Annotated in this window: 56 protein-coding genes and 1 tRNA gene (2 of these 57 only partly in view); 26 read left to right on the plus strand and 31 right to left on the minus strand. The window is 68.8% G+C overall.

Annotated features, from left to right (window positions below; genetic code table 11):
* From lysS to EDF18_RS08655, 7 genes are all read left to right on the plus strand, one after another.
* On the plus strand, positions 1–236 hold the final stretch of the coding sequence (lysS, locus tag EDF18_RS08625; protein WP_123547468.1) for a lysine--tRNA ligase. The gene continues 1,303 nt to the left of window position 1, outside the view; only the last 236 of its 1,539 coding nucleotides appear in the window; the start codon falls outside the window, past its left edge; the stop codon is at positions 234–236.
* Positions 237–323: 87 nt separating this feature from the next.
* On the plus strand, positions 324–1,274 hold the full coding sequence (locus EDF18_RS08630; protein ID WP_123547469.1) for a hypothetical protein: 951 nt from the start codon (positions 324–326) through the stop codon (positions 1,272–1,274).
* Positions 1,271–1,624, plus strand: coding sequence for a GntR family transcriptional regulator (locus EDF18_RS08635; RefSeq protein WP_123547470.1), 354 nt, complete (start codon positions 1,271–1,273; stop codon positions 1,622–1,624). Before EDF18_RS08630 ends, EDF18_RS08635 begins: the two co-directional genes overlap by 4 nt.
* A gap of 117 nt (positions 1,625–1,741) precedes the next feature.
* The gene (locus EDF18_RS08640; RefSeq protein WP_123547471.1) at positions 1,742–1,942 is read left to right on the plus strand and encodes a hypothetical protein; all 201 of its coding nucleotides are present in this window, start codon (positions 1,742–1,744) and stop codon (positions 1,940–1,942) included.
* Between the two features lie 395 nt (positions 1,943–2,337).
* Positions 2,338–3,363 (plus strand): sigma-70 family RNA polymerase sigma factor, encoded by a 1,026-nt coding sequence (locus tag EDF18_RS08645; protein WP_123547472.1) that lies wholly within the window; start codon positions 2,338–2,340, stop codon positions 3,361–3,363.
* Positions 3,364–4,125: 762 nt separating this feature from the next.
* Positions 4,126–4,617, plus strand: coding sequence for a hypothetical protein (locus tag EDF18_RS08650; RefSeq protein WP_148050069.1), 492 nt, complete (start codon positions 4,126–4,128; stop codon positions 4,615–4,617).
* A gap of 282 nt (positions 4,618–4,899) precedes the next feature.
* Complete coding sequence (locus EDF18_RS08655) at positions 4,900–5,886, plus strand: serine protein kinase RIO (RefSeq protein ID WP_233569077.1); 987 nt, start codon at positions 4,900–4,902, stop codon at positions 5,884–5,886.
* A 134-nt stretch (positions 5,887–6,020) separates the two neighbouring features.
* Here the strand turns inward: EDF18_RS08655 and EDF18_RS08660 are convergent, their stop codons facing one another.
* The gene (locus EDF18_RS08660) at positions 6,021–7,025 is read right to left on the minus strand and encodes an NAD(+)/NADH kinase (RefSeq protein WP_123547474.1); all 1,005 of its coding nucleotides are present in this window, start codon (positions 7,023–7,025) and stop codon (positions 6,021–6,023) included.
* Positions 7,026–7,278: 253 nt separating this feature from the next.
* Between EDF18_RS08660 and EDF18_RS08665 the strand changes: the two genes are divergently transcribed.
* The 4 genes from EDF18_RS08665 (at position 7,279) to EDF18_RS08680 (ending at position 11,783) form a co-directional block, all read left to right on the plus strand.
* Complete coding sequence (locus EDF18_RS08665; protein WP_123547475.1) at positions 7,279–9,768, plus strand: ATP-dependent Clp protease ATP-binding subunit; 2,490 nt, start codon at positions 7,279–7,281, stop codon at positions 9,766–9,768.
* Between the two features lie 228 nt (positions 9,769–9,996).
* Positions 9,997–10,533 carry an amino-acid N-acetyltransferase gene (locus EDF18_RS08670; RefSeq protein ID WP_123547476.1) on the plus strand — a complete coding sequence of 179 codons (537 nt, stop codon included), beginning with the start codon at positions 9,997–9,999 and terminating at the stop codon, positions 10,531–10,533.
* A 122-nt stretch (positions 10,534–10,655) separates the two neighbouring features.
* Positions 10,656–11,327 (plus strand): hypothetical protein, encoded by a 672-nt coding sequence (locus EDF18_RS08675; RefSeq protein ID WP_123547477.1) that lies wholly within the window; start codon positions 10,656–10,658, stop codon positions 11,325–11,327.
* Between the two features lie 3 nt (positions 11,328–11,330).
* A complete protein-coding gene (locus tag EDF18_RS08680; protein WP_123547478.1) occupies positions 11,331–11,783 on the plus strand; it encodes a dehydrogenase in 453 nt (150 codons plus the stop codon).
* Between the two features lie 29 nt (positions 11,784–11,812).
* Here EDF18_RS08680 and radA read toward each other — a convergent pair whose 3' ends face one another.
* Entirely contained in the window at positions 11,813–13,177 is a 1,365-nt protein-coding gene (gene radA / locus EDF18_RS08685) for a DNA repair protein RadA (protein WP_123547479.1), read from the minus strand.
* Between the two features lie 341 nt (positions 13,178–13,518).
* Here radA and EDF18_RS08690 point away from each other — a divergent pair, with 341 nt between their 5' ends.
* Positions 13,519–16,068: an Ig-like domain repeat protein gene (locus tag EDF18_RS08690; RefSeq protein ID WP_148050070.1), complete on the plus strand. Its 2,550-nt coding sequence runs from the start codon at positions 13,519–13,521 to the stop codon at positions 16,066–16,068.
* 90 nt (positions 16,069–16,158) lie between these two features.
* Here the strand turns inward: EDF18_RS08690 and EDF18_RS08695 are convergent, their stop codons facing one another.
* Complete coding sequence (locus EDF18_RS08695) at positions 16,159–17,034, minus strand: SGNH/GDSL hydrolase family protein (RefSeq protein WP_123547481.1); 876 nt, start codon at positions 17,032–17,034, stop codon at positions 16,159–16,161.
* A 214-nt stretch (positions 17,035–17,248) separates the two neighbouring features.
* Between EDF18_RS08695 and EDF18_RS08700 the strand changes: the two genes are divergently transcribed.
* A tRNA-Ser gene (locus EDF18_RS08700) sits at positions 17,249–17,339 on the plus strand.
* Positions 17,340–17,610: 271 nt separating this feature from the next.
* Here the strand turns inward: EDF18_RS08700 and EDF18_RS08705 are convergent.
* From EDF18_RS08705 to EDF18_RS08715, 3 genes are all read right to left on the minus strand, one after another.
* Positions 17,611–19,515, minus strand: coding sequence for a hypothetical protein (locus tag EDF18_RS08705; RefSeq protein WP_123547482.1), 1,905 nt, complete (start codon positions 19,513–19,515; stop codon positions 17,611–17,613).
* On the minus strand, positions 19,512–20,336 hold the full coding sequence (locus EDF18_RS08710; protein WP_123519930.1) for a hypothetical protein: 825 nt from the start codon (positions 20,334–20,336) through the stop codon (positions 19,512–19,514). The genes EDF18_RS08705 and EDF18_RS08710 overlap by 4 nt, the downstream gene beginning before the upstream one ends.
* Before the next feature lie 632 nt (positions 20,337–20,968).
* Entirely contained in the window at positions 20,969–21,937 is a 969-nt protein-coding gene (locus tag EDF18_RS08715; RefSeq protein ID WP_123519931.1) for a hypothetical protein, read from the minus strand.
* 103 nt (positions 21,938–22,040) lie between these two features.
* Here EDF18_RS08715 and EDF18_RS16790 point away from each other — a divergent pair, with 103 nt between their 5' ends.
* Entirely contained in the window at positions 22,041–22,316 is a 276-nt protein-coding gene (locus EDF18_RS16790) for a helix-turn-helix transcriptional regulator (protein ID WP_082486596.1), read from the plus strand.
* Between the two features lie 23 nt (positions 22,317–22,339).
* Here the strand turns inward: EDF18_RS16790 and EDF18_RS16130 are convergent, their stop codons facing one another.
* The 8 genes from EDF18_RS16130 to EDF18_RS08765 all read right to left on the minus strand — a co-directional run bounded on the left by EDF18_RS16130 (position 22,340) and on the right by EDF18_RS08765 (position 30,937).
* Complete coding sequence (locus tag EDF18_RS16130) at positions 22,340–22,912, minus strand: hypothetical protein (RefSeq protein ID WP_133739128.1); 573 nt, start codon at positions 22,910–22,912, stop codon at positions 22,340–22,342.
* Between the two features lie 535 nt (positions 22,913–23,447).
* On the minus strand, positions 23,448–23,963 hold the full coding sequence (locus EDF18_RS08735) for a hypothetical protein (protein ID WP_137846767.1): 516 nt from the start codon (positions 23,961–23,963) through the stop codon (positions 23,448–23,450).
* Positions 23,964–24,330: 367 nt separating this feature from the next.
* Positions 24,331–25,233 (minus strand): F510_1955 family glycosylhydrolase, encoded by a 903-nt coding sequence (locus EDF18_RS08740; RefSeq protein WP_148050071.1) that lies wholly within the window; start codon positions 25,231–25,233, stop codon positions 24,331–24,333.
* A 39-nt stretch (positions 25,234–25,272) separates the two neighbouring features.
* Positions 25,273–26,556, minus strand: coding sequence for a peptidoglycan DD-metalloendopeptidase family protein (locus EDF18_RS08745; RefSeq protein ID WP_082486595.1), 1,284 nt, complete (start codon positions 26,554–26,556; stop codon positions 25,273–25,275).
* A 1-nt stretch (position 26,557) separates the two neighbouring features.
* A complete protein-coding gene (locus EDF18_RS16795; RefSeq protein WP_347876506.1) occupies positions 26,558–27,214 on the minus strand; it encodes a M23 family metallopeptidase in 657 nt (218 codons plus the stop codon).
* 399 nt (positions 27,215–27,613) lie between these two features.
* Positions 27,614–28,195, minus strand: coding sequence for a DUF305 domain-containing protein (locus EDF18_RS08755; RefSeq protein ID WP_056260071.1), 582 nt, complete (start codon positions 28,193–28,195; stop codon positions 27,614–27,616).
* Positions 28,196–28,282: 87 nt separating this feature from the next.
* The gene (locus tag EDF18_RS08760; protein ID WP_056260069.1) at positions 28,283–28,744 is read right to left on the minus strand and encodes a hypothetical protein; all 462 of its coding nucleotides are present in this window, start codon (positions 28,742–28,744) and stop codon (positions 28,283–28,285) included.
* Positions 28,745–28,837: 93 nt separating this feature from the next.
* Entirely contained in the window at positions 28,838–30,937 is a 2,100-nt protein-coding gene (locus EDF18_RS08765) for a heavy metal translocating P-type ATPase (RefSeq protein ID WP_082486701.1), read from the minus strand.
* 310 nt (positions 30,938–31,247) lie between these two features.
* On the opposite strand from EDF18_RS08765, the gene EDF18_RS08770 reads away from it, so the two are divergent.
* Positions 31,248–31,817 carry a recombinase family protein gene (locus EDF18_RS08770; RefSeq protein ID WP_123547484.1) on the plus strand — a complete coding sequence of 190 codons (570 nt, stop codon included), beginning with the start codon at positions 31,248–31,250 and terminating at the stop codon, positions 31,815–31,817.
* 239 nt (positions 31,818–32,056) lie between these two features.
* Here EDF18_RS08770 and EDF18_RS08775 read toward each other — a convergent pair whose 3' ends face one another.
* Complete coding sequence (locus tag EDF18_RS08775) at positions 32,057–32,578, minus strand: hypothetical protein (protein WP_123517387.1); 522 nt, start codon at positions 32,576–32,578, stop codon at positions 32,057–32,059.
* 211 nt (positions 32,579–32,789) lie between these two features.
* Positions 32,790–33,170: a nuclear transport factor 2 family protein gene (locus EDF18_RS16135; protein WP_137846771.1), complete on the minus strand. Its 381-nt coding sequence runs from the start codon at positions 33,168–33,170 to the stop codon at positions 32,790–32,792.
* Between the two features lie 443 nt (positions 33,171–33,613).
* On the opposite strand from EDF18_RS16135, the gene EDF18_RS08780 reads away from it, so the two are divergent.
* Genes EDF18_RS08780 through EDF18_RS08790 form a run of 3 tightly spaced genes read left to right on the plus strand, consistent with a single transcriptional unit; the run spans position 33,614 to position 35,936 of the window.
* The gene (locus EDF18_RS08780; RefSeq protein WP_123517386.1) at positions 33,614–35,269 is read left to right on the plus strand and encodes an FAD-dependent oxidoreductase; all 1,656 of its coding nucleotides are present in this window, start codon (positions 33,614–33,616) and stop codon (positions 35,267–35,269) included.
* A 53-nt stretch (positions 35,270–35,322) separates the two neighbouring features.
* Positions 35,323–35,622 carry a rhodanese-like domain-containing protein gene (locus EDF18_RS08785; RefSeq protein WP_123517384.1) on the plus strand — a complete coding sequence of 100 codons (300 nt, stop codon included), beginning with the start codon at positions 35,323–35,325 and terminating at the stop codon, positions 35,620–35,622.
* Entirely contained in the window at positions 35,619–35,936 is a 318-nt protein-coding gene (locus tag EDF18_RS08790) for a metal-sensitive transcriptional regulator (RefSeq protein WP_123517383.1), read from the plus strand. The genes EDF18_RS08785 and EDF18_RS08790 overlap by 4 nt, the downstream gene beginning before the upstream one ends.
* A gap of 67 nt (positions 35,937–36,003) precedes the next feature.
* Here EDF18_RS08790 and EDF18_RS08795 read toward each other — a convergent pair whose 3' ends face one another.
* From EDF18_RS08795 to EDF18_RS08820, 6 genes are all read right to left on the minus strand, one after another.
* A complete protein-coding gene (locus EDF18_RS08795) occupies positions 36,004–36,408 on the minus strand; it encodes a tautomerase family protein (RefSeq protein ID WP_123517381.1) in 405 nt (134 codons plus the stop codon).
* A gap of 70 nt (positions 36,409–36,478) precedes the next feature.
* A complete protein-coding gene (locus EDF18_RS08800) occupies positions 36,479–37,198 on the minus strand; it encodes an FAD:protein FMN transferase (RefSeq protein ID WP_123547485.1) in 720 nt (239 codons plus the stop codon).
* 4 nt (positions 37,199–37,202) lie between these two features.
* Positions 37,203–37,721: an FMN-binding protein gene (locus EDF18_RS08805; protein ID WP_199732409.1), complete on the minus strand. Its 519-nt coding sequence runs from the start codon at positions 37,719–37,721 to the stop codon at positions 37,203–37,205.
* Positions 37,718–38,998 carry a ferric reductase-like transmembrane domain-containing protein gene (locus tag EDF18_RS08810; RefSeq protein WP_233569078.1) on the minus strand — a complete coding sequence of 427 codons (1,281 nt, stop codon included), beginning with the start codon at positions 38,996–38,998 and terminating at the stop codon, positions 37,718–37,720. The genes EDF18_RS08805 and EDF18_RS08810 overlap by 4 nt, the downstream gene beginning before the upstream one ends.
* A gap of 353 nt (positions 38,999–39,351) precedes the next feature.
* Positions 39,352–40,080: a VIT family protein gene (locus tag EDF18_RS08815; protein WP_123517376.1), complete on the minus strand. Its 729-nt coding sequence runs from the start codon at positions 40,078–40,080 to the stop codon at positions 39,352–39,354.
* Between the two features lie 67 nt (positions 40,081–40,147).
* Positions 40,148–40,645 (minus strand): DUF2231 domain-containing protein, encoded by a 498-nt coding sequence (locus EDF18_RS08820; protein WP_123517374.1) that lies wholly within the window; start codon positions 40,643–40,645, stop codon positions 40,148–40,150.
* A gap of 205 nt (positions 40,646–40,850) precedes the next feature.
* Between EDF18_RS08820 and EDF18_RS08825 the strand changes: the two genes are divergently transcribed.
* The 4 genes from EDF18_RS08825 to EDF18_RS08840 all read left to right on the plus strand — a co-directional run bounded on the left by EDF18_RS08825 (position 40,851) and on the right by EDF18_RS08840 (position 44,017).
* Entirely contained in the window at positions 40,851–41,651 is an 801-nt protein-coding gene (locus EDF18_RS08825) for a phosphatase PAP2 family protein (RefSeq protein ID WP_137846775.1), read from the plus strand.
* The gene (locus EDF18_RS08830) at positions 41,648–42,310 is read left to right on the plus strand and encodes a DedA family protein (protein ID WP_233569079.1); all 663 of its coding nucleotides are present in this window, start codon (positions 41,648–41,650) and stop codon (positions 42,308–42,310) included. The genes EDF18_RS08825 and EDF18_RS08830 overlap by 4 nt, the downstream gene beginning before the upstream one ends.
* Positions 42,297–42,968, plus strand: coding sequence for a response regulator transcription factor (locus EDF18_RS08835; RefSeq protein WP_123517401.1), 672 nt, complete (start codon positions 42,297–42,299; stop codon positions 42,966–42,968). Before EDF18_RS08830 ends, EDF18_RS08835 begins: the two co-directional genes overlap by 14 nt.
* Positions 42,969–43,051: 83 nt before the next feature.
* Positions 43,052–44,017, plus strand: coding sequence for a HAMP domain-containing sensor histidine kinase (locus EDF18_RS08840; RefSeq protein WP_123547487.1), 966 nt, complete (start codon positions 43,052–43,054; stop codon positions 44,015–44,017).
* 254 nt (positions 44,018–44,271) lie between these two features.
* On the opposite strand, the gene EDF18_RS08845 is transcribed toward EDF18_RS08840, so the two are convergent.
* From EDF18_RS08845 to EDF18_RS08860, 4 genes are all read right to left on the minus strand, one after another.
* Complete coding sequence (locus EDF18_RS08845; RefSeq protein WP_123547488.1) at positions 44,272–44,982, minus strand: zf-HC2 domain-containing protein; 711 nt, start codon at positions 44,980–44,982, stop codon at positions 44,272–44,274.
* Positions 44,979–45,485, minus strand: a complete 507-nt coding sequence (locus tag EDF18_RS08850) for a sigma-70 family RNA polymerase sigma factor (RefSeq protein WP_055801561.1) — start codon at positions 45,483–45,485, stop codon at positions 44,979–44,981. Before EDF18_RS08850 ends, EDF18_RS08845 begins: the two co-directional genes overlap by 4 nt.
* A 298-nt stretch (positions 45,486–45,783) precedes the next feature.
* Positions 45,784–46,290, minus strand: a complete 507-nt coding sequence (locus tag EDF18_RS08855) for a hypothetical protein (protein WP_158612599.1) — start codon at positions 46,288–46,290, stop codon at positions 45,784–45,786.
* A 428-nt stretch (positions 46,291–46,718) separates the two neighbouring features.
* Positions 46,719–47,645, minus strand: a complete 927-nt coding sequence (locus EDF18_RS08860) for a sodium:calcium antiporter (protein ID WP_223269510.1) — start codon at positions 47,643–47,645, stop codon at positions 46,719–46,721.
* Between the two features lie 68 nt (positions 47,646–47,713).
* Between EDF18_RS08860 and EDF18_RS08865 the strand changes: the two genes are divergently transcribed.
* The 3 genes from EDF18_RS08865 to EDF18_RS08875 all read left to right on the plus strand — a co-directional run bounded on the left by EDF18_RS08865 (position 47,714) and on the right by EDF18_RS08875 (position 50,354).
* Positions 47,714–48,559: a cation diffusion facilitator family transporter gene (locus EDF18_RS08865; protein ID WP_082454857.1), complete on the plus strand. Its 846-nt coding sequence runs from the start codon at positions 47,714–47,716 to the stop codon at positions 48,557–48,559.
* The gene (locus tag EDF18_RS08870; protein WP_123547489.1) at positions 48,556–49,137 is read left to right on the plus strand and encodes a DUF305 domain-containing protein; all 582 of its coding nucleotides are present in this window, start codon (positions 48,556–48,558) and stop codon (positions 49,135–49,137) included. Before EDF18_RS08865 ends, EDF18_RS08870 begins: the two co-directional genes overlap by 4 nt.
* 671 nt (positions 49,138–49,808) lie before the next feature.
* Entirely contained in the window at positions 49,809–50,354 is a 546-nt protein-coding gene (locus tag EDF18_RS08875) for a uracil-DNA glycosylase family protein (protein WP_123547490.1), read from the plus strand.
* Here the strand turns inward: EDF18_RS08875 and EDF18_RS08880 are convergent, their stop codons facing one another.
* Entirely contained in the window at positions 50,355–51,290 is a 936-nt protein-coding gene (locus tag EDF18_RS08880) for a LysR family transcriptional regulator (protein ID WP_123547491.1), read from the minus strand. It abuts the gene before it with no gap.
* Between the two features lie 42 nt (positions 51,291–51,332).
* On the opposite strand from EDF18_RS08880, the gene EDF18_RS08885 reads away from it, so the two are divergent.
* Positions 51,333–52,481, plus strand: a complete 1,149-nt coding sequence (locus tag EDF18_RS08885) for a TDT family transporter (protein WP_123547492.1) — start codon at positions 51,333–51,335, stop codon at positions 52,479–52,481.
* Positions 52,482–52,513: 32 nt separating this feature from the next.
* On the opposite strand, the gene EDF18_RS08890 is transcribed toward EDF18_RS08885, so the two are convergent.
* The 4 genes from EDF18_RS08890 to eno all read right to left on the minus strand — a co-directional run.
* Entirely contained in the window at positions 52,514–52,957 is a 444-nt protein-coding gene (locus tag EDF18_RS08890) for a hypothetical protein (protein WP_123547493.1), read from the minus strand.
* Positions 52,958–53,130: 173 nt separating this feature from the next.
* Complete coding sequence (locus EDF18_RS08895) at positions 53,131–53,508, minus strand: CrcB family protein (RefSeq protein ID WP_326937862.1); 378 nt, start codon at positions 53,506–53,508, stop codon at positions 53,131–53,133.
* Entirely contained in the window at positions 53,505–54,041 is a 537-nt protein-coding gene (locus EDF18_RS08900) for a CrcB family protein (RefSeq protein ID WP_082454848.1), read from the minus strand. The genes EDF18_RS08895 and EDF18_RS08900 overlap by 4 nt, the downstream gene beginning before the upstream one ends.
* On the minus strand, positions 54,038–55,304 hold the 3' portion of the coding sequence (eno, locus tag EDF18_RS08905; RefSeq protein WP_123547494.1) for a phosphopyruvate hydratase. The gene runs 86 nt beyond the window's last position; only the last 1,267 of its 1,353 coding nucleotides appear in the window; its start codon lies beyond the right edge, outside the window — the gene reads right to left on this strand; its stop codon occupies positions 54,038–54,040. The genes EDF18_RS08900 and eno overlap by 4 nt, the downstream gene beginning before the upstream one ends.

The raw sequence follows: 55,304 nt of genomic DNA on the forward strand, positions 1-55,304 counted from the left end.
CCACGGCGTACTCCGAGCTCGTCGACCCGGTCGTGCAGCGCGAGCGCTTCGTCGAGCAGGCCGCGCTCTCGGCCCGCGGCGACGCCGAGGCCATGCGCCTCGACGAGGACTTCCTCCGCGCCCTCGAGCACGGCATGCCGCCGAGCGGTGGCATGGGCATGGGCATCGACCGCCTCCTCATGGCGATCACCGGGCTCGGCATCCGCGAGACGATCCTCTTCCCGCTCGTCAAGTAGCGGCAGGGCGCGACGCGGCGCTTCTTGACCACCCGAATCTGTGTCAGTACATTGGTACGAACCTGATACAAAAACCCGGGAGGGCCCATGTTCTGGATCTACCTGCTGCTCGTCGCGTCGCTGGTCGTCATCGCCGTCGACACGGCGTCTCCCCGTCGGCACGGGGCACAGCTCGCGAAGCTGGCCGCCCGCATGAACCTGCCGGTGACCCCTGAGGTCGAGCCGCTCGTCCGTGCCCGCCTCCGCCGACGTGCCTGGGGAGTCGGGCTCGGCGGCGGCGTGGTGGTCGCGGCGGCGCTCACGGTCGGGCTGCTGCTGCCCGAGCTGCGGCAGTCGCCCCTCGCCGCGGCGACCGTGCTCGTCGCGGGCTTCGCGGGCACGGGCGTCGGCGCGGCCGTGGCCGCCGTCGGCTCGGTGCCCCGTCCGGCCGCCGATGCGGTCCGCGTCGCCCGGACGGCGCCTCCTCGTGTGGCGGACTACGTCGGCCCGCCCGAGCTCGTCGGCGCGCGCCTCGTCGTGGGCCTGGCGCTCGTGGCCTTCGTCGTCGGCGGCGTGGCCGCCGTCTCCGGCCTCGGCGGCGCGCTCCCTCCGACCGCTCTCGCCGAGTGGGTCACGGGCGTCCCCGGGGTGACCGCCGTCGTCGCGGTCGTCGGGCTCGTCGCGACCGAGGTGGTCATGAGGCGCCTCGTCGACCGCGGGCAGCCGGCCGTGTCCGAGCTGGACCTCGCCTGGGACGACGCGCTCCGGTCGATGGCGCTGCGCGACCTCGTGACGGCTCCCGTCGTCCTCGGCTTCGTCGGGCTCACCGGCACCCTGACCGTCCTCGGCGACGCGGCCGCGGGCGGGGGCCCCGGGTCGGTCGGCAACCTCGTCGTGGGGGTCCTCGGGCTCGGCGTCGCCGCTCTGCTGGCGCTCGCGCTCGGCGTCGTGATCTGGGCCCTGGCGACGAAGCCGCACCTCCACTGGTGGCGGCGCCTGTGGGAGCCGCGCCGCCCCTCCGTCGCCGCCCCTGCCGGCAATGCGGGGAACCGGCCGTGATCGTCATCGACCAGCGCTCGTCGGTGCCTCCCTTCGAGCAGCTCCGGCAGCAGCTGCTCTCCGCGATCGGCTCGGGCGAGGTGGCGGCCGGAGCCCGGTTGCCGACCGTGCGGCGGTTCGCGGAGGACCTCGGCATCGCGCCCGGCACCGTCGCCCGCACGTACCGCGAGCTGGAGCAGGCGGACGTGCTCGAGACCCGCGGTCGGCACGGCACGTTCGTGACCGCGGGCGGGGCCGAGGCCGAGGCGCGGTCCGCGGCGGCCGACTTCGTCGGTCGGCTCCGCCGCCTCGGGGTGGACGCGGCGACGGCGCGCGGGCTCGTCGACGCCGCGTTCGACGCGTCGGCCTGAGGGGCGGGCGGTCCCGCAGCAGGCGCGGGGCGCCTCCTCGGTGCGCCTGGAGCCTCAGGTGGTTCGGCCTCGATGCATCCTCAGGCGCGGGCCGCGGGTCTGGCTTATCCTCGACGCATGCCAGAGACCTTCTTGGGAGCCGCGATCTTCGCCGTGACGCCGACGATCGTCGTGGGCCTGATCTTCTGGTTCGTGGTGCGCTCGCTGCTGCGGGCCGACAGGACCGAGCGGTCCGCCTACGCGAAGATCGAGGCGGAGGAGCGCGAGCGGGCCGAGGCCCTCGAGCGCGGCGAGGCCGGCGCGACCCGCGCCTCCTGAGCCTCCCTGGTCTCGCCCCGGGCGTTCCGCCTTCGGCTCACCTGCACGCCCGTCGACACTGTCGGCGGGCGTTCGTCGTACCCCGGTCGCATTCACTCCCAGAGCGTCGGAGGCGTCCCTGTACCCCGTCTGGTGCCCCCGGCTCAGGCGAACGTCGCGCACTGTACCCCGCGGGGCTGAATCACGTAATACACCCGGGGGCCCCGCACGTCAAAGCCTGGTCTCTCCCGTCCCCCGAATCGCTCGAAACCCTGTACGCGCGCACAGAACTGCCTTGCGAAGGGCCTCAGCGACTTCTCCCGGGACCCTGCTCCGCGCCAGACTTCTATCAACGCCGAAGAGCTTCACGAACTATTCGACATGACACGAGTCAGACCTCGAGCAGGGAGAGAACGATGACGATCACATCCGTCACCACGCGCAACACCACCACAGACACCACCGACGAGCCCGAGGTCGAGGTCCTGTCCCAGGTCCGCGGTGCCTCCACCGACCAGGTCGGCGACTACCTCCGCCACATCGGCCGCATGCCGCTGCTGGACGCCGCAGAAGAGACCGAGATCGCGCGTCGCATCGAGGTCGGCCTGTTCGCCGGCGAGAAGCTCAAGGAGCTCCAGGCCGCCGACGCCGTCAAGAAGAACCGCACCAAGGCGCACGCCGAGACGATGCGCGACCTCCGCTGGCTGCAGCACGACGGCGAGCGTGCCAAGGACCGCATGATCACGGCGAACCTCCGCCTGGTCGTCAGCATCGCGAAGCGCTACACGCAGCGCGGCCTCCCCTTCATGGACGTCATCCAGGAGGGCAACCTCGGCCTCGTCCGCGCGGTCGAGAAGTTCGACTACACGCAGGGCTACAAGTTCTCGACCTACGCCACCTGGTGGATCCGCCAGGCGATCGCCCGCGGCCTCGCCGACAAGGCGCGCGCCATCCGCATCCCCGTGCACACGGTCGAGCGCATCAACCGCATCTCGCGCGCCGAGCGCGACCTCACCGTCGACCTGGGCCGTGCGCCCACCGTCGAGGAGGTGGCCGAGGAGGTCGCCATGGAGGTCGCCGACCTGGTCGAGCTCAAGTCGCGCTCGCACGAGCCCGTCTCGATCCACACCGTCGTCGGCGACGCCGAGGACAGCGAGCTCGGCGACTTCATCGAGGACGAGGAGACCCCCTCGCCCACGGCTGCGACCGAGAACTCGCTGCTGAACCGCGACATGCACGCTCTCGTGGCGACGCTCCCCGAGGACGAGGCCCGCGTGATCCGCATGCGCTTCGGCCTGGACGACGACCAGCCGATGACCCTCGACGAGATCTCGAAGCGCGTGCACAGCTCGCGCCAGGCCGTCTCGCGTGTCGAGAGCCGAGCCCGCCTCCGCATGTTCGCGAAGGCCGTGAGCCAGGACCTGCAGCTCTACCTGCAGTAGACCGGTCCGACCTGCAGTGCCTGAGGGCCGCCTCCCCGTCCACCCGGGGAGGCGGCCCTCAGTCGTCCCCACCCGAATGGTCCCAATTCGGCCCTCGACTCCTCGTGAACACCGAGAACTGACCCCAAGGCTTGCCGGCATGTCGGCTCGCCTAGCGTCTCCTCTCGAGTGGTCCCAATTGGGGCCTCTCGGCCGCAACAAGCACGAGAACGGACCTCTCGACAACAGGCCGAGAACCCTCCACACCCGAGGAGGCGCGCGTCGTCCCCACAGGACGTCTACGTTCCCGCGCCACCCGCCCCGCATCGCCCCGATCCTCGTCGCATGCCCCGCACCGATCTGCCTCCGCCCCTGTCCGCCCGGCCCTTCTCCGTGGCGGAAGCGCTCGACGCGGGGCTAGGTCGAGAGCGACTCCGGGGCCGGGACCTGTTCCGCCCACATCACGGAGTCCGGGCGCCCCTTCGAGCGGTTTCGGCGGATCACGTCCAGGACGTGGCTCGGCTCTTCCTTCCTGCGATGCGACCAGGATGGTGCTTCTCCCACGTCACGGCACTCGCCATCTGGGGCCTGCCGCTCCCTTCGTTCCCAGTCCTCGGCCCCGCGTCTGGACCGCCCCTGTTGCACGTCTCCGTCTCGGCAGGGCGCGGTCCTCGGAGAGAAGGCATCGTCGGACATCGTGGACTCGGCGTCGACACCGCTCGGACCCTGGGTGGCCTTCCCGTCGTCGATCCGTTGACGGCATTCGTGCAGGCAGCTCCGCAGTTGCCTCTGGACGCTCTCGTGGCGGTCGGCGACGTCCTCTGCGGCTCGTGGTCGCCGTGGCCGGAGGCGCGGGAGCGAGCACCGACCGACATCGAGGAGCACCTCGCCGCCTCGGGTCGGGCACGTGGAGTCGGGTCGGCTCGACGAGCGCTCACGCACGTGCGCGTCGGCGTCGAGTCCCCGAAGGAGACGGAGCTGCGCCTCCTCCTCGTCCGAGGAGGACTCCCCGAACCCGAGATCAACACCAAGACCTACGACGGGGCCGGTCGCTACCTCGGCAAGCCCGATCTCCGGTACCCGGACGAGCAGGTCTTGATCGAGTACGAGGGCGACGAGCACCGACGTGACCCGGGACGATGGCGCCGCGACATCCGCCGACGGGAGCGCTTCGCCGACGCGGGCTGGCGGACGATCCGGGTCACGGCCGCCGATCTGCGGGGGGCGCCTGCGCGCGAGCTCGTCAGCCGTGTCCGGCGTTCCCTCTCTGGCTGACGACCGGTCGAGTGGTCTCGTTCTCTCCTTCGCCGCCGCGGGAAGGACCGTTCACGACCACTCGGCCTGAGGTGAGGAGGGGGGTGGTGGGGGAGGCGCGGCGGCGGTACCGTGGGCGCGGACGAGCAGGCGCACACCAGCGCACGCCGCAGGAGCTGCACGGGAGGGGTGATGAGCATGGCCGACGTCATCGCGCACGCGAACCCCCCTCACACCCGGGTCGCCGTCTAGACGCTGCGCCTCGCGCGCGCCGATGAGCGGCCCCCTCCTCAGGAGAACCGCTTGTCCTCTCACCCCGACGACTCCGTCGTCACACCGTCCCCGACCGCGCTGACGCCCCGGTCCGCGCCGCTGCCACCGTCCGCGCTGACGCTACGGTCCACGCCGCCGTCACAGATCCCGCACCCGACCCACCACCTGTCCCCGTTCCCCGACGACTTCGTCGTCCCCGCCTTCAGCACCGCTGAGCCCGGCGACGGCCAGCGCTGGTCGACCTGGCCGGCGGCCACGCCGACCGAGCGCGGCCCGCGTCCGTGGCCGGACTGGCTCGTCACCTCCGCCGCCGCCGTCGACACCGAGCTCGGCGTCGTCAAGTCGGGCAAGGAGGCGGACCTGTTCCTGATCGACCGCACCGTGCCCGACGACGTCGAGCTCGGCCCCCTCGACGGCAGCCGCAGCGTGCTGCTCGCTGCCAAGCGCTACCGCGGCCCGGAGCAGAGCGACTTCCACCGCTCCTCCCAGTACCGGGAAGGCCGTCGCACCCGCAACACGCGCGACGGTCGCGCCATGGCGCGCGGCTCCTCCCACGGTCGCCGGGTGCAGGCGGGCCTCTGGGCCGCCGCGGAGTTCGACGCACTCGGACGGATGCACGCCCTCGGCCTGCCGGTGCCGTACCCGGTGCAGATCTCCGGCACGGAGGTGCTGATGGAGTTCGTCGGCGACGTCACGGCCGCCGCGCCCCGCCTGGCGCAGACGCGGGCCGACGGCGCCGACCTGTGGCCGTTGTTCGAGCAGGTCGCCGAGATCGTCCTGGAGCTGGCCCGTGCCGGCTTCGCCCACGGCGACCTCAGCGCCTACAACCTGTTGGTGCACGAGGGGCGCGTCGTCGTCATCGACGTGCCGCAGCTCGTCGACGTCGCGAGCAATCCGCAGGGCGCCGAGCTGCTCGAGCGCGACTGCCGCAACGTCTGTGAGTGGTTCGCCCGTCGCGGCTTCGCGCGCTCGCACGACCACCTCTTCGCCGAGGCGCTGGGGGAGGTCTTCGGCTAGGCGGCGGCCGCCGCCGCCGCCGTGAACCGTCGAGAAGTGCTGCCGCAGACCCGCCAGACGACACTTCGTGACGGTTCACCGGAACCGGGACGGGAACCGGAGGAGGCGCGGGTCGAGCCGGCAGGAGGCGCGGGTCAGCTGGACGGGGTCGGCGACAGGACCTCGGTCGCCTCGGCCCCTGCGGCGCCCCGGCGGTGCGCCGTGCGCGCCTTGAACTTGGCGCGGACGTCGCTGGGCACGAGCTCGAGCAGCTGGTCCTCGCGCAGGGGCAGGTCGAGCAGGCTGAGCTTGAGGCGCCCCTTGGTGGCGTGCCGCCCGGCATCGAGGCGGATCACCTGTCCGGCCTCGGGCCGCAGCGACATCGACACGACGCAGCCGTCGCTCACGTCGGCGACGACGCGGCCGTCGACCTCGAGGGCAGCCGAGTGCGTGCCGCTGCCGATCCGGAACCGCAGCTGCTCGAGCGGGCCGAGCACCACCGAGCGGTCGATGCCCGACATCGGCGCGACGGGCGTGATCAGCGTCGCCGCGACGGCGGGCGACAGGATCGGCCCGCCCGCGGCGTAGTTGTAGGCGGTCGAGCCGGCACTCGTCGCGACGACGACGGCGTCCGCCTTGTAGTAGCCGTAGGGGGTGCCGTCGAGCACGAGGTCGGCCGTGACCACGCCCTCGCCGGGGCGACGGGCCATCGACACGTCGTTGAACGCGAGGAACCGGTTCTCGGTGCCCGACGCGGTGTGCACGACCTCGACGGCGTGGTGCGGCTCGAGCGAGAAGTCCTCGGCGGCGAGCCGCTCGAGGGCGGCGGGCAGCTCGTGCGGCTCGACCTCGACGAGGAACCCCACGTTGCCGTAGTTCACGCCGAGCACGGGCACGGGCCGGTCGGCGACCAGCCGCATGGCGCCGAGCATCGTGCCGTCGCCGCCGAGGGCCACGACGACGTCGACCGTGTCGCGGAACTCCTGCTCGTCGATCAGCTCGACGCCGCCCTGCATGCGCGACTCGTCGGCGGCCTGCGCGACGAGGCGGACGTGGCCGCCGGCGAGCTCGCCGCGCTGCTTCCACCCGCAGAGGATGTCGACGGAGTCGCGGACCGACTTGGTGGGGTGCGGCACGAGGCCGACGACGAGGTTGCCCATGAGGCGAGGCTAGACCGCGCCCCTGTCGCCCGGCTGACGCCGTCGACCCGGCCCGCGCCTCCCGCGCCCGAGCCCGTCGACCCGGCCCGCGCCTCCTCGGCTGTCCCCCTGGTCCACAGGGTGTCACGCCCCCAGCGAACAGGGATGACCTGCGGGGGAGGCGCTGGTTACGCTCTCCGTAGACCGGCACCGAATGCAGGTGTCGACCGCGTACTGGTGGCGACGACCACCCCGCCACCGAGGGAGTCAAGAGATGTTCGAGAGATTCACCGACCGTGCCCGTCGCGTCGTCGTCCTCGCCCAAGAAGAGGCGAAGATGCTGAACCACAACTACATCGGCACCGAGCACATCCTGCTCGGGCTGATCCACGAGGGCGAGGGCGTCGCCGCCAAGGCCCTCGAGTCCCTGGGCATCTCGCTCGACGCCGTGCGCGAGCAGGTCCAGGACATCATCGGCCAGGGCCAGCAGCAGCCCACGGGCCACATCCCCTTCACGCCCCGTGCGAAGAAGGTCCTCGAGCTGAGCCTCCGCGAGGCGCTGCAGCTCGGCCACAACTACATCGGCACCGAGCACATCCTGCTCGGCCTGATCCGCGAGGGCGAGGGCGTCGCCGCCCAGGTCCTCGTGAAGCTCGGCGCCGACCTCAACCGCGTCCGCCAGCAGGTCATCCAGCTCCTCTCGGGTTACCAGGGCAAGGAGGCGGTGGCCGTCGGAGGCGAGCAGCAACAGAGCGCGCAGGGCGGCAGCCAGGTCCTCGACCAGTTCGGCCGCAACCTGACGCAGGCCGCGCGCGACAACAAGCTCGACCCGGTGATCGGCCGCGAGAAGGAGATGGAGCGGGTCATGCAGATCCTCTCCCGCCGCTCGAAGAACAACCCCGTGCTGATCGGCGAGCCCGGCGTCGGCAAGACCGCCGTCGTCGAGGGCCTCGCGCAGGCGATCGTCAAGGGCGAGGTGCCCGAGACCCTGAAGGACAAGCAGCTCTACTCGCTCGACCTCGGCTCGCTCATCGCCGGCAGCCGCTACCGCGGTGACTTCGAGGAGCGCCTGAAGAAGGTCACCAAGGAGATCCGCACCCGCGGCGACATCATCGTCTTCATCGACGAGATCCACACCCTCGTGGGTGCGGGCGCCGCCGAGGGCGCCATCGACGCCGCGTCGATCCTCAAGCCCCTGCTGGCCCGAGGCGAGCTGCAGACGATCGGCGCCACGACGCTCGACGAGTACCGCAAGCACTTCGAGAAGGACGCCGCCCTCGAGCGACGCTTCCAGTCGGTGCAGGTCAACGAGCCGTCGCTGCCCCACACCATCAACATCCTCAAGGGCCTCCGCGACAAGTACGAGGCGTTCCACAAGGTCTCGATCACCGACGGCGCCATCGTGTCGGCGGCGAACCTGGCCGACCGCTACGTCAGCGACCGGTTCCTGCCCGACAAGGCGATCGACCTGATCGACGAGGCCGGCGCCCGCCTGCGCCTCTCGATCCTGTCCGCACCGCCCGAGCTGCGCGAGTTCGACGAGCGCATCGCCGGCGTCCGCGCCCAGAAGGAGGGCGCGATCGAGGACCAGGACTTCGAGAAGGCCGCCTCGCTGCGCGACGAGGAGAAGAAGCTGCTCGGTGAGCGCCTGCGTCTCGAGAAGCAGTGGCGCTCGGGCGAGGCCGGAGCCGGCGGCACCGTCGACGAGGGCATCATCGCCGAGGTGCTGGCCCAGGCGACGGGCATCCCCGTCTTCAAGCTCACCGAGGAGGAGACCTCGCGGCTCGTCTTCATGGAGCAGGCCCTGCACCAGCGCGTCATCGGTCAGGAGGAGGCCATCGCGGCCCTGTCCAAGACCATCCGCCGCACGCGTGCCGGCCTCAAGGACCCGAACCGCCCCTCCGGGTCGTTCATCTTCGCCGGCCCCACGGGCGTCGGCAAGACCGAGCTGGCCAAGGCGCTCGCCGAGTTCCTCTTCGACGACGAGGGCGCGCTGATCAGCCTCGACATGTCGGAGTTCGGCGAGAAGCACACCGTCTCGCGGCTCTTCGGTGCCCCTCCCGGGTTCGTCGGCTTCGAGGAGGGCGGCCAGCTCACCGAGAAGGTGCGTCGCAAGCCGTTCTCCGTGGTCCTCTTCGACGAGATCGAGAAGGCCCACCCGGACATCTTCAACTCGCTGCTGCAGGTGCTCGAAGAGGGTCGTCTCACCGACGGCCAGGGCCGCGTGGTCGACTTCAAGAACACGGTCATCATCATGACGACCAACCTGGGCTCGAAGGGCATCGCCGGCGGTCCCGTCGGCTTCCAGATCGAGGGCGACACCGCGACCGGCTACGACCGCATGCGCGCCAAGGTCAACGAAGAGCTGAAGAAGCACTTCAAGCCCGAGTTCCTCAACCGCGTGGACGACACCATCGTGTTCCCGCAGCTGTCGAACCCCGAGCTGCTGCAGATCGTCGACCTGTTCATCAAGCGCCTGAGCGACCGTCTGATGGACCGCGACATGACGGCCATGCTGACGGTGCCCGCCAAGGAGCAGCTCATCAAGATCGGGTTCGACCCGGCCCTGGGTGCTCGTCCGCTGCGTCGTGCGATCCAGCACGAGGTGGAGGACCGCCTGTCCGAGCGCATCCTCACGGGCGACCTGACGGCCGGCGACCACGTGCTGGTCGACTGGGTCGACGGGGAGTTCGTCTTCACGACGACCCGCCAGCCGGGCCGCGACGAGGTGCTCGTGGGCGACGTGCCCGAGATCGAGAGCTAGGCGCGAGCCGGCTCGTCGGGAGCATCTGCTCCCCGTGATCCGCCGAGAGGGCGGTCCGGCTCCGGCCGGGCCGCCCTCTCGCGTGCGCCGGGCGACGTGCCTGTACGCGATGCTGGCGGGTCGTGGTGGCTCGCGGCGGGTCGTCGTCGTCCACGGCGGGCGGGCGCGGACCCGCCGACGGCGACGGCGACCCGCCGACATGACGTGCAGCGTGGGTAGGCTCGGGGGATGACCTCCGCGGACCAGCACGGCATCACCGTCCGCGACGCCGTCGTCAGCGACGTGCCGCACATCCAGCGCCTCTGCGAGCCCTTCGTGCAGAAGCGGATCCTGCTCGGCAAAGACCTGGTCACCCTCTACGGCGACGTGCAGGAGTTCCAGATCGCCGTCGGTCCCGACGGGGTGCCGGTCGGCTGCGGGGCGCTGCACGTCATGTGGGACGACCTCGCCGAGATCCGGACGCTCGCCCTCGACTCGGCCTGGATCCGCAGGGGAGTCGGCCACCGCCTCCTCGACTCGCTGGAGGGCGCCGCCCGGCGCCTCGAGATCGGCCGTCTGTTCTGCCTCACCTTCGAGGTCGACTTCTTCGAGAAGCACGACTACCTCGAGGTGGGCGACGAGGGCCTGGTGCCGCCCGAGGCCTACGCCGAGCTGGTGCGCTCGACGGACGAGGGCGTCGCCGAGTTCCTCGACCTGGCACGGGTCAAGCCGAACACGCTCGGCAACTCGCGCATGCTGAAGGCCCTGCCGCGCCTCGAGGGGTGAACGGGCAGGAGGCGCCTGACCCGCAGGAGGCGCGGGCCGGCCAGGGCGCTCCACGCAAGTTCCCAGGCCCACACGCCGCCAGCGTCCGCCGCAGGGCGGTGGCCAGCACTTAACCTGTGCGCATGTCGACGTTCACGAATCCGACCGGCCCGCAGCCGCCCTCGGTGTACTGGCGTCGCCGAGCCCTCGTGCTGCTCGGCCTGGTCGTCGCGATCGTCGTCGTCGTGCTGATCGTCGTGCGGCCCGGCGCCTCGGGCGACGAGCCCGGTGCCGCCGCCACCAGCACCCCCGCCGCCGACCCGGCGCCTGCCGCGAGCACGGGCGCGACCGCCCCTGCCGCCGACGCGACCCCCGATCCGTCGTCGACGGAGGCCACGGCCGAGGACGGGGCCCGCTGCGCCGCGACCGCCATCGAGCTCGTCCCCGTCGTCGACAAGCAGGTGTTCGCCCCCACCGAGCTGCCGCAGATCTCGATGTCGGTGACCAACACCGGCTCGTCGGACTGCGTGATCAACCTCGGCTCGGGCCAGCAGAAGCTCGTCGTGACCAGCGGCGAGGAGCAGTGGTGGTCGTCCGCCGACTGCCAGGTCGACCCCACCGACCAGGACGTGACCCTCACCGCCGGTCAGACCCTCTCGACCCCGGCCATCGCCTGGGACAGGACACGGTCGACGACCGACACCTGCGACGCGGACTCCCGGCAGGCCGTGCCCGCAGGAGGCGCGACGTACCGCCTGACCGTCAGCGTCGGCGACATCACGTCGGCCGACACCGCCCCCATGATCCTGAACTGAGCGATGACCGAAGCTGCTTCCCCCCGTTCCGAGGCGCTCGAGCTGGCCCTGGCCAGCCAGGACGTCGCCGCCGTCGCGTTCGCCCTGCGGCACGACGTGGTCGTCGTGCCGAAGCTCGTGGTTCCCCCTGCTGACGCCGAGGCCGACGGTGCTGACGCGGCCGACTCCGCAGCGGACGCGGACTCGGCCGAGCCCGTCTCCGTCACCGCCGAGCAGGTGCGCGTCTTCGGCCGCGAGAACACCGACAAGCGCATCCTGCTGCTCTTCTCCTCGGCGGAGGCGTACGCCGCGATGGTCCCGGACGACCCCGACCTCGAGGTGATGCTCTACGACTCCGACGCGCTGCGGGCGTTCATGGAGGTGCACCTCGACGTGCTCGAGCAGGTCTTCTTCGACATCGCCGGGCCGCACACCATGGCCGCCGCCCCCGAGGACCTGCTCAAGGCCCTGAAGTAGCGGGAGCCCGTGATCGACCTGGCGGGCACCTAGAAGGCGCCGTCGAGCTCGCGCTCACGAGGCGTGCTGGCCGCGCTGAACGCGCGGCGCAGCGCCTCACGCAGGTTGCCCGACTCGGCGTCGACGAGCTGGCTGAAGCCCAGCCGGCCTGCCTCGCTGGCTCGTTGCCTCGGCGACGACACGGGCCGGATCTCGCCCGCGAGGCTGATCTCGCCGACCGCCGCCATCGTGTGCGGGTAGCTGACGTCGCGGCTGGCGCTCGCGAGGGCCAGTGCGATCGCCAGGTCGGCCCCCGGCTCGGTGATCTTGATGCCACCGACGGTCGACACGTAGACGTCGGCGTCGCCGAGGCGGATGCCCGCCCGCCGTTCGAGCACGGCGAGCAACATCGCCACTCGCGAGGAGTCGACGCCGTTGACGACCCGTCGGGGCTGCGGAGTGCTGCTGGCGACGATCAGCGCCTGGACCTCGACGGGCAGCGCACGCCGCCCCTCCATCGCGATCGTGATGCAGGTGCCGCTGACCGGGGCGCCGCTGCGCGACATGAAGAGCCCGCTGGGGTCGGCGACCTCGGCGATGCCGTCGCCCGTCATCTCGAAGCAGCCGACCTCGTCGGTGGGCCCGAAGCGGTTCTTGTGCGCCCGGATGAACCGGAGCGAGGTCTGCCGGTCGCCCTCGAACTGGCACACGACGTCGACCAGGTGCTCGAGGAGGCGAGGGCCGGCGATCGTGCCGTCCTTCGTGACGTGCCCCACCAGCAGCACCGGCAGGTTCCGGTCTTTGCTGACGCGGATGAGAGTCGACGCGACCTCGCGGACCTGTGACGTGCCGCCGGCGATGCCGTCGATCGACGACGACGAGACCGTCTGCACCGAGTCGACGATGACGAGCTGCGGGTCGACCTGCTCGATCTGCCCGAGGATCACGGCGAGGTCGACTTCTGCGGCGAGGAACAAGTCGTCGTGCATCGCCCCGGTGCGCTGCGCCCGCATCCGCACCTGCTGCGCGCTCTCCTCTGCGGTCACGTAGAGCACGCGGGCGCCGGTCGCGGCGGCACGCGAGGCGACCTCGAGCAGCAGCGTCGACTTGCCGACCCCGGGCTCGCCGCTGAGCAGGATGGCCGCGCCCGGCACGATGCCGCCGCCGAGGACGCGGTCGAACTCGGCGATGCCGCTCGGCCACGAGGCGACGGCCCCGGCCTCGACCTGCGTGATGGGACGCGCCACCCGGTCGCCGCCGACCGACACGGGGGCGGTGCCCCGGGTGCTCACGAGCGCCGACGTGACGTCGACCACGGTGCCCCAGCGCTGGCACTCGCCGCAGCGGCCGGCCCACTTGAGGCTGGTCCAGCCGCACTCGGTGCAGCGGAAGGGCGGGGTGGTGGGGCGAGGCATGTTGCGAGCCTAGGTGGGACGTCCGACAGCGGGGGCGCCTCCTCGGCCCCGTTGTGGGGGCGCGCACCGTGTCCGGAGAGCGAACTGGACCCGTTGTGGGGGGCTCGGGGGGTGAAGTCCCTGTGTTTGCATCGAACTTGCGGTGAACGCACGGTCCCGACGACCGTGCGACGTGCGCACGGTCCCGACGACCGTGCGACGTGCGCGCGGTCCCGACGACCGCGCGACGTGCGCGGGGTCCCGACGACCCCGCGTCGACGAGCGCGCGGTCCCGACGACCCCGCGCTCACGAGCGCGCGGTCCCGACGACCGTCCAGCTCCCCGCACGACTGGAGTCCGCTGTGCCCACCCCTCGTTTCATCCGTGCGTCCGCCGTGCTCGTCGCGGCCGTCATCGTCACCGGCGGCCTCGTCGACGGGCAGTCGGTGTACGCGGCCGTCGACCCGTCCGGCGCCTCCACGGCGACGTCCGCGCCGACCGCCGCCCCCACGGAGACGCCTGCGCCGACGTCCGCGCCGACCGCGACGCCTGCGCCGACCGCCGCGCCGTCCGCGCCCGACGCGCCGGTGGCGACGTCGGCGGCAGCGGTCCCGGACCTGCCCGCGGTCCCCGACGAGTCCGGTGCGCCGGCCGCCGGCGCCGGCACGCCCGCCGCGCCCGACCTCACGGACGACATGATCGCCGTCCCCTCCACCCCCGTCACGGCGCCGCACCTGCACGCCGAGGCGGCGGAGGTCGAGGCGCGCGAGGCCGAGGTCATGGAGCAGACGGCGGTCGAGGGAGGCGGCGCGCAGCAGCCGACGCAGTCGGCCCAGCTCGCTCCCGTCGCCGTCGTCCACCGTGTCTCGGTGAGCATCGCGACCGTCACGACGACCACCGCCGACGACGCCGCGACCCCGCCCGACGACGCGTCCGTCACGACCGCGATCCAGCAGCTGCACGACTTCTGGTGGGAGGAGTCGGGCGGCACCGTCGACGTCCGTCTCGGCGGGATCGAGCGCACGTCGCTGTCGAAGAGCACGTGCGACCCGTCGGCCGTGCTCGACTCGGTGCACACGACCGCGTTCGGCGGCGCCTTCGCGTCGTACCGCTGGGCCGGTACGGACAACCACCTCCTCGTCCTGACGCGCGAGACCTGCGGCTCTGCCGCCTTCGCGACCGTCGGCGGGGGCGGCGGCGAGATCTTCAGCTCGGTCGGCACCGACACCGCGCTCGGCGTCCCCGTGCTGATGCACGAGTTCGGCCACAACCTGGGCCTCGGCCACGCCGGCGCGGGCATGTGCCGCAGCTCGACCGCCGTCGACGCGCCCCTGTCGGACTTCGCGCACGCCGCGGACACCGACACCTCGGTGGCGTGCCCGGTGGAGGAGTACGGCGACTTCCTCGACATCATGGGCTACTCCGTCTCGGGTGCGCGACCGCACCTCTCGACGCCGCAGCGCCTCCGCGCCGGCTTCCAGGTCGACGCCACGACGCTGCGCGAGCCGGGCACCCGGCAGCAGGTGACGGTCGGCGCGCTCGACGGCGCGGCGACCACGGCCGGTGGCCGGGCCGTGCAGGTCGTCGACCCGCTGAGCGGGGACACCTACTGGGTCGAGTACCGCACCGCGAGCGGCCGTGACGCGACGAGCGCCGAGTTCCGGGGTGCGTCGCCGCGGTGCTCCTCCCTCGACACGACACTGGTGCGCTGCGCACTCAACGGCGACCGTGCCGTCGGCGAGGTGCGCGTGCTGCGCGCGATGCCGCTGTTCGGCTCGTCGGTCTCGACGGCCGTCGTGGCCGCCGGCCCCGTCAAGGCGGGCGACCTGACGCGCCGCGACACGCACCTCGACGCCGGCGAGAACTTCACCAGCACCGGCGGGGGCTTCACCGTGGCGGTCCGCTCGACCTCTCCCTCGGGCGGGGCCGTGCTCGACGTGAGCCTCGCCGGCGGCAGGCCGACGGGGACCGCGCCCGTGGGCGACACCGCGGGCCGACCCGCGCCGAAGCAGGAGACGGCCGCGACGACGACGACCCTCCGCACCGACCGTGCGCGCCAGACCTGGGCGTCGTCGACGACGGCGACCCTCACCGCGACGGTCGCGGTCGCAGGAGGCGCGAAGCCGTCCGGTTCGGTGGCGGTGCTCGACGGGACGACGACGCTCGCCACGGTGCCGATCGCCCAGGACGGCACGGCGGCCTTCCGCCTCCCTGCCTCGCTGCAGCCGGGCGCCCATTCGCTGCGGGCCACGTTCGCGCCAGCGGGCGCCGACCAGGCAGCCTCGACCTCGTCGACCGTCGTCGTCACGGTGGAAAAGGCCTCCACCAGCACGACGCTCCGCCTCGACTCGGCCACCCAGGTGCATGCCTCGTCCAGCCGGGTGACGGCCACCGCCTCCGTCGACCCGATCGCCGGCAGCGCCGCGACGGGCACGGTCGTGTTCCGCCTCGACGGCGTCGCCGCAGCCGAGGTGGCCCTGACCGGAGGATCGGCCTCGTGGGTCGCCCCCGCGAGCACCAGGGCCGGCTCGCACCGGCTCGTCGCCGACTTCACGCCGTCGGTCGTGGCGGCCCTGCCGTCCACGAGCGCGACGCAGTCGTTCTCGGTGACGAAGGCCCCCTCGACGGCCGCCGTCTCGCTGCCGACGGCTCCCGTCTCGAAGGTGCTGACGTCGCGGGCGACCGTCACGGTCACGGTGCCGGGGGTGGCTGCCCCGACCGGCACCGTCGCCCTCAAGTCGGGCTCGACCACGATCGGCACGGCGACGCTGACCGCGGCCTCCGCGGGCAAGGTCACCCTCTCGGTGCCGGCGTTCCGCAAGCCGGGGAGCTACCCGATCGTCGTCGTCTACTCGGGCACCCCGAACGTCGGCGGGAGCACCTCGAAGGCCGCGACGCTGACGGTCCGGTAGGAGGCGCCTCCTCGGCTGCCGGGACCGGGCACGGCCTGACGGCGGGTCCGGTCCCGTCGCCTCGGGGCGCGGGGGTCGTCGCGACCCGGGTCAGCGGCGGGGCAGCGTCTCCGTGCCGCGGGACGAGGCGCGGGCGGCCGCACGCTCGGCCGTGCGGGCCGTCGAGCCCGCGGTCGCGGCGTCGTGCACGCTGGCGTCGGCGTCCGTGACGGCGTGGTCGGCGGCGATCCGCGCGACGCGGGCGGCGATGGCCGGCTCGAAAGCGCTGGCCCAGACGCGGTACCCGCGGTCGTTCGGGTGGAACAGGTCGCCCGCCGAGTTGCGGAACGTCCGCACGAGCCCTTGCTTGCGCGTCGTGTCGTAGAGGGGTGCGACGGTCAAGCCGAGCTCGTCGGCGAGGCGTCGCACGATCGCGTTCGCCTCGGCGATGCGGTGCTCGCGCTCGGGAATCCACATCGTCGGCAGGTCGGCGACGATCGCGTGGCTCGGCAGCGCCTCGTAGATGTGCCGCAGGTTGCGCTCGAACGTCTCGGCGTCGAAGTCGATGATGTCGTTCGCCCCGATGGCGACCGTGACGATGTCGGGCTGGTACTTCTCGAGCTTGGGCAGCTGGTCCTTGCGGCAGAGCCACGTGGTGGCCCCGCTGACGCTGAGGTTGACGACCCGGACGGAGGTGCGGGTCGCGTGCCGGACCCGCACCGACAGCCTGCCCACGTAGCTGCGTGCCGGGCTCGACGCCCCGATGCCCTGCGCGGTCGAGTCGCCGAGTGCGACGTAGAGCAGCTTGCCCTTGCGGTCGAAGCGGTCGCGCCACCAGGCGGAGTGCACCGGCAGCAGGTCGTTCAGGGTCGCGGCGGCGGAGCGCTGGCTGCGGAGGGCGCGACGCCAGACGGCGAAGAGGGCCGCGCCCGCGGCGAGGGTGACGCCGACTCCGGAGAAGAAGGCGAGGGGGTGACGGGTGGGCATGCGGGGAGCGTACGCCCGGCGGTCAGGTCGGAGCCGCGAGAGTCCCGAGATCGACCTGGCGCGGCTCGCGGCGGTCGATCTGCGGCCTCTCGAGGAGGCGCGGCGAACCGTCACGTAGCGCTCTCTGCTGGCCTCGGGGCAGCACCCTGTGCCGGTTCACGGTGGTCGAAGGCGGGTTTCGACACGGGGGCGCGGATGTACTAAGCTCTCTCCCGGTACCGTGTCCGAGCGGCCGAAGGATCATGTCTCGAAAACATGTGTGGGGGTTGACTCCACCGTGGGTTCAAATCCCACCGGTACCGCCACGGGGTTGTTTGCGCATCAATCGGAATCCGTTTGCGGAACGCAGCCCAAGAAGAAAGCCCCCGAGTAGTTCGGGGGCTTTCTTCCGTTTGAGGGCCGAGAATCGCTTCCCGGCGAGGGGTTCGGGATCTCTTGGCAGCTCCTTCGGGGCCACCGGCTGCACAGTCGGCTTAAACGACGAAGCGGCCCGCCCGTCTGGGCGCGCCGAATTGACTCGTGAGCGTTGGGGGAGAGCAGGAAGCTCGCGTGTCGTGTCTTGGAACGGGCGTGGGCCTACGTTCGCGGAGGCGGATCGACAGCGGGTCCACTCGTCGGGAACGGGGACAGTTCGGGCCGAACGTAGTCGGCGCGGTAGTTGCTCATGCCTTCGGCATCACGACGGCGGGTGCGCTGTGCAGGCACCGGCGTCAGGCCCTTCGCGACGCGGCGGTCGCGGTCCTTCGGCGCTCGGTGCTTGGCGGCGAGGAAGGTGACGATCTTGCGGATGTTCGCGGCCGTCGTGAGCATGGCGAGAAGGAACTGCTGAGCGGCGAGACCGCGCAGGCGCCGTGCGCTGGAGTCGGCGATGCGCTCGGGACCGGTCTTGATGAAGGCGTTGAAGCTCTCGATGCTGTTGCGGTCGCGGCGGTAGGTCTTGGACCACTCCTTGCTGCCATAAGGCAGCATCTGGTTCATCTTCTCGCCGTCCTCCGGGCGCACCGTGATCGAGGTCTGGCAGCAGACCTTGTCTGTCTGCTTGGGGACGTTGGCGCGCAGCACCTGCCGGCGTTCCTTGTCAGGCGATGCACGCTTGTCGAGCTTGCGGAGCGGGCACTCGACCGTCGCACTCGGGCCGAGGGCTGGGCAGCGCATCTTCACGTTGCCGTTGGCGTCGGGACCCTCCTTCTTGTGAAGTCGGTATGCGTCACGCTCGTCGATCTGCTGGGACCACTCGACGTTGTCGATCTCCTTGTTGTTGCGCCGCACCGTTGCATCGAGGAGCCGCTTCGGTGTACCGGGGCAGAACTGACCGCCTTCGACGAGCTTGGCTCCGCCGACCTGGCCCCGCACACCGGTCTGGTTCGCGCGGTTGTAGTCGAAGACGAGGCCGACGCCGAGCTCTCTCATCGGACGGTGGAAGTCCTCCATCGTGAGACCCGCGGAGTACCCAAGGTCGGACGACAGGCGCGCGATGTCGTAGCCGCGTTCCTGGATGTTCTTCACGAGCTCGACGGTGTGGAAGCCGATGCCCTTGTTGGGCGTCGTCAGGCTCGCCCCGCGGATCAGCTGCGGTGCTTCGGTGGGGTCACCTGTCGGGTCCTCGTTGACGTCGATGATGAGGTTAGCCGTGTAGGCGAGCAGCCACCGGCTCCGTGCCTGCTTGACGCTCGCCTTGCCGTTCTCCTTGGTGTGCTTGCTGAAGACGCGTTCCTTCTCTCCCTTGTCGATCGGGTAGAGGTCAGCTTCAAGCTCCATCGCGTACTTCGGCTGTTCCTTGTCCGTGCCCGCGATGAACATGGGCTGCTCGACGCCGTTCTCCCGCGGCCAACGGTTCTTCTGGCTCGGTGCACGCAGCACTGTCTGGTCGACGGAGAGCGCGAGACGCTGACGTCGCACGGCTCGAGGCAGGTTCTGGGCCGTGGCTTCCAGCAGCGTGTTCGTGAAGGTCATGCTGCGCTCGTGTGCCCGGCGTTCGATGTTCTTGTCCCGGAGCGCGTCAAGGCTGCTCCGCTCGTCGCGGGTGAGCAGGCGGCGGGGCGCCGGCCAGGCATCCCAGAGGTCGATGATGCGGTGCATCGCCCGCCATGCCAGGAAGTACCAGTCGTTGGGCTTGTCGTTGTCGTACAGGTGAGCGATGCCGAGCTCGCGACGGGCTTCATCGTCGAGACGGTGTTCGAAGACGCGGCCCATCTCGCGCACGAAGATCATGGACTGCTCCGATAGGAGCATCATCACCACGGTCAGGATGGCCAGGTCGTCGATCTTCGGTTTGACACCGCCCGGGGCTTTCTTCTCGCGGTCCTCCGCGCGCCAGGTCGCGAGGAGCTCGATGACGCCCGATGAACGGAGGAAGGTCATCCACTCACGGGCGTCGGCGCCGCGGAACCTGGTGGTCTTGGTCGACCCGCTGACGATCCGGTCGGCTGTGTAGATGCCATTGAAGAACTCCTCGTCGTGGAACGAGGGCTCGCCGGTCACTGAGTCGCTCCCGTTGAACGGAGAAGCGCGTGAAGCTCAACCTCGGGCATGACCTCGGCCAAGGGCGCGTAGCGAAGGAGGGACGAGACGTTCTTGAAGCCAGCCGCGTAGACGATGCTCGCCAGGGGCAAAACGTTGATCTGGTCCACGATCCAGGTAATGCGGAGGCGGCGAATAGCAGGACCGTCGTACCGGGCGCCGTAGTGCATGAGCGCGATCTCCCGAGAGGACTCCTTGCGGTGGGGGATGACCGCGTAGTCATCGTCGCCGAGCCCCTCGAAAGCGATGTCTGCGTACGAATCCCACCCGACACGGATGGGGATGCTCCGCGGCGCCTTTCCGGTCACACGGACGACCCAGCCAGCCGGAGTGCGCGTCAAGTCCCGGCCACGGACCGCGGCGATCTCAGTTGCGCCGAGGCCTGCGCCACCAGCAAGCGCGAGAAGCCCGTAAGAATCCCGGCGGGCTCGGTCGGTGGACCTCGACGCGGCCCAGCTCTCGAAAGCGGGAAGCTCGGCATGCGAGAAGGGTCGTATCTCCCGGCTCTGCTTTCTAAGGCGGTGAGGAGACGGTTCGTAACCGAGCGCTTCAGCGAGGTTCAGGAGTCTGGTCTCGGCAAGCTGCTGCGTCTTGGCACTGGGGTAGGTGCGTGCGAAGCGGTAGATCATGGACGGGTAGAAGAGGTCATCGCGGCGCAGCTCCGCACCGGCGTCGTGGAACGCCCACACGACGTACCGACTCGCGAAGGTCAAGAGGATCCTCGTGTAGAGCATGTCGTGGGGTTTGGCGTCGAGGACGCACGCGAGCGTGAAGTCCCGCACAGGCAACCACTTGGTCGGGGCGATACGGCGCGGGTGGTAGCGCAAGATCGCCTCCTGAAGCTCCAGCGTGGCGTGGTCATTAGATTGACCAAAGTGTGCTACGGCACGCTCGAGTTGGGAAGAGGGGGAAGTCGGACGCTGTGTCTCATCAGGGGTGGTCACGAGAGATGGACATGAGACAAGACAAGGCCATCAAGCGGTCTGATGCGCTTTTAGCGCACATCTAGACTGAGGGGGTGCCCGATCCACGTTTCGAGCCGCGGTCCTACCTGCGTGAGCCCGGCCGCTTCGGTCGCGACCCCGAAGCTCAGCTGGTCTCGGCGATGTCGTTCTCAGCAGGCCAGCTCGACCAGTGGGGCGCTGCACGCATTCAGCATCGGCTGGCGTGCAGCATGCGAGCCGAGATAGCGAGACGGTTCCGCTCTGTCGGGACGTACGCGGCTGCCTCTGGGCAGAGTCCCGAGCGGCTGGGGCGTCTGCTCAGGGGTGAGGTCGTGATGCGTCTGGAAGACGTGGCAAATGCCCGTCGCCATTTGGGCGTCTGAGGGAACCTGGCCGACGCGGGAAGTAATCGTCCTGTCCCTATACGGGCGTCATGGCCGCAGCCTCGGCTCGCGCCGGGGTGGTAGCCATCACCGAAGTGAGTCCCGCCGGGGGTCGTCGTCCGCTCTGGCGACGTAGGGCAAGAGCCGGTCGAGCGCTTCGGCTGACTGCAAGCCGGCGACCTCCAACAACAGGTCGAGGGGCGTCCCCCGCCGGAGGTGTTCCACGATCCAGGTCGCTCGCATGCGTCGGGACTGCAGCTCGACCGTGGGGCGCGGATTCCGACTGACGAAGTCAGTGACGAGATTGATGTTCCCGCCTCGCTGACCGCTCCGAAATGCCCACCGGGAGGCTGCCTTGGACGCCGTTCGGCGCTGCAGGAGGGGGGCCCATTGAGCAAGAACCGGGACGTCTCTCGCATCGTCACCCGACACGCGCACCACGACGCCCCGACTATCTGAGGTGATGTCCACGAGTTCTAGATCGATGATCTCCCGCCCCGTCAGTCCTGCCCCGAGTCCGAGCGCGAGGAGTGCGCCGGCGCTGGTCGTCCGTTCCTCGTCGTGCTGGCTACCGGCCCACGACAACAACGAAGCCACCTCGCTCGGGGAGTACGGACGTGAAGCCTCAGCCTTGCCCAGGGCTCGGAATGTACCCGCAGCTTCATCGCCCAAGAGCGCCTCCGACGTGCGTCTCAACCGAGCGCGCAGGGTGTTCTTGCCGGCCCTGCTGTACTGCCCGAGGTGATGTTGCACGAAGCGGTTGATGAACCGCGGGTCGAAGACGTTGTCATCTTCGAGAGGGACGCTAGCTATCGCCCAGGCGAACAGGGCGAGACGGGAAACGGCCGGGTAGAGCTCCTTCTCGGAGTACGGCGTTCTGTGGGCTGTGTCTCGGACGACGCGCTGCACGTAGGGGCGGATGGCGGCCCACTGATCAGCAGGCATCTTCGGCGTGTACTGGTAATGAGCCGCAGCCGGCACCTCAGGCTCCCTCTCGGCCATGCGCCTCACCGCGTCGAGCTGCCGTTCGCGGCGTTCGTCAGCTTCATCGCTCACCAGCGCTCATCTCCAAGCTCGAAGGTGGTCATTACAATGACCAATTTGTGATACGTTCGACGGGGCGGCCGTGCGTGCGAGCTGGCGCGCCTAGCCTTGCGGCATGGGTAGAACTGCGCGCGCGAAACCAGCCGCGTTGGCCCCGTCCCCGTGGCCAGACGTTCGCTCGAACGACCCGATCGGGGAAGTGGCTCGCAGATTCGCGCAGAACCTTCGTCAGGCCGTCGGCAGTCGCAGCATCCGGTCGGTAGCCGAAGCTTCAGGTGTCACCCATACGACCCTGCTGAGCGTCCTTGCGGGCCAGGTGTGGCCGGACCTCGAAACGATCGCGAAGCTCGAGCGGGGGCTCGGCGTATCCCTCTGGCCGCGCCACAGCTGATCGTTCCAACGTGGCGGTCTCGGTCATGTCGATTCATCAGGCCTTTGCCCGCCCCCGGGGGCTGTCTGCGGCGAGGCTCTGTCGGGAACGTCCACCATGGTCACCTCGTCGGCCCTGGGGATTGGTGCGAACCGTTGCTGGTCGGCAGTGGGAAGTTCGTCGAGCCAGACTGCTCCTCGCTCTACCAGCCGGGCTCGAAGTGACGTTCCGGTGATGTTCTCTGCGGCGTCAGTGACCGGAGTTGCCTCGAGTTGGAACTCGCCGAGCCTGAGGCACAGCTCGAGATAGGTCAGATAGGTCTGTCGCACATGGGCCAAGAGCTCGTCGGGGGCATCTTCGGTACTCGTCTCGCGGAGCACGTCCGACGTCGGTGCCCAGCTGATCGACGCCTCGTGCTCATCTGTGGCTGCTGTGAGGCCCGAGAGTGGGCCGGCAGGATGAGCTCTCCATGTGACGCTGCTGCTTGGCCGGGCTAGGAGCGAGTCGCTCAGGTCCAGGACTAGCCCTTGAATGGTGATGATGCCGAAGGCCTTGCGCTGCCCCGAGGTCGGCTTCGCTTGTTTGCTTGCATTCATGGTCATTACTATTACCACCATCCATGCGAAGGGTCCAGGATCACGAAAAGTTAGAAGGTGGCGGGGTGGCCGAGGGCGAGCAGGCTGGAGGGCAACACGCGATTGTCGGATTAGGCGCGAGCCCGCCGCGCGTGGTCGTGTGGGGGGCGGATGTCTCGCGCGAGGCTCCAGGCTGGCGACTTGTTGGAGTCGATCTGGGAATGAGGGACGGGAGGCCCTTCGGGTCTCTCCACTTCGAGGCGGTTGACGGATCGCGCCGCGCTCGGGTCGCTGTCCGGTGGGACCACGTGTACGACCAGTTGCAGTGCTTCGTCACGGATCGGAGCTTTGCGGCGGAGGGTGAGCGCCTCGAGCGAGATGCTCGGCACCGTGTCGGCACGCTGATGGCCGCGTACGCGCAGATCGGGCTTGCAATCGTCGCTGGAACTGTCGCAGAAGGCTCACTGAGGGCCGCTTCGAACCTCGTGCCGATCGGTCCGAGGCATCCCGATTGATTGCCACTCGGGGGGTGGCGCGGTGAGCCCAGAACCCTTCGCAGAGCATCGGCCCAAGGTGATCACTCCTCGTAGTCGACTGCGCCTTCGATGACGAGAAACAGCATGAATAGCTGTTCTGCGAGCACTGCCAGGTCATAGGCGACGTCTTCCACCTGTGCCACGGTCAATGGGCGGTCCACCGTCCCTTTGGCCCTGACCCGGCTCGCCGAAGCTGGTCCTTTACCCGGTGTGGTCCACGCCCCGTGCAGCAGGTGGTTCCGGCTCTCCATCGCAACCCTCGAGTCGGCGGACAATCGCGTGAACATGTCGCGGACCTGCCCCTCGAAGCGGTGCAGCTTCACGAGCTTTGCGCCCAACTCGAGCAGGCCGCTGAAGGAGGCTCCCCGAGTCACCACAATTCCTATTTCGTTTGTCTCGCGGTCATCGTCGCTGACGAGGGCCATGACTGTGAACGCCAGCGTGCGCTCCAATCGAGCAGACCAGTACGCGACCTCGCCCATCGCGACCAGGTGCTCTCGATCGAGGCTGGTGGCGCGTACTCGGGCACGGTGTTCGGGAGAGGGGCGCTCGATCATGCATCAGCTCCGAGGGAGGCGGGCACCGATGCTAACGGGGTGACCGTCAACGGCTTGACTGGCGATAGGTGCCCAGGAGCCGACCGGGTGGCCAGGTTTCTTCCTGGCCCGCCCTCGCTTTTCTGCATCGGCTGGGCCGACCCTCCAAGACCTGCCTGGGCGTCATGCGGGGCTGTGAGGTAGGGAGCGACGATCGGCGAACAGGCGCATTCGAGGAGGGGCGACGAGGTCATTTCGGCAGTGTCACATAGGGGCCCGTCACCGGAATCTGTTTCGGACCACCTATCTGCGACAGTCGGATCAGTGCAGCTCTGAGGAAATGGTCGAGGTTGGCGATCGTCCGGTTGACGATCGCTAAGCCGCTTCTCTACTCGTTCTGCTTGAGCGTCAAAGGCACGGGGGTCCAGGTGCGGCCGTTGTCGTGACTGACGACAATGGCTCGATCATCGACGGCGAATTGAACGGTCTTGTCGCCTATGTCGATGATGTCGAAGGCTTGCGGTTGGCCTTCGAGCTGTCCGACCTGTGACCAGGTTGCGCTCCCTGGATCGAGAGACCATACGGTGCCGTCAATGGTTGCGCCAGCGATCGAATATGCAGATGAGGCGACGTGCACAAGTGGCGGCGCCTCGGGGCTAGGGGTCAGGGTGGTGCCGCGGTCGGTGCTGCGTTCCAGACCATCGGGACCTGCGGCCCAAAGGATCTCGGGGTTGGCCGAGTCGACGGCCAGTGACAGGGCCGTTGTTGTTGCTTCCGTTGTCCAGGTCGCACCGTCATCGTCGCTCCGAAGGATGGCCTGGGTGGTCGAGTTCAGCCCAAGGACGCTATCGGCGGCCGTCGTCAGGTCGTGAAAGTCGGCTTTGCCCTCCAGGCTGATGGTCTGCCACGTTGTCCCCGAGTCCTCACTGCGAAGCAGCCCCCGGTTGGACGGCGCTGTCGTCGGAGCGGTGACTGCGGGGTGGCCTGAGGCGATGAGTACGTCTTGCGGCGTGGTCGTGAGCCCCATGACGTCGAACCGGTCGTCACCGACCGGGATCAACGGTGCCTCTCGGGGGCGATCAGGGTCGACCGCGGTCAGGGCGAACTTCCACAGGCCGGTGTGTGTGCCCACGAGGACAACGGGGGAGTTGTCCACGTGAGCAAACGCGTGGACGTGTTCCAGGGATGCGTCAGCCGTCGGAGGGGCGGTGGTGGCGTTCGTGCACGCGGCCATGCCGAGGATCACTGCAGTCGTAGCGGCGAGTGCGGCGAGGGCTTTCGTGGGGCGCATGTGTGACGTGGTGATGGTGGTTTCCTGTCGGGCGGGCGGTCAGCCGAGTCGAATGCCGCGGGCGGACATGAAGGGCGCGGGGTCCGTGGAGGTACCTCCTGGTCGCACTTCGTAGTGCAGATGGCAGCCGGTGGACCCGCCTGTCGAACCGGCACGAGCGATCAGTTGCCCGGCTTCGACCCGCTGGCCGCGGCTGACGAGCAGCCCACCGTTTTCGATGTGGGCGTAGCCGGTCTGAATGCCGTTAGCGTGTTCGAGGAGGATCCAGTTGCCGTAGCTGCCGTAGACCCCTGAGTAGGCCACGGTGCCGGCCGAAGCGGCGTAGATCGGTACCCCGCATCCCCCAGCGATGTCGATCCCGGAGTGCAACTTCCAGACCCGTTGAATGGGGTGAATTCGGTACCCGTAGGCGCTGACCATTCGACCGGTGGTGGGGTTGGCCCATCCGCTCCCGGCTACTTGACCGGCAGACGTTGCAGCCGCGGCCGCAGCGGCAGCCCGGGCAGCTGCTTCCGCCTGGATGCGTGCCCGTTCTGCGGCGCGGGCAGCTTCGCCGGCGGCGAAGTCCTGCTCGGTCGCGGCACGCTGATCCGTGAGCACGGCAAGCTGCGCTTGCAGCTCAGCTTGCTTGTCGACTTGCACTGCCAGTGCCTCATCGGCTGCCGCGGAGGCAGCCTCGGCGTCCCGGCGGGCGTCATCGGCTTCCTGGCGGAGAGCGTCGCGGGCGTCCCGGGCGAGGGCCGCCTGATCGCCGAGGCCCTGAGCGATGTTCTGATCCTGGCTTGCGTCGACGTAGATGCCTTGGCTTGTTTCAGCGAGCTTGTCGGCAAACCCCAGCTGAGAGAGAAAATCGTCCGGGTCCTGGGCGCCGGTGAGCAGGGTGCTGGTCAAGTCCTGGCCGCCGCTGCGTGCTTGCGACGCGATGATCTGAGCTGCCCGGTCTCGAGACTGGGTGGCGGTGGCCTCGGCTGTGCGGGCCTGCTCCTGGAGTGTGTCTGCTTGGTACGCCGCGTCGAGGAACTGAGCGTCTGCTTCCTCGTACTCGGCGCCACGGGTCAGAGCGAGCTCAGCGCTGGCAGTGGCCGCGGAGTCGAGTTCTGCGATCTGCGTCGTGATCTGCGCCACGAGGGCCTGGCCTTCCGTTTCGGAGGCACGAGCTGCTTCGACCTCGGCCCACGTCGGGTACTCAACTGCGGACGCCTGCCCCACCGGGGTGAGGACGGCAACAACCATCGCCACCACCGTGATGCTCCCCAGAACGAGCCTCACCCGGAAGGGACGGATGATGTGGCCACGACCGGGTGGCTGTTGTGCGGGCGTCATGTCAGAGCACCCGGCCGGCGTTGGTTTCGAGCCACAGCTGCGGGTCGATCTGAAGTGTGCCGCCAAGCAAGATGCTCAGGTGCAGGTGCGCACCGGTGCTGACCCCGCTGTTGCCTACCCGGCCCACCAGGTCCCCGACATTGACACGGTCTCCGACCCGCAGGGGGCTGGAACCGAGGACCATGTGGGCGTAGAGGCTGCTGACGGTCTGGCCATCGATCTGGTGGTCGATGATGGCGTACTGCCCGTACGCCCCGCCCATCCCCGACACACGAACGGTGCCGGCAGCGATCGCCCCGATGGGGGTGTTCTTGCCCGGGACCATGTCGATTCCCTCGTGCATGGCCGAACACGCACCGCACGGCCGCGCCCGGGGCCCGAAGTCCGAGCTGAGGGGGGTTACCCCAGGGAAGGGCCACCGAATGTCCCCGGTCCCGGTATTGACCTGGGCTGCTGCTCCGGCACCTCCCGAGGTAGCACTTTGTGTGGTGGCGAGTGCTTGCTCGGTCACGGCGTAGCCGTCTCGACCGTCAACGGACAATGCCACCACGGAGGCGGCAAGGGATTGTCCACTGATCGGGGCAACAACACTCGTCGGGGTGGCCCCGCCCGCCAGATCAGAGGCAGTAGCCGGGGTCGTGTTTGCGGTGAAGAACATCGCCACCGCCAGCGCCCCGATAACAGGACCCAGGGTGCGGAGCTTGCGGGGACGAGCCGGTACCGACCAGGCGCTCTCGGGGAGCTGCTCCACAGCCCACGGCCGGGCTCGAGGTGCTGCTCCGGGAAGTGTTGCTCGAAGCTTGGTTCGGGCGGTGGATGGGAGCGGTTCTGCTGCTTGGTAGGTGCGTCGGCGGGGGGCCGACGGTGAGGAGGAGGGGCCGGCGGTGCGTTCGCGGGCGAGCGCTTCCCGGCGAGTGAGGGCGGCAGGAGGCACGGGGGCAGAAAGATTTTGGGGCACCAGGAAGCTTTCGATGGTGTGAGAAGTACGACGGGTGCGCGGGCACAGGGCACCGCCCAGGGGCAAGGCACCGGCTGGGTGCCTCGTCCCGTGGAAGGGTCAGAGGGAGCTGAGAAGGCTGTCCATCTGGTCGATCTGTGCCGTCTGAGATTCGACGATGTTCTTCGCCATCTCGACTGCGTCGGGGTTTTCCCCGCCGTCGACTTCCTGCTGCGCCATGTCCACGGCGCCCTTGTGGTGCTCGGTCATCTGCTCCAAGAACAGGCGTGACGCCTCCGTGCCCGAGGCATCCTCGAGGGAGGTCATGTCGGATTCGCTCATCATGCCGTCCATGGAGTGATCCATCGACGCAGACGTGTCCTGACCCCAGTCACCCAGCCACGTGGTGAGCTGATCGATCTCAGGCCCCTGCTCGTCCTTGATGGTTTCTGCCAGCGCGAGGACGTCGGAGTCGACGGTGTCGCCCTTGCTGATGAGGGTGTCGCTCATCTCGACGGCCTGCTCGTGGTGGGGCAGCATCATCTGGGCGAACATGACGTCCTGGTCGTTGAACACCGCCGCCTCAGAGGCAGCGGACGATCCCGAGGACGTGTCGGAGGTGGAAGTGTCGGCGCAGCCAGCGAGGGCCAGCGCGGCGATGACGGCGGTGGCGCCAACGAAGAAAGTTTTGGTGCGGTTCATGGTGTGTGTCCCTTGGGGTGAGAAAGTGTGCGGCACGCTGAACGGCCGCGGGTCTCGTATCGGGGAGCTGGTCCCCAAGGGGCAGGTTTAGACGCGGAGAATGCTGAGCTGCGCCAGATTCGGAGCAGGGCGCAGGACGGTGATTGTCGGCAGTGCCGGCATCGCGCCCAGGGTCTTAGACAGGATGAACAAGGCGCGGGCTCCCCGGCGTCGCAGGAGCGCCCAGGTGGACACGATCAACACCATCAGGCAGGCCATGCCCATGATCGCGCAGAGCATCGCGCAGAGCCCGCCGCAATCATCAGCGCCCGCCACGGTGACGTCGCCTGTGCCCGCAGGCGCAGCCGAGAACGCCGTGGTGGTCGCGGTGGTGTCGTGGGCTGTTGCGGCGTCGTGTTCGTGACTGGCGGTTGTGGTGGCCGTGTGGGTTCCGGTGTGACCGGCGAGCGTGTGCATTAACAGGGCACTACCGACCAGAAGAAGAATCAGCACCACCGCGGTCGCCAGACGCCCCAACCCCGTAGGGATGCGCGTCGGGTGGCCGGTCATGACTCTCCTTTGGTGTAGTCGGTCAGAGTGTACAAGTCGAAGACGAGTGCACCCAGTGGGTTCCGGGCGTCGCGAGCTGAGGTGAGACGCCGGTCAGCGGTGGCGGTGCAGGACCGTCTCGACGCTCGCTTTGGGGCTGAGATCCAAGCGTCGAAGCAGTTGAGCATTGAGGGCGACAACGATCGTGGACACCGACATCAGGAGCGCGCCGATCGACATGGGGAGGATGAACCCGACAGGGGCGAGCACCCCGGCAGCGAGAGGCACGGAGAGCAAGTTGTAGCCAGCAGCCCACCAGAGGTTCTGGGTCATCTTCCGATAGCTGCTGCGGGACAGTTCGATGACGGACAGCACCGACCGTGGGTCATCCGAGGCCAGGATCACCCCTGCGGAGGCAATGGCGACGTCTGTTCCCGCACCGATCGCAATCCCGACGTCGGCCTGCGCGAGGGCCGGGGCATCGTTCACCCCGTCACCCACCATCGCCACTTTGTGACCCTCCGTCTGGAGCTGTTTGACCTTGGAGGATTTGTCCTCGGGGCGGACGCCGGCGAAGTACCGGCTGATGCCCAGCTCCCGGGCAACGGTCGAGGCGACAGCGTCGGCGTCGCCGGTGATCATCACCGGCTCCACACCGAGCGCTTTTAGCGCGTCGATCGCGTCGCGGGACTCCGGGCGCACCTCATCAGCCAGCGCAAGCGCGCCCGCCACATGCCCGTCGATCACGATGTGCAGAATGATCGAACCGTCCTCCCGCCACGTGTTCGCGATCTCAAGTTCGGTCCCGTGTTCCTGGGTCAGCAGGGCAGGGCCACCCACCTGCACGTGCCGGCCGGTCACCGTGGCGCTGACACCGACCGCGGGGGAGGAGGTGAAGTCAGTTGCCGGCGCCAGGGCCAGGTGTCGTTCGCGGGCGGCAGTCACGATCGCTTTCGCGAGGGGATGCTCGGAATCGTTCTCCGCGGACGCCGCGAGGGCGAGGAGTTCGTCCGCGGACATCGTGCCAACAGGTTCGATGGCGGTCACGGCCGGGGTGCCTCGGGTCAGGGTGCCGGTCTTGTCGAACAGGACAACGCTGACGGTCCGCATGCTCTCCAACGCCAGGCGGTCCTTGACGAGTACCCCGCCCCGGGCGGCGCGCTCGGTCGCGATCGACACGACCAGGGGAATCGCCAATCCCAACGCGTGAGGGCACGCGATCACCAGCACGGTGATCGTCCGAATGACGGCCTCGTCGGGTTGTCCCACCAAGCTCCACACGATCGCGGTGATGATTCCCGCACCCAGGGCTAACCAGAACAACCAGCCCGCCGCGGTGTCGGCGATCCTCTGCGCGCGGGAGGAAGAGTTCTGTGCGTCTGTGACGAGGCGTTGAATGCCGGCCAGGGCGGTGTCGTGCCCGACTGCGGCGACGGTGACTCGGATACCGGAATCGGTGGCCACGGTTCCCGCGATGACCTGGTCGCCAGCCGCCCGGCGAACGGGGCGAGATTCCCCGGTGATCATCGACTCATCCATGCTCGCCGATCCGTCCGTGATGACCCCGTCAGCGGGCACTCGGCCCCCAGGACGGACGACGATCACATCCCCTACGACAAGAGATTCCGGCGGCACGGTTTCGGTGGTGTCCCCAGTGACACGTTCGGCTTCGTCGGGGAGGAGGGCGGCGAGAGAGTCAAGGGCTGACGTGGTCTGGGCAAGGGAGCGCATCTCGACCCAGTGACCCAGGAGCATGATCACGATCAGGAGCGCCAGCTCCCACCAGAAATCGAGCGCCGCATCCAGAAGCGACAGGCTTGCCCCAAGGGATGCGATGAACGCCACCGTGATCGCCAACCCGATGAGGAGCATCATCCCCGGTTTCCGTGCCCGCAGCTCCGACACTGCCCCGACGAGGAACGGCTTCCCGCCCCACACGTACATCACGGCTCCCAGGAGCGGCGAGACCCAGGGAACCCAACCTGCGTCGGGGAGGCCATAGCCCAAGAGCATCGAGAACATGCTCGAGAACCCCACGACTGGGACTGCGATGACGAGCATGATCCAGAACAGTCGGCGGAACTGCGCCACATGGTCGCCGTGCCCACCATGACCTGAGCCGTGGTCATGACCGGAGGTGTGCCCCGACTCCTCGGAACCTGCATCGTTGGCCTCGAGAGTGCCGTGAGTGTGCTGGTGTTTGGACTGCGCCATGAGCGTGCCTCCCTGCGTGCCCACAGATGGGCACTCGCGGCCTACCACCATGCCATTTGCATGGCCATCACCGGACCCAACCATATACCCCCCCAGGGTATATTCCCGTTTTACTAGGTTCGATTCGTGATGGGCGAGCAATTGATGAATGCACCGGTGAGCGACCGTCTCGTTAGACGGTCGTTCATCGGGACACCTTCTGGGGCCGCTCTCGGTCGGGTGAGGTCAAGTGGCGCCTGGCCTGCGGATTCGCGTATGCCTGTCCCGCAAAATTGCCCGGTGATGGGGGTCTGAACGCTACAGTCGCCTCATGCTCATCGGATACGCCCGCGTCTCGACGTCCGGACAGGATCTCGCAGCACAACGTGATGGTCTTAAGGCACTTGGTGTTGACGATGATCACGTGCATGTTGACCACGGGCTCTCGGGGACGACTCGAGCCCGGCCGGGCCTCCGCGAGGCGTTGGCCGCGTGCCGTGCCGGCGACGTCCTGGTCGTCACCAAGCTCGACCGGCTCGCCCGTTCGCTGCGCGACGCGACCGACATCGCGGACGAGCTGACGAAGAAGGGCGTTGCCCTGAATCTCGGGGGAGCGGTCTACGACCCCACCGACCCGGTCGGCCGACTCTTGTTCAACGTCCTCGGCATGGTGGCCGAGTTCGAGGCTGACCTCATCCGTGCCCGCACTCGGGAGGGCATGGCGATCGCCAAGGCTGCCGGCAAGCTCCGCGGCCGCAAGCCCAAGCTCACCGCCTCCCAGGAGAGGCACCTCGTGCAGCTGCACCGCACCGGCGCCCACACGACAAGCGAGATCGCGGAGCTTTTCAAGGTGGCCCGTTCGACGGTCTATCGAGCGATCCAAAGAGCCGAGCAGGCCTAGGTGGCACCCGGAAAGACGGAGCCTCCCCGCCGAGAGCGCCTGAGGAACGGCCGCCGCCGTCCGGCGCCACCGCGGACACGCGCTGAATGGCGACGGGATCGCGCCAACAGTGGAGCTCCTGCCTGGTGGCCTCGACCGTCATTGTGGCTGTGGAGGTGGTTTGTCCGGCCCGTCCTGCGGTTCTGTGAGCGCGTCCTGCGCTTCGTGTTCGACGGCCTGTAGGACCCAACGCCAGTCCATTAGCCCACGGCATACCAGGGCTCAGCGAGGCCTGTTTCCAAGCAGCGCAGCGACGAACGCAGCATCTTCTGGAGCTGGCCGAGTTCCTGCGAGCTCCATCTGTTCAGCGCATCCGAGCGGCTGTCATCGGTGAGGTACGGGAACTGTCGTTCGACCAATTTGTCGTAGACGGCTTGCACTGCTCTGGATCGAGACCGGGGGAGGTGCAGTGAGTGGCGGACATCGTCGGCCAAGTTCACGCAGGTGAGGGCCGCCTCCTCGTCGAGCGTGTTCACCTTGCGATCCAGGTAGTCCTTGACCCCACGCACGTCGACGATGCTGAGGGCCTCCGGCGGGCCGCTCGGCCAGGACTGCTGCTCCGCATGGCAACGTGCCGCGTCTTCGGTGGGAAAGGTCTCGACGAGCGTGCCCTGGGTCGCGATGGCATCTCGTGTCTCGTCGTCGACGTCCTGTCCCCACCAGATGAAGCGGGGCCGAGGGCCGAGATCGACCCGGACAGGCCGCCCGTCATCTATGCGCATGTCTTTGGTCTACAGGTGTTGAGATAGCGCTGCCTACTGCTGCAGGGAGGTGTTTGCGCATCTTCGTAGAGGAAAGAGGAGCGCCTCGGCTTCCGCAGAGTGTCGTTGTCTCGATAGGCGATCGCCCCTCGGGCAGTCAGAAACGATCGTTTCCGAGCGACAGCACCCAGCCTGCCGGTTGGGTGCTGGCGTAGAACTCGAGCCCAGGGGTCTATGCGGACGGTTCGGCGCTGCCCGCCACTACTTGCCAACGACCCTCGATGATCGACCAAAAGCGGCGGTACATCATGCGAGCCTCCATGCGGTGGCCTTTATCGAATACGACGATGTCCACGAGCGACGATGTCCGGCCATGACCATCTTGTTCCAGAGTTGACCGATGAAGCTCGGACAGCTTGTCGAATCGTGTTGCTCCCGAGGCATGAGCATCGAGATCAGCTGCACGGCCGATCACTGACCCGCCCGGCAACTCGAAGGTCAGGCGCTCGTAAAACAACTCACGAAGATGGCTTACGTCGCCACCGCGCATGGCTTGGTGAAGAGCATCTTGGGCTTGGTCGATGGAGCGTCCGTGATCGTCCCGCGTCGTCATGTGACGAGGCTAGTGTGCGGTTTCCGCAGACTGCGATTGACCACAAAACGATCGTTTCTGCATGCCCGGTAGACGACCCCTCACCGAGAGGGATTCCGGGCCGACCTACAGAGACGATCCGCGTTCTGCAACTACGGGAGAGTGGCCGGCGCCTTCGAGTGTCCCGCAACCGATCGACTTCTTCGCGGCCAGGCGGAGGTCACCGTCCGAACAGGCGCGAGAAGAAACTGCCCTCGCTCTTTTCCTTCACGTGGCCAGGGCATCGGTCCGCCCGTCGCACGCCGGCCATCACCTGGTCGACATGCTGGCCACAGCCAGCCCAACTTGCCTTGCCGCACACCTTGCAGGTCACCTGTCGGCACATGGGGAGTCCTCTCGTTCAACGGTCGCCGTCGACTGACGGCACTAGACGAACGTATACCCCCCGGGGTATCGTGGCAAACATGAGAACGATCATCATCGGAGGTGTCGCCGGCGGTATGTCCGCGGCGACCCGACTGCGTCGCCTGGACGAGAGTCGCGACATCCTGGTCTTCGAGCGGGGCGCGTACGTGTCCTTCGCCAACTGCGGCCTGCCCTACCACGTGGGCGGCATCATCCCGGATCGCTCGTCGCTGCTGCTGCAGACGCCCGAGTCCTTGTCCGCGCGCTTCGCGCTCGACGTCCGCGTCCGCCACGAGGTCACCGCGATCGATTCCGCCGCCAAGACCGTGGAAGTCGTGGACCTCGCGACCGGGCGACGCTCAGTCGAACCGTACGACGACCTCGTGCTCGCTGCGGGCGCTGGAGCCTCTGCCGGCGTGACGGCAGGCGTCATCCCGACGCACACCCTGCGCAGCGTCGATGACGTCGACCACGTCAACGCCGTTCTCGACGGGACCCCCAGGCAGGCCGACGTCCTCGTGATCGGGGCAGGATTCATCGGCCTCGAAGCCGTCGAGAATCTCCTTGCCCGCCATGCACGGGTCACCCTCGTGCAGCGTGGAGCGCACGTCCTCTCTCCTCTCGACCCCGAGATGGCCGCTCCGGTGCACGACGTGCTCGTCGCCGCCGGCGTCGACGTCCGCACGGGCACGACGGTGACGGGGACATCCGGTGGCCTGGTGGAACTCAGCGACGGAACGACCGTCGCCGCTGATCTCGTGATCGAGGCAAGTGGCGTCCGCCCCGAGAGCCGCCTCGCCCGGGAGGCGGGACTCGTCATCGGGCCCACCGGAGGCATCGCCGTCGACGGCCACCAGCGGACCAGTGACCCGTCGATCTGGGCCGTCGGAGACGGCGTCCAGAAGATCGACCACCTCGACGCTGAACCGACCCTCGTGACCATGGCAGGGCTCGCCAACAGGCACGGCCGAGCTGCGGCGGACGACATCGCCGGCGCCTCCGCGACCGCAGCCCGGCCCGCCCTCGGGACGTCGATCCTCGGCGTCCTCGGACTGACCGTGGCGTTGGTTGGGTGGAACGAGAAGCGCCTCCGTGCGGCAGGACGTGACGTCCGGGTCGTGCACACCCACCCGTCCTCGCACGCCGGCTACTACCCAGGAGCACAGCAGATGGCGATCAAACTGCTGGTCGACCCGGTGAGCGACCAGATCCTCGGCGCCCAGATCGTGGGGCGCGACGGCGTCGACAAACGCATCGACGTAATCGCCGTCGCGATGACCGCCGGCCTCACCGGCAGTGCCCTCTCCGAGCTCGAGCTCGCCTACGCACCCCAGTACGGGTCAGCGAAGGACGCGATCAACATGCTCGGCTACGTCGCCGAGAACACTGCAAGAGGTGCGACGCGCACAGCGCAGTGGCACGAACTCGACGCACTGATGGCGTCCGGGGCGACCCTGATCGACGTCCGTTCAGCGGCTGAGCACGAGGCCGGTTCCATCCCCGGTGCCATCTCGCTTCCCCTGGACGATCTCCGGGCTCGGCACACCGAACTGCCCGCCGGGCCGCTCGTGGTCCACTGCCAGGTGGGTCAGCGTGGCCACACGGCCGCCAGACTCCTCACCCAGCTCGGCCACGACGCCCGTAACCTCGACGGCGGCTGGCTCACCTGGCGCGCCGGCATCGCAGCCCACCGCTCTGCCACGGCAACAGCCTGACCCCACGACACTCGCAAAATCGCCGATCCGAAACACTCCACGAAAGAGAACCCATGAACCAGATCACCGTCGACCAGCTCGCCGCCCTTGAGGCCCCCGTCGTCATCGATGTCCGCGAGGCAGACGAATACGCCAGCGGCCACGTCCCCGGCGCCCGCAACCTCCACCTGTCCCAGCTCGAGGATCGCCTGGGCGACGTGCCCACGGGCACCCCGGTGCACATCATCTGCCAGTCCGGAGGCCGAAGCGCCCGCGCGACCGCCACACTCACCGCCCACGGCTACGACGCCGTCAACGTGGAAGGCGGCACGTCCGCATGGATCGCCGCCGGCAACCCGGTCGACCGCGCATGACCGACACCGCCCCCACTGACGGCGCCCTGCACGACCCCGCCGCGATCCGCAAGGTCGCCAACCGTCTCAAGCGCGCCCAAGGACAGCTCGCCGCCGTCATCACGGCGATCGAGAACGGGGGCGACTGCCGCGACGTCGTCACCCAACTCGCCGCCGTAAGCAGCGCCCTCGACCGCGCTGGCTTCGCTATCGTCTCGACGGCGATGCGCGAATGTCTCATCGCCGACGAGGACACGGAGCCCGTCGACGGCATCGCGGCGGGGCGAAAGCTCACGGTCGACGAGATCGAGAAGCTCTTCCTCACCCTCGCCTGAGCGCACCATGGAAGTGTCCGTCAGGCAATCGGCTGTCGCGACAGTGTTTGGGCACTGGTGTTGGTGGTCAGTTTCCCGGGGTGGTGAGTTCTCCTGTCGTGTACTGGGCGCGGCCGAAGCCGAACGACCAGTCGGCGGGGCCGTTCTCGACGAAGCCGATCACCAGGTCCTCGCCGGCGACGCCCACCGTCGCCAGGTTCTCGGCCAGGGTGCGGAAGAACTCCTGCTTCTCGTCGGTGCTGCGCCCGGCCTGCGTGAAGATCTGGATGATGACGACCTGCTCGGAGCGCTCGATGCCGAGCCCGACGTCGAGGGCGGTGAGACGGCCGGGGGCGTGCTCGGTGACGATCTGGAAGCGGTCGCGCTCGGGCAGGCTGTACACGTCGACGAGGGTCCGCATGAGGGTGTCGCCGATCGCGGCGATCTGCTCGTCCGAGCGGCCCTCCACGAGGTCGATCCTGATGAGGGGCATCCGTGTCTCCTGTCGTCGTGGTGGGGCGGGAGCTGCAGCTCCGGCACCAGCTGTACTCGGGCCGCCTGGGTCACGGCCCCGAGAGGCACGCGGGCTCGCTCGTGCGGTCGACCGTGACGATTTCGACGGGCCAGCCCCGTTCGGCGAGCGACCTGGTCGCGGGGCCGCCGGCGAGGACCGCGGTGGCGAGTACGTCCGCGGTCATCAGGTCGTCAGCGATCACGGTCACCTGCCGGTAGGTGCTCTCCGGATCGGTCCGCCAGACGTGCTCGCCGCGCTGGCTCGTGCCCGAGGTCGCGACAGCTCGTCGCGCGCCGTGGAGCGACACCACCCGCAGCACGTGCTGCGGGTGGTCGGGGTCTGCCAGCGCGACGTTCCACGGGTGCGCGGGTGTGCCTCCTCGGGTCAGGATGTCGCCCCCGGCGTTGAGGCACCAGCGCTCGTGGCCGGTGGCGTCGAGGACGTCGCCGGCGGCCTCGGTCGCGGCTGCCTTGATCGTGCCCGCGAGGTCGACCGTGCCGTCGGGGCGGTGTGGCGTGAACGCCCCTGCGGTGTCGGCACGCCAGCGGACGGCTTCGGCGTAGCACTCCCTGTGAGCGTCCGACGAGCGCAGGAGCGACAGCCGGCCGTCGGCGATCCGCGACGCGGGGGAGTCGGGGCGCCAGCGGCTGAACTCGCGGTCGAGGTCGTCGAACACCGCCTCGACCGCGTCGAGGGTCGCCGTGTCCGCAGCGCCGCCGTCGACGAGGACCGACACGACGGTGCCCATGGCGCGGAAGACGTGGGTCACCGTGTCACCGGGCCTGGTCGAGGGCGGACTGCAGCGACTGGAGGTACCCGTCCGAGGTGTACGTCGCACCCGAGACGGTGTCGATCGACGCGGACTGGGCCGCGACGGCCTCCTGAGCCAGGACGGGCGCGGCGCGGGCGCTGATCTGGACGCTGCGCCCGTCGTCGTCGGTGAGGTGCAGCGCGGTCACGTCGCCGAAGGTCCCGCCGCTGATCGTCACCTGCACCTGGACGGTGCCGTAGCGGGTGGAGACGGCCGTGCCGGTGTACGTGCCGTCTGTGAGGCCGGTCGTGGCGGCGGGACTGCTGCCCGAGGTGTCCGACGACGACGGGCTCGACGACGGGGCCGCACCGGCGGTGCCCGAGGTGCCTTCGGTGCCGGTGCCGCCCGACGACGGAGCCGCTCCGGCCAGTGGCTGCACGAGCGAGGTGGTGGCGGACAGCTGGGTCACGGTCGACTCGACGCCGACGGCGAGGATGCCGGCGGAGACGAGCAGGCCGCCGATCACGATGCGTGCTCTCACCAGTCGAACCTCTCCCTGTGCAGCTGGTCGGCCGGCAGCCCGGCTGCGGCGGCGTCCTGCTCGACGAGGTCGCTCCAACGTCCGGGGCCGCAGACGTACAGGTCGGAGTGGGCGAGGTCGGGGAACACGCTCGCGGCCGTGACGCCACGCGAGGTGTCGCCCTCGGCCAGCCAGGACGCGGGCCCCCTGCCCCGGGGGCCGACGCTGACGGCGACCTGGTGACCGCGGGCGTGCGCCCAGGCGACGATCTCGTGCCAGAGGAACGTCTCGCGCTCGGACCGGGCGCGGAGCAAGATCGTCACGGCCCCGGGGGGTGCGTCGAGGCGCTCGAGGAACGCCCGGACCGGGGTGACGCCGATGCCGGAGGCGGCGACCGCGACCCTCGTGGAGGTGCGGACGGCCTCGGTGAAGATCCCGTAGGGGCCGGCGAACGAGACACGGGTGCCGGGGCGGAGGGACGCCAGGGAGGCGCTGCCCCGGCCCAGGGCGCGGACCGTGAGGCGCATGCCCGTCGCGGTCGGCGCGGCGGAGAGCGAGATCGGGTGGGCGTGCCACCAGAGCCCGGGCGCCCAGAACCGCCACACGAAGAACTGGCCGCCGACCGCGCCGAGGCGGTCGAGGTCACGGCCGTGCAGGTGGACGGAGACGACGTCGTCGGCGATGCGCTCGACGCCCGTCACGACCACGCCGTGCCGCAGGGACCTGAAGGCGGGGAGCGCGAACCGGAACACGGCCACCGAACCGAGTGCCACCACGTACAGGGCGATCCAGTACGCGCGCTCCCAGCTGCCCTGCGCGAGCATCTGCCCCTGTGAGAGCTGGTGGGGGATCGCGACGGCGACGGCCGCGTACGAGAGCAGGTGGATGGCGTGCCACCCCTCGTAGGGGAGCACTCTGCGGACCGCGACGATCGAGGTCCACACCACGGCGACGAGGCCTCCCAGGCCGAAGAACGCCAGCAGCACGTCGGGGGTGTTCCACAGGCCGACTGTCTCGGCCACGACGCTGTCGCCTGCCTCGACCGCGTAGCCGCCGATGAGCAGGCCCGCGTGCGTCAGCAGCAGGTACAGGGCCGGCTTGCCGAGCTTGCCGTGATGGGCCATCGCGGCGTCGTGACCGACCAGCCGGTCGATGACGGGCAGGCGCGCGGCGAGGACGAGCATGACCAGGATCAGGTCGGTGCCCACTAGGCCGGTGACGATGCCGGCGGAGATCAGGACTTGCCCGGGGCCGGAGACGTCGACGCTGCCCGAGGTCAGCCAGAGGGTGACCGCCATCGCCGCAGAGGCCCACACGGCGATCCCCAGCAGGTCGACTGCTGCCCGGCGACGGCGTGCCTTGGCGGCAAGGGGACGGACGGCCGTGAGGTCGCGTCGTGAGGTCGACCGAGTGGGTGGGGAGGGCGGAGCCGGTGGGGTGTGGTGCAACGTCGCGGTCATGGTGTGTCCGTTCGGGAGCGGCCTGCCGAGCCTGCGGGTCTCACCGGAGAGGTGGACAACACCGATCAGAACGCGTGAACCTATGGGCCACCTATGACAAAACCCGGGTCAGGCCATGGGTTCTTGATGCTCTCGGCAAGTTCCCGAGATGGGGGTTTTCTGAGTCGGTATGTGCTGTCGGGGAGGCCGGCTCAGGCGATCCCGGCGGTGCCGAGCAGGGTGCCGACGAGGTAGGTCGCCGCCAGGGCGAGCGCGCCGCCGACGACGACGCGAAGGGTCGCGCGTCCGACGGCACCCTGGCCCAGGCGTGCGCCGAGTGCGCCGGTCGCGGCGAGGGCGAGGAGCACGACCAGGACGGTGACCGGCACGCGCAGCCTGGCAGGCGTCAGCAGGATGGCCAGCAGCGGCAAGATTGCACCGGCGAGGAACGCGATGGCGGACGAGAGGGCGGCGTGCCAGGGGTTGGCGACGTCGGCCTCGTCGATGTGCAGCTCGGCCGACAGGTGCGCTGCGAGGGCGTCGCGCTCGGTGAGCTCGGCGGCGACGCGGGCGGCGGTGTCGTCGCTGAGTCCCTGGGCGCGCCAGAGTGCGGTCAGCTCCTCGAGTTCTGCCTCGGGGTCGGCGGCCAGCTCAGCGCGCTCTTTCTCGATGAGTGCTCGTTGGCTGTCGGTCTGGCTGCTGACCGAGACGTACTCACCGAGGGCCATCGAGATCGCGCCGCCGACCAGGGCGGCGATGCCGGCGGTGGCGATGGCCGGGGTCGATGTTGTCGCCCCGGCAACACCGACGACGACTGCGGCGACGGAGACGATTCCGTCGTTTGCGCCGAGGACGCCGGCACGGAGCCAGTTGAGGCGCCCGGCCAGGCTCCCGGCGTGGGGCTCGTCGGGATGGGTGGGGAGAGGTGACGCGTCAGTCATGACGCCATCACAGCACCCGAGGGGTTCGGCTGCCACGCAGCGGAGCCTGCCCTCACCATCTCGGGTGTCATCCCTCGCTCGAGTCCGACCAGACGGCCTCCGCGCCGGAGTGACCGATCCGGACCGTCGTGACGATCCCCCCGATGCTCGTCCCCACGGCCAGCACGATCAGCAGGGCGCCGACGATCAGTCGTGCGCTGCCACGGACCGCAGGACGAGGCCGCTGCTCTTCCGGGGTCAGCACCCAGTGTTGCCAGGCCCACTGCGCCACAGCGACGATGAACGCCGCGATTGCCCAAGGAAGCAGGGTGTCGCCCAGCTCCGTGTGGGTTTCGAGCAGGGCGCTGCCACCGACCCGCTCTTCCAGCGATTCACCCGACGACGTCGCGAGGGGCACGGCGATCAGCGAGACCAGGGCGATCAGTGGGGTGATGATGCCGAGTCGTCGTCGAAGCGCGGGCCAGAATGCCCCGACCAGGATCAGCAGGGACGCTGTCGGGAACGCGACGGTGACGAGGTGGACGATGAGCGGGTGCAGGGGGAGGCCGTTGAGCTGCCAGTCCATGGATGGTCTTCTCTTTCTCGCAGTTCACGGCGATCAAGTCGCGATTAATGCCCGGGGTGAGGGCGAGGAAAAACCCCGTAGTGACTTTCGCGCGTCAGCTCCCAGAATTCCCCCAGAAACTCGCTGGGCAGCGACGGCCCGGATGCTGACGAGCCCGCGAGTACGTCTGGGCGGTTTCTGGGACGGCCGGGCGGAGCCTGCGTGCATGACCGTCTTGCACCGTGCGCCCTCATCGGCGCCTCCTCGCGGCCGCACCGCGCCTCCTGTGTTCCCCGCCGTCCGAGCGGTCGTCCACGACCGGGCGTGGGCGGCGTGGGGCGCGACCGGCGTCGCTGGCGTCGTCGTCGCCGGGCTGCTGACCACCTGGGGCGCGGGCGGCGTGAGCGAGGTCGACCTCGACCTCGTGCAGCGCGCGAGCCGTGCGCACGTTCCGGTGCTCGACGAGGCCTCCTTGCTCGTGGATCGCCTGCTCGCGCCGCAGCTGGGCGCGGCCCTCGTGCTGCTGCTGGTCGTGGCGGTGTGGGTCGTGAGCCGTCGCGCGGCTGCCGCCCTCACGGTGCTCGGCGTCGCGGTCGGGCCATGGGCCGCGGCCGAGCTGGTCAAGCTCGTCGTGCAACGCGACCGACCCGACCCAGGGCTCCTCGTCGACCCCCTCATCATCGAGCCGCACTCCTTCTCGTTCCCGAGTGGCCACACCGCCCTCGCGACAGGGCTCGCACTCGCACTGGTCCTGATCGCCTGGGGGCATCGCCGCACAGGGGTCGTCGTCGCCATGTGCGGGGCGGCGGTGGCGGTCGTCGGGCTGTCTCGCGTCTGGGTGGGCGTGCACTACCCGAGCGACACGCTCGCCTCTGTCGTGCTCGGCTGCTCGGTGGTGGCGCTGGCCCTGCCGCCGTGGCTGCGCCTCCTCGACCGGGTCCAGCGGCGCTCGGGGACTGGCCACCCCATCGGACCGTCTGCGCCGAACTCCATCCCGACCATCGACCAAGGACGGACCCGGGCGTGAGCATCCTCGACCCCCAGACCCTCCTCGCCGGCATGGGCCCGTGGGCCCTCGGCGGCCTGTCGCTGATGATCTTCGTCGAGTCGGGCCTGCTGTTCCCCTTCCTGCCCGGCGACTCGCTGCTCGTCACCGCAGGGCTGCTGCACCAGAGCCTCGGCCTGAGCGTCGCGGTGATCGCGCTCTGCGGGTTCCTCGCGGCGGCGGCCGGGGACCAGGTCGGCTTCTTCCTCGGCCACCGGTTCGGGCGCCGCTGGTTCCGCCCCGACGCCCGCGTGCTCAAGACCGCGCACCTCGAGCAGGCCCAGGCGTTCTTCGAGCGGCACGGCGGCAAAGCGCTCGTGCTCGGCCGGTTCGTCCCCGTCGTCCGCACCTTCGTGCCCCTCGCCGCCGGCACCAGCGGCTACCCGTACCGCCGGTTCATCGTGTGGAACCTCACCGGTGCGTTCCTCTGGGCCGTCGGCATGACGGTGCTCGGATCACTGCTCGGTGGCCTACCGTTCGTGGCAGACCACATCGACCTGCTCGCCGTCGGGCTCGTCGTCGTGTCGGTGCTGCCGATCGTGGTCACCGCCCTGCGGCGTTCGCACGCCGCCCGGGCCTCGAACGACACCGAGCCGACGACGACGACGAGAGACGAGGAGGCGGTGGGTGACCGGTCCTGACACGCGCCCGCGCCTCCTGCTGGTCGAGGACGACCCTGGACTCGGGCCCATCGTGGCCGACGTGCTCGGCGAGGCCTGGCAGGTCGACCTCGTGGCCGACGGCCGGCGGGGGCTCGAGGCCGCACGAGCTGGTGGGTACGCCGTGCTGGTCGTCGACCGGCGCCTCCCGGGGCTCGAGGGCACCGAGCTCGTCGCGACCCTCCGTCGTGAGCACGTGACGACGCCGGTGCTCATGTTGACCGCACTCGGCACGACCGCCGACCGCGTCGCGGGGCTCGACGGCGGGGCTGACGACTACCTCGTCAAGCCGTTCGAGTTCGACGAGCTGTTCGCCCGGCTGCGCGCCCTGACGCGGTCGTTCGCCGCCGAGGAGCGCTGGCTCGACGTGGGCGAGGCACGCCTCTACCCCGAGAGCCGCATCTTCGTCACGCCGTGGTCGAGCCGCGTCGTGCTGAGCGAGCGGGAGAGCGCACTGCTCGCCGAGCTGGCGCGGTGCCCCGACCACACCTTCGACCGGGCGGACCTGCTCTCCCGCGTGTTCCCGCACGGCGAGCAGCTCGGCACCGTCGACACCTACGTCAGCTACCTGCGCCGCAAGATCGACCGCGACGTCGTGCTGACGGTGCGGGGGAGCGGCTACCGGGTGGGCGCCCTGTGAGACGGCAACGAGGGACCGAAGTAGACCGAGTCGCCGACGACGCAGCACTACGGACCGCCGCGCGATCCATCGGCCTGCAGATCATGCTCGTCTCGGCCCTCGTCGTCGTGGGTGCACTCGCCCTAACGATCGCGTGGGTGCTGCACCAGACCGTCCCCAAGGAGCGACTTGAACAGGTCGCCGCCGCTGGCCAGGGCGAGGTCTTCGTCTCAGCAATCGACGTCGTGGCCGGCCTCATTGTGCTCGGTATCGGAGGCGTCGTCTTCGCCGGGCTCGTGACTCTGGTCATTGCCCGACGTGCCGTCCGGCCACTCGGCGACGCGCTCCGCGTGCAACGACAGTTTGTCGCCGACGCCAGCCACGAGCTCCGCACGCCCCTCGCCGTCCTGGACGCCCGCCTCCAGGCGCTGCAACGCAAAATCGCTGGCGGCGCAGCGACAGCCGACGACAAGGTCACCGCTGACCTAGCGAGACTCCGTGACGACTCGCGGGCCCTGATCGACATCGTCGGTGACCTGCTCGAAGCAGCGGGAGGAGACTCTTCCGCTGCTTCGACCATGTCCCACCCCGTGCATCTCAACGACGTGGTCGAGGACGTCCTTCGGTCAATGTCGGTGCTCGCTGACAAGCGCGATGTAGCCCTGCGGTACGACACTGTTGGCTCCGCACACGTCGACGCGCCGACTGCGAGCCTCCGCCGCGCGGTACTTGCCTTAGTCGACAACGCCATTGGCCACGCCCCCTCGGGATCAACCGTGACCGTGTCGACCCGCCTCGAGCGTGACTCGGCCATCATCACGGTAACGGACGAGGGACGAGGCATAACGGGTATCAAACCAACCCGGGTCTTCGACCGGTTCGCCCGCTCAGACCCGGCACCCGAAACCACTGGGACGAACGCACACGCCAGCCGTCCCAGCTTCGGCATCGGCCTCGCACTCGTCAGAGAGGTTGCTCTTCGTCACGGCGGCAGTGTCCGGGTAGCCGCAACTTCCCCCACCGGGACGACGCTTGAGCTGGTCCTACCGACCTCAAATCAGGGGACCTGACACCAGTGACCCAGGCGCCCGATAGGAGAGCCTTCACCGAGATACGTTTCGGACTGACCTATCGAGACGGCAAGGTCAGCGCACTTCCGGAGGAGTGGTTGAGGTGCGGACGCGTTCGGTGACCGATCCGCCACCGAGAGCGATTTCGGACCGATTTATCGAGACGATCTGGGCCCCGCAACTAAGAGGGAGTGGTCGCAGCCAACGAGCGTCCGGTGACCGACCGTCTAACGGGCGGCTTGTTCGGGAGGTGCTCAGGTGTCTAGCCGAGCCAACGCGACCGTGGATCCCTGCAAGCGGATTTCTACACTCGTGATCTTCAGGCTGGGAATAGCCGTCGACGCAGACAGATCTGCGGCACGCGAGCCAGCTGCGTCCCACGTCGCGACGGTAAGCGTGGTGTTGTCCGTTTGTGTGACCACGAGCTCGTATCGGGAGTTGTCTGGCGCATCCGCGCCGTAGTCGCAGTTCCAATCGAGCCTCGTGCCCCAAGATCTCTCCTCGATCTGCAGACCGGCAGTAAGGGTGGTGGAGTCAGTTCCGGGGTCCATGGGCTGGAACGTCATTTGGGCCGTCGCTGGGCCGACGTCGTTTCTTGCGCCCACGGCGAGCCCCCCGAAGACGGCGGCAGCAACAGCAGCGGCAACTGCGAGAGCCATGACTCCTCGGCGGCGGCGTTGACTCTTGCGGAAGCGGTGGGCCATCAGCGACAACGTTTCTGATGGCGCCTGAGTTTCATCCATACCCAGAGGTGAATGGATGGCAAGGGCCTCTTCCGGCGAGATTCGGCTCAGGATGCCTGGGAGACCCGCAAGTTCCGTCACCGCTTCACGGCAGTTGGCGCAGGTACTGAGGTGCTGCTCGTATTCGCGACGTTCATCGGTGGGGAGCGCTCCGAGGACGTAGGACGCGTCCCAGTCTTGGTAACGGTCCTCGTTAGCTTGAAGATCGGGATGCTCAGTCATCGTGTGACGCCCCTTTCTTGGAGGGCTAGCCTCAGCCCGCGTAACCCATAGTGGAGCCGCGATTTCGCGGTTCCTTCTGGGATGCCAAGCCGTCTCGAAATTTCAGGAATGCTCTGACCAGCGAAGTACGCATCGATGACGATCTGACGGTGGTGGTCGGAGAGCGACGCCAGCGCGTCCGCAACGATGATGCTGTCCAGGACGGCATCAGTGCGATCGAGAGCAGTGCCTTCTACCTCGCCAAGGGCTGCCACTTCTCGTCGACTCCGGGCAGATCGTGCGTCGTCGATGACGAGGCGCCGAGCGACCGTGAACAGCCACGCTTGAGCCGCATCCTTGTCGAGCTCCAGCACCTTAGGACGCTGCCATGCTCTCAGCATCGTCTCTTGAACGATGTCCTCGGTCAGCGCCGCGTTCCGAGTGAGGCTGTGTGTGTAACGGCGAAGCGCCCCGCCGTGGCACTCGAACAATGTCGACAAAAGCTCGTCACTGGCTCGGGCCATGACCTTCACCGCCTCGCGCCAGTGAAGTCCGGCTAGTGCCTGATCCAGGACCGCCTCTTGTCGTGCCTGTATCGAGCGCACCGAGGAACGCCGATGCGCACCAGTGATCGAACCTCATGCCATCGACCAGGCCAGGACATGGGTTCACCGTCTGAGCGGAAGCAGTCGACGTATTCGCACCCACTGTCTCTGCCTTGATGTCGATGAGCACTGCCTTGTGGCTCCTTTGCTCGGGTGGGGTTGTGGAGCTGCGAGGGCCTGCAACCCGGAGAGTTCTGTCCGGCAGGCACGCGCGCGATCAGGAGGCTGGGGTCGCTGCGCCCTCAGTGGCTGCTTCCATGTTGATCGTGCCGTCCGGCTGGAGGACGTACCAGGCATCCTTCACGCCCTGTCCGTTGACCTGTCCAGGTTCGGTGTCCTTCGCGAACCGGTACACCGGCCAGCCGTCGACGGTCAGCTGGGTTGTCCCGTCCGTGCGGGTGAGGGAACCGATCTCGCCCGTGATGCCTTCTGGGGAGGACGTGTCGGAGGCTTCAACTGCCGGCCAGGTCGTGGCGCATTCGTCGTAGCAGTTGCTGGTGCCCGAGTCCTGCTCGTCCATCTTGAACGTGTAGATCGTGTACCCGGCGTCGTCGGTGATGATCTCGCCCAGGGGAGACGTTGCGGTGCCGAGGACTGCCGCTGCCGCGGTGGTCTCGGCGGGGGCCGGCTCGGTGGAGTCGGTCGTCGTGGATGATTCGGCAGATGTGGTGCACCCGGAGAGAGCGGCCGCCGCCAAAACGGCCGTCGTGAGGGTGATGGTCATTCGCTTGTGCATGATTCCTCCTGCTGGTACGCCGGCCCAGGTAGCCCGCTTACTACGAACACGATGCAGCTCATCCAGAAGTTCATCCGTGGCCGAAAAAGATTGGCGGTCGCAGGCAGCCGTCCTCACTCCCGGCGAAACGGGTGGCAGACGCGAGTGGCAACCCTGCACCGAGGGCACCGCTGTCACACATCATCACTCTGGGCCACTGTTCGCAGCTGCGGCGTCACGCCCTGCTGGACGACGTGACTATCCATGTTCACGACGTGATCTGGTCTCGAAACATCCCCCGGGACCGGATTACGGCGATCTCAGACGTCGGCCAGGTCGAGTACAAGGACGCCCGCGGCTACAGCAGCATGGGCGCCTTGGTCAACTTCCACGGCTCATTGGGCTTGACGGTCGCCAGTGTCGCCGGGCTGGTCCTGTCAGCCGAGCGTGATGGCGACGAGGCCACCGATGCCGACCGCGTAGAGCACGAGCACGACGAACGAGTCCACGCCCATGCCCGCGATGCGTCGTCGCGGCCGAAAGAGCAGGCCGACGGCGTAGACGAGCGTGAGGAGCGCGGCGAGGGCGGTCAGGTAGACGTCGCTGGTGTTCGACTGGGGCAGGATCGCCTGCCCGGAGATGACCGTGGCGACGAGGAAGAGCACGGGCAGGAAGGCGTTGCCGCCGAAGATATCGCTCATGGCCAGGTTGTCGTCGCCCTGCTTGACGGCCTGCAACCCGGTCGAGATCTCGGGCAGGCTCGTCGCCAGGGCCAGGACTGTCGCGCCGAACAGCACACCCGACAAGCCGATCTGCGACGCGGCCGCGTCGCCCGCGCGTTCGAGCACGACGCCGGCGACGAGCGTGGCGAGGGCCGACAGGCCGAAGACGACCGCGGCCTTCTTCGTGCTCATGGTCGTCGGCGACGGGTTCGAGCGCGTCCGGTGTCCGCGCGGTCGCGGCGTCGACGTGTCAGGTGCCGCTCCGGCCTCGTGCCACGGCAGGCCCTTGCCGGCACGCCGGACGAGGAACAGGCCCACGAGCCAGATGACGGCGATGAGGACGACGTCCGGCGTCAGGCGCGCCACTGTGAGCGAGGACGGCAGCTGGGTTCCGGCGATGACGACGGCGAGGACCGCCACCACGACCAGTGCCTCGAGCAGCAGCCCTAGGGAGGCCGCGCGATAGGTGAGGGGGTGGACACCCTTGCCGCGTTTCCCGAGGGCGTCCAGGACGACGAGGACGACCGTCTGAAGGGCGATGCCGCCGAGGATGTTGCCCGCGGCCACCTCGAGCGAGCCCGAGAGGGCGGCGCTGACCGTGATGGCGATCTCGGGCAGGTTGGTCGCCACCGCGAGGACGATGAGTCCGCCGAGCGCGCTACCGAGGTGGAGTCGGGAGTCGAGGACGTCGGTCGTTTTTCGACAGCTGGATGCCGGCGACCCAGATGACGGCGGCGCCGGCGACGAAGATGGCGGCTAACAGCCAGAGGGGAAGGGTGTCCATGCGTGCTATGCAACTCCTCGGGGTGCGCCTCTCGACGCGGGGCGATCGTCGAGACGGATGCCGGCGGCCCCCGGCCGGTCCAGGCGCCTTGCACTCGTCGGCAGCCGTCGCGGGCTGGGAATCGATCAACCGCCTCATCGACCCCAGGCCGATCGCGAATCCCTGGCTGCTGGTCGCCGCTGGGCTCATCGGCTTTGCAGACAACGAACTCGTCGCGATCTACCGCATCCGCGTCGGGCGACGGATCGGATCGGCAGCCCTCGTCGCTGACGGGGTCCACGCCCGCCTGGACGGCTTCACGTCCCTGTCTGTCGTGCTGGGCGCCATCGGGGTCCTCGCCGGGTTCCCGCTCGCGGACCCCATCATCGGCCTGCTCATCGCAGCCTCGATCATGGTCCTGCCCTGGGGGACGGTGAAATCCATCGGCCGACGGCTGATGGACGGCATCGACCCCGACCTCCACAAGCGAGCCGAACACGCCCTGGAACACGCCCTGGGCGTGCGGGGCGTCCACGATCTTTATCTCCGGTGGATCGGGCACCGTCTCACCGGCTCCGCAACCATCGAGGTCGACGCCGAAGACCTCCTGACGGCGTCCCAGACCGCCGACCAGGCCGAGGCGCATCTGCGCGCTGCGCTCGGCAACCTCGACGCGTTCACCGTTACACCGATACCACCGGTGCCGGCTCAGAGGCTCTCATCAGCCGTACGCGGCACGATACCTCCGGGGGGTATCTTTTTTTCGATTCTGATCCTGGAAGAACGACCATGAACCGCACCGCCACCATCTTCATCAGCGCAACTGCGACCATTGCTGCCCTCGCCCTCGCGGGGTGCGCCGAGGCGTCGTCGTCCGCAGGCGACACGTCGTCCGCGTCGTCGTCCCAGGCTGCTGCCTTCAACGATCAAGACGTCATGTTCGCCCAGGTGATGCTCCCGCACCACACCCAGGCCGTCGAGATGAGCGACATGCTCCTCGCGAAAGACGGTATCGACGGGGACGTGATCACCCTTGCCGAGACGATCAAGGCCGAGCAGGCCCCGGAGATTGATCAGCTCACGACATGGCTCAAGGCTTGGGGGCAGGACACTGAGGCGTCCATGGATCACTCCATGGACGGCATGATGAGCGACTCCGACATGGACGCCCTCGAGAATGCTGACGGAACCGACGCGGCGCGGCTGTTCCTGGAACAGATGACGACACACCACGAGGGGGCTGTCGAGATGGCGCAGACCGAGATCGAGGGTGGGCAGAACCCGGACGCGGTCCAGCTGGCGACAGCGATCGTCTCCTCTCAGACTGACCAGATCGACACGATGGAAGACCTCCTCGCGGTAATCAAGTAGCCGTCCTCGTCGCAGGCCAGCGTGCCCCAAGACGGTCACCAGAATCTCGGTCTTGGTAATGCAGTCCCGGGATGGCTCGGGGAGCCACAAGCAGCGGAATTTTGGTCGCCACCTGGGGTGGCAGCGATACCGGTCGCCGGCCTCGTGGTCGACGTCGCTCCCGCAGTCCTGCTGGTGAGGATGTGACCCGTGCTGAAAACGTCCGCCTAGCAATCGGTCACCGGTTGAGGCAGCCCCAGGCATCATGAGGGGCATGAGAGCGAGGACAGCGACCTACGGGAAGACCCTCGCTGGTGTCTTGGCTGTTCTCAGCGATGTCGATCCGTATGGTCTCGAGCCTGGTCAGCCGGACGGTGCTCCGTCAGATGAGTGCGAGATGGAGGCGGTCGACCTGGTTCGCATTCTCCTCAGGGCCGATGCCGTCACGATCCTTGATGTCGAGGCGGTGTGGATGCGCTGGTTCTCGGAGTCGCTCGTCCTTCGACTCGGACCGCCCCGAATGGCGCAACTGGTTGATCGCTTGAACGCACTCGTGGACGGTGCCCGATAGAGGATCGCCCACTGGATCACTTGCTGTGGGGCGAGTGCACTCGGAGCGGACGCCGTCTTGGTCGTTCCGCGTCGTCGGTGAGCGTGGGCGGAAATGGTCCTCGACGTCGTAGCGTCTAGGGATGCAGCAGCCCAGGGGCCTCGATCAGCTCGTGTCGGAATGGCGGAGCTCCGGACCAGACCGTGCGCGCTTCGTGCCGGGCTTCGACCCATCAGGTGGAGGAGCAGCGGCGAAAGTCCTCGTGCTGATGGAATCACCCGGTCCTGCCACGATCAGGCAGGGCGAGGACGCGATCAGCAGTGAGGACAACCCGGGGCCGACGGCGTCTGCGTTCAAGCGAGCACGAATCGAGTCGGGGCTGGGCAGGCACGTCTACCTGCGATGGAACATCGTCCCGTGGGCCCTGGGCCGGGCGCCGACCGTCACCGATCTCGACGACGCCCGCCCCGCCCTCGCTCAGCTGCTCGATTCTCTGCCGCAGCTGCGGGCGATCGTGACCTTCGGAACTCCGGCCCTGACGGGCGTGATGAGGTACTTCACCCTGGAACCGCGTGCGAGGGTCGTGCCCGTGCTCGCAGCACCCCATCTGTCGCCGGCGAACGCCACCCGCGCCGGCGAGAAGCACCTGCGGGCCGTCACGGCCCTACGGCACGCTTCGCTCCTCTGATCATCTCGGCGCCGAGTCGGGGCTGTGCTGCAATGCGGCGATCACGGCCAGGAGCTCCTGCGCCCCGGCGCTCAGACCGGCCGACCACACAGCGCGAAACGGTCGTCTCAGGTCGACGGCTGCCGGGACGGTGACGAGGCGCCCGGCGCGGAGGTCGTCCTCGACCAGCAACGAGCTGATGACTCCCGGACCCACACCGCCGGCGATGGCCGCCCGGATGGCGCCCGTCGACGACAACTGCGCAGCGGGTTCTGCCATCAGGGCAGGGTCGATCCCCAGGGCGAGCTCGAGGGTCCGGCGGGTGCCCGAGCCCGACTCCCGAGACACGAGCGGTGTGGATGCGAGATGGGCTGCCGTCACGGGTTCGGACTTCGATGCCCATGCGTGCCTGGGCGAGACGACGATGAGCAGTTCGTCGACACCCAGGACGGTCGTGGCGAGCCCGTCGGTCTCATCAGGGGTCTCCGTGAACCCGAGGTGCGCGCGCCCCGAACGGACCTCGTCGACGACCCAGTCGCTGTTGCCCGATTCCAGGCGTACCCGGACACGATCCGCTGCCGCTGTCATCCAGCGTGGCATCAGCGCCTCTGACACCGTCTGGCTCGCCGCGACGAGGAGAGCGTCGGAGGCGCCGGTCATCAGGGTGTGCAGCGATCGTTCGAAGGTGGTCGCCGTCTCGAGCAGGGGTCGGCCCCACTCGCACACCAGGAGTCCGTGCTCGGTCAGCGCCGAGCCGGCCCGAGAGCGGACGAGCAACGTACGACCCAGCCGCCGCTCGGCGCCCGTGATGCGAGACGACGCCGCCTGCTGGCTGATGCCCACCGATGTCGCGGCCCGGCCCAGACTGCCCGATCTCGAGATCGCCTCCAGCAGTCGGAGCGTCTCGAGATCAACAGGGAGTCCAGTCACAAGGAAACATTGTGACACCACAAGCATCCGCCCGTATCGGCAGCCGGTCGCACGTACGAAGATCGAGGCATGCCTGCCGCGATCACACCGACTGTCGCCCCTCCCCGCACGCACGGTCTGTTCCGCCAGCTCGAGCACCGCGGGCAGATCGTGTCGAACCTGACCCCGAACTGGTTCGCGTCGATCATGGGGACCGGCATCGTCGCCAACGCCGCGGCGACCCTGCCGTTGCAGTTCCCGGGGCTGCGCCCCGCCGCGACCTTCGTCTGGGCACTGGCCAGCGTGTTGTTGGTCGCTCTCAGCATGGCGACCGTCATGCACTGGGTGCGTTACCGGGCCACCGCGCGGGGGCATCGACTCAATCCGGTGATGGCGCACTTCTACGGGGCACCGCCCATGGCGCTGCTGACCGTCGGCGCGGGCACCCTCCTCTTGGGCAAAGACGTCCTCGGTACGCCCCTGGCGGTCGGCATCGACTGGGTGTTGTGGACCATCGGTACGGTGCTCGGCCTCGTCAGCGCGATCGCGGTCCCGTACCTGACGTTCACCCGGCACGACACGGCCCCCGACAGTGCGTTCGGCGGCTGGCTCATGCCCGTGGTTCCCCCGATGGTGTCTGCCTCGACCGGTGCGCTGCTGCTGCCCTTCCTGCCCGCGGGGCAGGCAAGGCAGAACATGCTCTGGGGGTGCTACGCGATGTTCGGCTTGTCGTTGCTGGCGTCGATAGTGATCATCACACTGATCTGGTCACGCCTGGCCCAGCACAAGATCGGCCCGGCCGGCATGGTCCCCACCCTCTGGATCGTCCTCGGCCCGCTGGGGCAGTCGATCACCGCAGCCAACCTGCTCGGTGGCAACGCCCACCTCGCCGTCGACCAGGGAACCTCGCACGCCCTGTTCGTCTTCGGGCTCGTCTACGGTGTGCCCACTCTGGGATTCGCCCTGATGTGGGCGGCACTGGCATCGGCCATCACCCTCCGCACCATCCGCCAGGGGCTCCCGTTCTCACTCACCTGGTGGTCGTTCACCTTCCCCGTCGGCACCTGCGTGACAGGCCTGAACGGTCTGGCCCTGCACACGGGACTCGTCGCGCTGCAGGTACTGGCGGTCGCGTTCTACATCGGGCTCGTCGGGGCCTGGATCACGGTCGCCGTGCGCACCTTCCACGGCAGCGTCATCCGCGGAACGCTCCTCGCGCCTCCCCGTCCCCTGCCCTGACCGCGGACGACGAGGGTGCGTGGGGGAGCGGCTCAGATCGAACAGGCGTCGTTCCAGTCACGGCGATAGGCCTCGGGGTCACTGACGTCGACGATGGCCGAGGCGGCGCCCTTGGGCTCGTCACGCGACCTGTAGCTCTCGAACGCCACCGCACTGCGGTCGTTACTCGCCGGATCACGCACCCCGGAGGCTTCGACCCACAGAGTCCAGTTCCACCGCGTCCGGACGCCAGGCTGCAACGCGCCTTCGCCGACGACCAACACCACGTCCGTGCCGGCGGGCAAGGACTCGAAGTCCGTGCCCGCGAATGCTCGGACGGACGACGTGAGGCCTCTCGCGCTGATCTCCCGAGCCAACTGACTGCCCATGTCCGAGACTTGCTCGCCAGCATCGCCATCCACAGCCACGATGCCTCCACCGGACGGAAGCCGACTCAGCATCTCGGAAACCAAGTCATGGACGACGGTGTTACTCATGGTGCTCTCTCCTGCTCACTCGTTCGTCGAAACGGAAAAGGGAGTCGGCGGCCGCCGACTGAGGTGGTGATCGTCTCACGGACGGAGAAGGAAGGCTCCGGCTGTGACCAGGTCGTCCTGGGCGGTTCCGGGGTGACGCCTGGTCAGTCGTCGCCCCGGAAGTCAGAAGGGTGTCATGACCTGCCGATGATGAGGCCGACGAGCCCGGCAGCGACGGCGAGCAGCAGCATGCCCGCGCCGCTGGCGATCCCAGCGACCCGTTTCTTCTCGGCTACGAGGCGCACGGTCTCGACGCTCGCGGTGCTGAACGTGGTGTAGCCGCCCATGAGCCCGCCGCCCGCGACGAGCAGCCACTCTCGGGGCAGCCCCGCGTGGTCGGCAAGACCGGTGAGCAAGCCGAGCACCAACGACCCGCTGACGTTGATGACCAGGGTCGCCAGCGGAATGGGGGCCGACCACGTGCTGCGTACGGCGCCGTCGACGACGAGGCGCAGGGCCGCGCCCACACCACCGGCGACCGCGGTCGCGACGAAGAGCCATGGGGCGATCACGACGCCGCCTCAGAACGGCGGTGGAGGGCGGCACCGACGGTGATGCCGGCCCAGGAAGCCACGGCGCCGAGCACGACCGATCCCACACCGTAGGCGATGGCGATCGGCAGCGCGTCACCGAGCAGGGTCGCGGTGTCGACCGCAAGAGCGCTGTAGGTGGTGAATCCGCCGAGAACGCCTGTTCCGATGAGCAGCCGCAGGTCGCGTCGGCGACCCGCGTCCGGCCCTCGTCGCACCAACGACTCGAGGAGCAGCCCGAGCGCGAACGCACCGACGACATTGATCAGCAGGATCGTCAGCGGGATGCTGCCCGGGGCTGCGGGGAAGTTCAACGCCAGGCCTTCGCGCAGGCCCGTGCCGATCGTGCCGCCGAGGGTGACGAGTCCGATGAACCGCCACCGCAGGTGCACGGGCCGTTCGGTGCCCGTGGAGTCGTCGACATCGAGGTCGGGGTTCTGGCCCAGCCCGTCGAACTCGTCGCCTCTGCTCGAGGGCAGCGGCGGAAACGGTGTGTCAGGTGAAGGTGAGGTCATGCATCGTCCTTCGTGCTGAGGCCGTAGGAAAGTCCGGGCTGATCGGCTTCGATGTCGGTCAGGCGGTTGTACTTGCAGACCCGTTCCCCGCGTGCGGGGGCACCGGATTTGATCTGGCCTACCCCGGTGCCGACGACGAGGTCGGCGATGAACGTGTCGGTGGTCTCCCCGGAGCGGTGCGACACCATGCAGGCCATGCCGTGGGACCGGGCCGTCGCGATCGCGTCGAGGGTCTGGCTGACAGAACCGATCTGGTTCGGCTTGATGAGAACGGCGTCCGACCAGCCCTGCTCCGCGCCTTCGGCGATCCTTCTGGGGTCAGTCACGTAGAGGTCATCGCCGACGAGCTGAACCCGTCCGCCGAACCGCGACGCCATCAGCGCCCACCCGTCGTGGTCGTCCTCGTGGAACGCGTCTTCGATGCTCCTGATCGGGTACGCCTCGAGCAGGGCCCCGTACCGGTCCGCGAGACTTCCACGATCGAGGTCTTGCCCGGCGACTCGGTATCGGCCGTCTCCGTCGCCGAATCCGTTCGCGGCAGGGTCGAGGGCGATGGCGACGTCGTCCAGCGCTGCCCGGTGGCCAGCGTCGGTGATCGCCTGGACGATGAGGTCGAGGGCCTCCTCGGGGTTGCTGATCGCCGGGGCGAAGCCGCCCTCGTCGCCGAGGCCTGCGGTGCCGTAGCGGGTCTGTACGAGCGTCTTCAGGGCGTGGTAGACCTCGGCGCCGGTCTGTACCGCCTCCTCCTCGCTGGTCGCTCCGACGGGAGCGATCATGAATTCCTGGAAGTCGAGGTCGTTAGCTGCGTGGGCGCCTCCGTTCAGGACGTTGAAGTGCGGGACGGGGAGCGTTTCGTTCGTCCCCGACAGCAGGGCGATCCACCGGTGCAGGGGCAGGCCGGCTTCGCGGGCCAGCGCCCGGGACGCCGCGATCGAGGTCGCGACGACGGCGTTGGCGCCTAGCCTCGACCAGTTCGAAGTGCCGTCGAGGTCGGCGAGGGCACGATCGATCTCGCTGATCCCGGCCCAGGGGCGTGAGGTGAGGAGGTCGCCGATCTCGGTGGTGACCATCTGCGCGGCCTGTCGAACACCTTTGCCGCCGAACGCTGCGCCACCGTCTCGGAGTTCTACAGCTTCATGGGCACCGGTTGACGCTCCGGCAGGGGCGGAGCCTGACACGACGGACCCATCGGCGAGTTCGAGGTCGACTTGGACGGTGGGGAAGCCGCGGGAGTCCAAGATCGACCGCCCGAGAGCGGACACG

The organism is Frigoribacterium sp. PhB107 (genome assembly GCF_003751515.1).
Lineage (GTDB): Bacteria > Actinomycetota > Actinomycetes > Actinomycetales > Microbacteriaceae > Frigoribacterium.

Bases quoted from the DNA above. Each gene is read 5' to 3' on its own strand.
- radA (WP_123547479.1), bottom strand. From the start codon at position 13,177: ATGCCTCGCCCCACCACCCCGCCCTTCCGCTGCACCGAGTGCGGCTGG.
- EDF18_RS08630 (WP_123547469.1), top strand. From the start codon at position 324: ATGTTCTGGATCTACCTGCTGCTCGTCGCGTCGCTGGTCGTCATCGCC.
- EDF18_RS08755 (WP_056260071.1), bottom strand. From the start codon at position 28,195: ATGAACCGCACCAAAACTTTCTTCGTTGGCGCCACCGCCGTCATCGCC.
- EDF18_RS16135 (WP_137846771.1), bottom strand. From the start codon at position 33,170: ATGACGACGCGGGACGATCACGGACGCTCCATCGACCAAGCCCAAGAT.
- EDF18_RS08840 (WP_123547487.1), top strand. From the start codon at position 43,052: ATGCTCGTCTCGGCCCTCGTCGTCGTGGGTGCACTCGCCCTAACGATC.
- EDF18_RS08645 (WP_123547472.1), top strand. From the start codon at position 2,338: ATGACGATCACATCCGTCACCACGCGCAACACCACCACAGACACCACC.
- EDF18_RS08815 (WP_123517376.1), bottom strand. From the start codon at position 40,080: ATGACTGACGCGTCACCTCTCCCCACCCATCCCGACGAGCCCCACGCC.
- EDF18_RS08850 (WP_055801561.1), bottom strand. From the start codon at position 45,485: ATGGCCCGAGCCAGTGACGAGCTTTTGTCGACATTGTTCGAGTGCCAC.
- EDF18_RS08790 (WP_123517383.1), top strand. From the start codon at position 35,619: ATGACCGACACCGCCCCCACTGACGGCGCCCTGCACGACCCCGCCGCG.
- EDF18_RS08890 (WP_123547493.1), bottom strand. From the start codon at position 52,957: ATGAGTAACACCGTCGTCCATGACTTGGTTTCCGAGATGCTGAGTCGG.
- EDF18_RS08825 (WP_137846775.1), top strand. From the start codon at position 40,851: ATGACCGTCTTGCACCGTGCGCCCTCATCGGCGCCTCCTCGCGGCCGC.
- EDF18_RS08865 (WP_082454857.1), top strand. From the start codon at position 47,714: ATGCCGGCGACCCAGATGACGGCGGCGCCGGCGACGAAGATGGCGGCT.
- EDF18_RS08665 (WP_123547475.1), top strand. From the start codon at position 7,279: ATGTTCGAGAGATTCACCGACCGTGCCCGTCGCGTCGTCGTCCTCGCC.
- EDF18_RS08765 (WP_082486701.1), bottom strand. From the start codon at position 30,937: ATGGCGCAGTCCAAACACCAGCACACTCACGGCACTCTCGAGGCCAAC.
- EDF18_RS08660 (WP_123547474.1), bottom strand. From the start codon at position 7,025: ATGGGCAACCTCGTCGTCGGCCTCGTGCCGCACCCCACCAAGTCGGTC.
- EDF18_RS08760 (WP_056260069.1), bottom strand. From the start codon at position 28,744: ATGACCGGCCACCCGACGCGCATCCCTACGGGGTTGGGGCGTCTGGCG.
- EDF18_RS08880 (WP_123547491.1), bottom strand. From the start codon at position 51,290: ATGCTTGTGGTGTCACAATGTTTCCTTGTGACTGGACTCCCTGTTGAT.
- EDF18_RS08885 (WP_123547492.1), top strand. From the start codon at position 51,333: ATGCCTGCCGCGATCACACCGACTGTCGCCCCTCCCCGCACGCACGGT.
- EDF18_RS08795 (WP_123517381.1), bottom strand. From the start codon at position 36,408: ATGCCCCTCATCAGGATCGACCTCGTGGAGGGCCGCTCGGACGAGCAG.
- EDF18_RS08740 (WP_148050071.1), bottom strand. From the start codon at position 25,233: ATGCGCCCCACGAAAGCCCTCGCCGCACTCGCCGCTACGACTGCAGTG.
- EDF18_RS08640 (WP_123547471.1), top strand. From the start codon at position 1,742: ATGCCAGAGACCTTCTTGGGAGCCGCGATCTTCGCCGTGACGCCGACG.
- EDF18_RS08900 (WP_082454848.1), bottom strand. From the start codon at position 54,041: ATGACCTCACCTTCACCTGACACACCGTTTCCGCCGCTGCCCTCGAGC.
- EDF18_RS08680 (WP_123547478.1), top strand. From the start codon at position 11,331: ATGACCGAAGCTGCTTCCCCCCGTTCCGAGGCGCTCGAGCTGGCCCTG.
- EDF18_RS08855 (WP_158612599.1), bottom strand. From the start codon at position 46,290: ATGACCATCACCCTCACGACGGCCGTTTTGGCGGCGGCCGCTCTCTCC.
- EDF18_RS16795 (WP_347876506.1), bottom strand. From the start codon at position 27,214: ATGTTCTTCACCGCAAACACGACCCCGGCTACTGCCTCTGATCTGGCG.
- EDF18_RS08770 (WP_123547484.1), top strand. From the start codon at position 31,248: ATGCTCATCGGATACGCCCGCGTCTCGACGTCCGGACAGGATCTCGCA.
- EDF18_RS16130 (WP_133739128.1), bottom strand. From the start codon at position 22,912: ATGGTGGTAATAGTAATGACCATGAATGCAAGCAAACAAGCGAAGCCG.
- EDF18_RS08845 (WP_123547488.1), bottom strand. From the start codon at position 44,982: ATGACTGAGCATCCCGATCTTCAAGCTAACGAGGACCGTTACCAAGAC.
- EDF18_RS08820 (WP_123517374.1), bottom strand. From the start codon at position 40,645: ATGGACTGGCAGCTCAACGGCCTCCCCCTGCACCCGCTCATCGTCCAC.
- EDF18_RS08775 (WP_123517387.1), bottom strand. From the start codon at position 32,578: ATGCGCATAGATGACGGGCGGCCTGTCCGGGTCGATCTCGGCCCTCGG.
- EDF18_RS08810 (WP_233569078.1), bottom strand. From the start codon at position 38,998: ATGGCGGTCACCCTCTGGCTGACCTCGGGCAGCGTCGACGTCTCCGGC.
- EDF18_RS08875 (WP_123547490.1), top strand. From the start codon at position 49,809: ATGCAGCAGCCCAGGGGCCTCGATCAGCTCGTGTCGGAATGGCGGAGC.
- EDF18_RS08675 (WP_123547477.1), top strand. From the start codon at position 10,656: ATGTCGACGTTCACGAATCCGACCGGCCCGCAGCCGCCCTCGGTGTAC.
- EDF18_RS08695 (WP_123547481.1), bottom strand. From the start codon at position 17,034: ATGCCCACCCGTCACCCCCTCGCCTTCTTCTCCGGAGTCGGCGTCACC.
- EDF18_RS08735 (WP_137846767.1), bottom strand. From the start codon at position 23,963: ATGATCGAGCGCCCCTCTCCCGAACACCGTGCCCGAGTACGCGCCACC.
- EDF18_RS08785 (WP_123517384.1), top strand. From the start codon at position 35,323: ATGAACCAGATCACCGTCGACCAGCTCGCCGCCCTTGAGGCCCCCGTC.
- EDF18_RS08670 (WP_123547476.1), top strand. From the start codon at position 9,997: ATGACCTCCGCGGACCAGCACGGCATCACCGTCCGCGACGCCGTCGTC.
- EDF18_RS08870 (WP_123547489.1), top strand. From the start codon at position 48,556: ATGAACCGCACCGCCACCATCTTCATCAGCGCAACTGCGACCATTGCT.
- EDF18_RS08745 (WP_082486595.1), bottom strand. From the start codon at position 26,556: ATGACGCCCGCACAACAGCCACCCGGTCGTGGCCACATCATCCGTCCC.
- EDF18_RS16790 (WP_082486596.1), top strand. From the start codon at position 22,041: ATGGGTAGAACTGCGCGCGCGAAACCAGCCGCGTTGGCCCCGTCCCCG.
- EDF18_RS08780 (WP_123517386.1), top strand. From the start codon at position 33,614: ATGAGAACGATCATCATCGGAGGTGTCGCCGGCGGTATGTCCGCGGCG.